This window comes from Phycisphaerales bacterium (assembly GCA_020852515.1).
Lineage (GTDB): Bacteria > Planctomycetota > Phycisphaerae > Phycisphaerales > UBA5793 > UBA5793.
Genome location: JADZAS010000032.1, coordinates 1 through 50,359, shown reverse-complemented (window position 1 = coordinate 50,359; position 50,359 = coordinate 1). Strand labels below are relative to the sequence as shown.

The 50,359-nt window shown below is 64.7% G+C and carries 41 protein-coding genes, 1 pseudogene and 1 riboswitch; of the genes and pseudogenes, 26 read left to right on the top strand and 16 right to left on the bottom strand.

Annotation, left to right across the window (positions count from 1 at the left end; all coding sequences use genetic code 11):
• Positions 1-118: 118 nt before the first annotated feature.
• From IT430_19125 to IT430_19085, 9 genes are all read right to left on the bottom strand, one after another.
• Entirely contained in the window at positions 119-3,193 is a 3,075-nt protein-coding gene (locus tag IT430_19125; GenBank protein ID MCC6910052.1) for an AAA family ATPase, read from the bottom strand.
• Positions 3,194-3,280: 87 nt separating this feature from the next.
• Positions 3,281-4,954: a DEAD/DEAH box helicase family protein gene (locus IT430_19120; protein ID MCC6910051.1), complete on the bottom strand. Its 1,674-nt coding sequence runs from the start codon at positions 4,952-4,954 to the stop codon at positions 3,281-3,283.
• A complete protein-coding gene (locus tag IT430_19115; protein ID MCC6910050.1) occupies positions 4,951-5,730 on the bottom strand; it encodes a metallophosphoesterase in 780 nt (259 codons plus the stop codon). The genes IT430_19120 and IT430_19115 overlap by 4 nt, the downstream gene beginning before the upstream one ends.
• Positions 5,730-6,332: a DUF4406 domain-containing protein gene (locus IT430_19110; protein ID MCC6910049.1), complete on the bottom strand. Its 603-nt coding sequence runs from the start codon at positions 6,330-6,332 to the stop codon at positions 5,730-5,732. Before IT430_19110 ends, IT430_19115 begins: the two co-directional genes overlap by 1 nt.
• A gap of 94 nt (positions 6,333-6,426) precedes the next feature.
• Entirely contained in the window at positions 6,427-7,302 is an 876-nt protein-coding gene (locus IT430_19105; protein ID MCC6910048.1) for a hypothetical protein, read from the bottom strand.
• A complete protein-coding gene (locus tag IT430_19100; GenBank protein MCC6910047.1) occupies positions 7,299-7,685 on the bottom strand; it encodes a RusA family crossover junction endodeoxyribonuclease in 387 nt (128 codons plus the stop codon). The genes IT430_19105 and IT430_19100 overlap by 4 nt, the downstream gene beginning before the upstream one ends.
• On the bottom strand, positions 7,673-8,125 hold the full coding sequence (locus IT430_19095) for a DUF669 domain-containing protein (GenBank protein MCC6910046.1): 453 nt from the start codon (positions 8,123-8,125) through the stop codon (positions 7,673-7,675). Before IT430_19095 ends, IT430_19100 begins: the two co-directional genes overlap by 13 nt.
• On the bottom strand, positions 8,125-9,954 hold the full coding sequence (locus tag IT430_19090; GenBank protein MCC6910045.1) for an AAA family ATPase: 1,830 nt from the start codon (positions 9,952-9,954) through the stop codon (positions 8,125-8,127). Before IT430_19090 ends, IT430_19095 begins: the two co-directional genes overlap by 1 nt.
• Positions 9,955-9,964: 10 nt before the next feature.
• Positions 9,965-10,873 carry a PD-(D/E)XK nuclease-like domain-containing protein gene (locus IT430_19085; GenBank protein MCC6910044.1) on the bottom strand — a complete coding sequence of 303 codons (909 nt, stop codon included), beginning with the start codon at positions 10,871-10,873 and terminating at the stop codon, positions 9,965-9,967.
• A gap of 276 nt (positions 10,874-11,149) precedes the next feature.
• Between IT430_19085 and IT430_19080 the strand changes: the two genes are divergently transcribed.
• The 3 genes from IT430_19080 (at position 11,150) to IT430_19070 (ending at position 14,919) form a co-directional block, all read left to right on the top strand.
• Positions 11,150-11,656 (top strand): sigma-70 family RNA polymerase sigma factor, encoded by a 507-nt coding sequence (locus IT430_19080; protein MCC6910043.1) that lies wholly within the window; start codon positions 11,150-11,152, stop codon positions 11,654-11,656.
• A gap of 270 nt (positions 11,657-11,926) precedes the next feature.
• Entirely contained in the window at positions 11,927-13,429 is a 1,503-nt protein-coding gene (locus IT430_19075; GenBank protein MCC6910042.1) for a recombinase family protein, read from the top strand.
• Positions 13,430-13,479: 50 nt separating this feature from the next.
• Positions 13,480-14,919: a hypothetical protein gene (locus IT430_19070; protein MCC6910041.1), complete on the top strand. Its 1,440-nt coding sequence runs from the start codon at positions 13,480-13,482 to the stop codon at positions 14,917-14,919.
• A 104-nt stretch (positions 14,920-15,023) separates the two neighbouring features.
• On the opposite strand, the gene IT430_19065 is transcribed toward IT430_19070, so the two are convergent.
• Positions 15,024-16,493, bottom strand: coding sequence for an NADH-quinone oxidoreductase subunit H (locus IT430_19065; protein MCC6910040.1), 1,470 nt, complete (start codon positions 16,491-16,493; stop codon positions 15,024-15,026).
• Positions 16,494-16,798: 305 nt separating this feature from the next.
• Here IT430_19065 and IT430_19060 point away from each other — a divergent pair, with 305 nt between their 5' ends.
• On the top strand, positions 16,799-17,791 hold the full coding sequence (locus tag IT430_19060; protein MCC6910039.1) for a HEAT repeat domain-containing protein: 993 nt from the start codon (positions 16,799-16,801) through the stop codon (positions 17,789-17,791).
• 107 nt (positions 17,792-17,898) lie between these two features.
• Positions 17,899-19,065: a 4-hydroxyphenylpyruvate dioxygenase gene (gene hppD / locus IT430_19055; GenBank protein MCC6910038.1), complete on the top strand. Its 1,167-nt coding sequence runs from the start codon at positions 17,899-17,901 to the stop codon at positions 19,063-19,065.
• Positions 19,066-19,070: 5 nt separating this feature from the next.
• Here hppD and IT430_19050 read toward each other — a convergent pair whose 3' ends face one another.
• Genes IT430_19050 through IT430_19040 form a run of 3 tightly spaced genes read right to left on the bottom strand, consistent with a single transcriptional unit; the run spans position 19,071 to position 21,808 of the window.
• A complete protein-coding gene (locus tag IT430_19050) occupies positions 19,071-19,841 on the bottom strand; it encodes a prepilin-type N-terminal cleavage/methylation domain-containing protein (GenBank protein MCC6910037.1) in 771 nt (256 codons plus the stop codon).
• 12 nt (positions 19,842-19,853) lie between these two features.
• A complete protein-coding gene (locus IT430_19045) occupies positions 19,854-20,732 on the bottom strand; it encodes a hypothetical protein (protein ID MCC6910036.1) in 879 nt (292 codons plus the stop codon).
• The gene (locus IT430_19040) at positions 20,729-21,808 is read right to left on the bottom strand and encodes a hypothetical protein (protein ID MCC6910035.1); all 1,080 of its coding nucleotides are present in this window, start codon (positions 21,806-21,808) and stop codon (positions 20,729-20,731) included. The genes IT430_19045 and IT430_19040 overlap by 4 nt, the downstream gene beginning before the upstream one ends.
• Positions 21,809-21,983: 175 nt before the next feature.
• Positions 21,984-22,243: riboswitch (cobalamin riboswitch) on the bottom strand.
• A gap of 226 nt (positions 22,244-22,469) precedes the next feature.
• On the opposite strand from IT430_19040, the gene IT430_19035 reads away from it, so the two are divergent.
• The 19 genes and pseudogenes from IT430_19035 to IT430_18945 all read left to right on the top strand — a co-directional run bounded on the left by IT430_19035 (position 22,470) and on the right by IT430_18945 (position 42,055).
• Positions 22,470-24,635 (top strand): hypothetical protein, encoded by a 2,166-nt coding sequence (locus IT430_19035; GenBank protein MCC6910034.1) that lies wholly within the window; start codon positions 22,470-22,472, stop codon positions 24,633-24,635.
• 433 nt (positions 24,636-25,068) lie between these two features.
• Positions 25,069-25,515, top strand: a complete 447-nt coding sequence (locus IT430_19030; protein ID MCC6910033.1) for a prepilin-type N-terminal cleavage/methylation domain-containing protein — start codon at positions 25,069-25,071, stop codon at positions 25,513-25,515.
• 108 nt (positions 25,516-25,623) lie between these two features.
• Positions 25,624-25,725: pseudogene (locus IT430_19025) on the top strand (prepilin-type N-terminal cleavage/methylation domain-containing protein).
• Between the two features lie 412 nt (positions 25,726-26,137).
• Positions 26,138-26,686 (top strand): type II secretion system protein, encoded by a 549-nt coding sequence (locus tag IT430_19020; GenBank protein MCC6910032.1) that lies wholly within the window; start codon positions 26,138-26,140, stop codon positions 26,684-26,686.
• Positions 26,661-27,350 (top strand): hypothetical protein, encoded by a 690-nt coding sequence (locus IT430_19015; protein MCC6910031.1) that lies wholly within the window; start codon positions 26,661-26,663, stop codon positions 27,348-27,350. Before IT430_19020 ends, IT430_19015 begins: the two co-directional genes overlap by 26 nt.
• 45 nt (positions 27,351-27,395) lie before the next feature.
• Entirely contained in the window at positions 27,396-27,683 is a 288-nt protein-coding gene (locus IT430_19010) for a hypothetical protein (protein ID MCC6910030.1), read from the top strand.
• Positions 27,684-27,725: 42 nt separating this feature from the next.
• The gene (locus tag IT430_19005) at positions 27,726-28,283 is read left to right on the top strand and encodes a prepilin-type N-terminal cleavage/methylation domain-containing protein (GenBank protein ID MCC6910029.1); all 558 of its coding nucleotides are present in this window, start codon (positions 27,726-27,728) and stop codon (positions 28,281-28,283) included.
• A gap of 36 nt (positions 28,284-28,319) precedes the next feature.
• On the top strand, positions 28,320-29,486 hold the full coding sequence (gene pilM / locus IT430_19000; protein ID MCC6910028.1) for a pilus assembly protein PilM: 1,167 nt from the start codon (positions 28,320-28,322) through the stop codon (positions 29,484-29,486).
• The gene (locus tag IT430_18995; protein MCC6910027.1) at positions 29,483-30,172 is read left to right on the top strand and encodes a PilN domain-containing protein; all 690 of its coding nucleotides are present in this window, start codon (positions 29,483-29,485) and stop codon (positions 30,170-30,172) included. Before pilM ends, IT430_18995 begins: the two co-directional genes overlap by 4 nt.
• Positions 30,165-30,725 carry a type 4a pilus biogenesis protein PilO gene (gene pilO, locus IT430_18990; protein ID MCC6910026.1) on the top strand — a complete coding sequence of 187 codons (561 nt, stop codon included), beginning with the start codon at positions 30,165-30,167 and terminating at the stop codon, positions 30,723-30,725. The genes IT430_18995 and pilO overlap by 8 nt, the downstream gene beginning before the upstream one ends.
• 13 nt (positions 30,726-30,738) lie before the next feature.
• Positions 30,739-31,338, top strand: coding sequence for a hypothetical protein (locus IT430_18985; GenBank protein ID MCC6910025.1), 600 nt, complete (start codon positions 30,739-30,741; stop codon positions 31,336-31,338).
• A gap of 45 nt (positions 31,339-31,383) precedes the next feature.
• Positions 31,384-33,876: a hypothetical protein gene (locus IT430_18980; GenBank protein MCC6910024.1), complete on the top strand. Its 2,493-nt coding sequence runs from the start codon at positions 31,384-31,386 to the stop codon at positions 33,874-33,876.
• Positions 33,877-33,913: 37 nt separating this feature from the next.
• Positions 33,914-35,149 carry a tetratricopeptide repeat protein gene (locus IT430_18975; GenBank protein MCC6910023.1) on the top strand — a complete coding sequence of 412 codons (1,236 nt, stop codon included), beginning with the start codon at positions 33,914-33,916 and terminating at the stop codon, positions 35,147-35,149.
• A 29-nt stretch (positions 35,150-35,178) separates the two neighbouring features.
• Positions 35,179-36,621: a PAS domain-containing protein gene (locus IT430_18970; protein ID MCC6910022.1), complete on the top strand. Its 1,443-nt coding sequence runs from the start codon at positions 35,179-35,181 to the stop codon at positions 36,619-36,621.
• A 3-nt stretch (positions 36,622-36,624) separates the two neighbouring features.
• Positions 36,625-37,032, top strand: a complete 408-nt coding sequence (locus tag IT430_18965) for a response regulator (GenBank protein ID MCC6910021.1) — start codon at positions 36,625-36,627, stop codon at positions 37,030-37,032.
• Positions 37,029-38,681, top strand: coding sequence for an HD-GYP domain-containing protein (locus IT430_18960; GenBank protein ID MCC6910020.1), 1,653 nt, complete (start codon positions 37,029-37,031; stop codon positions 38,679-38,681). Before IT430_18965 ends, IT430_18960 begins: the two co-directional genes overlap by 4 nt.
• Positions 38,678-39,013: an STAS domain-containing protein gene (locus IT430_18955; GenBank protein ID MCC6910019.1), complete on the top strand. Its 336-nt coding sequence runs from the start codon at positions 38,678-38,680 to the stop codon at positions 39,011-39,013. The genes IT430_18960 and IT430_18955 overlap by 4 nt, the downstream gene beginning before the upstream one ends.
• 46 nt (positions 39,014-39,059) lie before the next feature.
• Complete coding sequence (gene tadA / locus IT430_18950) at positions 39,060-40,799, top strand: Flp pilus assembly complex ATPase component TadA (protein ID MCC6910018.1); 1,740 nt, start codon at positions 39,060-39,062, stop codon at positions 40,797-40,799.
• Between the two features lie 29 nt (positions 40,800-40,828).
• On the top strand, positions 40,829-42,055 hold the full coding sequence (locus IT430_18945) for a type II secretion system F family protein (protein ID MCC6910017.1): 1,227 nt from the start codon (positions 40,829-40,831) through the stop codon (positions 42,053-42,055).
• Positions 42,056-42,127: 72 nt separating this feature from the next.
• On the opposite strand, the gene IT430_18940 is transcribed toward IT430_18945, so the two are convergent.
• Together IT430_18940 and IT430_18935 are read right to left on the bottom strand one after the other, a co-directional pair.
• Positions 42,128-43,708, bottom strand: a complete 1,581-nt coding sequence (locus IT430_18940; protein ID MCC6910016.1) for a M20/M25/M40 family metallo-hydrolase — start codon at positions 43,706-43,708, stop codon at positions 42,128-42,130.
• Between the two features lie 103 nt (positions 43,709-43,811).
• Positions 43,812-46,895: a hypothetical protein gene (locus tag IT430_18935; protein MCC6910015.1), complete on the bottom strand. Its 3,084-nt coding sequence runs from the start codon at positions 46,893-46,895 to the stop codon at positions 43,812-43,814.
• 225 nt (positions 46,896-47,120) lie between these two features.
• Between IT430_18935 and IT430_18930 the strand changes: the two genes are divergently transcribed.
• The gene (locus IT430_18930; GenBank protein ID MCC6910014.1) at positions 47,121-48,269 is read left to right on the top strand and encodes a hypothetical protein; all 1,149 of its coding nucleotides are present in this window, start codon (positions 47,121-47,123) and stop codon (positions 48,267-48,269) included.
• Positions 48,270-48,354: 85 nt separating this feature from the next.
• On the top strand, positions 48,355-48,732 hold the full coding sequence (locus IT430_18925; protein ID MCC6910013.1) for a hypothetical protein: 378 nt from the start codon (positions 48,355-48,357) through the stop codon (positions 48,730-48,732).
• Between the two features lie 116 nt (positions 48,733-48,848).
• Here IT430_18925 and IT430_18920 read toward each other — a convergent pair whose 3' ends face one another.
• Positions 48,849-49,145, bottom strand: a complete 297-nt coding sequence (locus tag IT430_18920; protein ID MCC6910012.1) for an RNA-binding protein — start codon at positions 49,143-49,145, stop codon at positions 48,849-48,851.
• Between the last annotated feature and the right edge of the window lie 1,214 nt (positions 49,146-50,359).

Below are 50,359 nucleotides of genomic sequence, written 5' to 3'. Positions count from 1 at the left end.
GCACAAAACGAAACGAAACCCTGCGTGCCCGACTCGTTTTGTGCGCACCAAACGAAACGCCAAACGATATGAATTCCAATTCGTTTTGTGCGCACAAAACGATTCCCAAAACGAAACGTCATGGGCGATCCTCCGGGGTGCTCGGCGCCTTGGCGAGGCGCTGGTAAGTGAAGGGGTCGTTGCGTTTGCCATCGCCGTTGCGGGCGAGGAGGCCGTCGGCATCAGCCATGCGCAGCAGGTTGTCGGCGGCCCACTTGGACAGGCCATCGCGCACGGCGCGGCCGATGATGGCCGAACGTGTGGCAGGCTCATCATCGACGAACGCCTCGACGAACGACTCGGGCGTCCATTCGTCCTTCTTCCCGGGTTCGCTGCGGCTGCGACCGCCCTGCGAGAGCAGCTGGCTCGAATCGAGTGTCTCATCGGCGGTCCACACCGGGAATTCCCAGCGTAGGCACAGCGGCTCGACGGGCGGCCAAGAGCGCACCGCGGCTTCGAGCACGACGACGTGGTCCTCCTCGTGCGGCCGCAGGACGACGTGGGTGTCGGTGGCCCGGCTCTGCGCGCCCGCCCCGGCCCCGACGTCGGTGACCGACTTGCCGGTCTGATTGCCCTTGGACGAGTGGTGGATGAGCACGAATGAGCAGCCGAGGCGATCGGCGAAGGCGTCGATGCAGTTGTAGATGTTGGCCATCGTGCCGTTGTCGTTCTCATCGCCGCCTGCCGGCATAAAGCGATAGAAGGCGTCGAGGACGATGACCTTGTATCGGCCCGGCTCGATGGCAGCGAAGTAGGGCGCAAGGGTGAAGATGTCGCGCAGGCGGCCGCGGATATTGTCCACGAAGATCCGCCGGTTGAACTCGCGCATGGGAATGCCGCGAGCATGCGCGACCTTGGGAATGCGGTGAGCGCTGGTTTCGCGATGCAGCTCGTTATCGATGATGAGCACATCGCCGCGCTCGGTGGCGTAGCGACCCAGCCACGGGCGGCCGGTAGCGACGGCGATGGCGAGATCGAGGGTGAGCCACGAATTGTGCGTGACGGTCAGATCCCTACCAGCGAGGAATGTACCACTCGGGTGCTCGACCTGGATGCACTGAACCGGTACTGACGCCACTCGCTCCACCGAAGCGACGGCATCGATCACCGATCGTCGCGCCAACCGGCGGTGTGGCAGTCGCGCCGACTTTCGAGGCGAACTGAATGGGCAAGTAGATGCGGTGGCGGCAAAGCTGATGCGGTACTTGGCGCCGTAGTCTCGCCCGTTCAGGCGTGCGCGACCAACCTGCAGGTACGGCTTGTGTCCCAAAGACCGCGCGAGGAATGCAACCGCGTCAGCCAGGGCGGCGCTCGTTGAGCAGAATTCAACTAATCCGCAGCCGTTGGATCGCGTCCCGGCGTGACCGTCAGAGTCCAAGAGTCCAGCCAGCAACACGCGGCGCTGCCATTCCGCAGCCAGCAGGTAGGGCTGTGGGACGTGCTTGTTGCTCAGAACACCTATGGCGCGCAGGCGTGGCTGCAGCCCGAGCACGGTGAATGTCGCGGCACCACGTTTCTGGCGAACACGGCCCCAAGCGAATCCTGCACGGGTAAGGTGATCCTGCACATAGCGCACATCCGGCTCAGCCACGGTGACCTCGCCGCTGGTAGTCGTGCCGTTGCCGAGCCAATAGCCGAGCATCCAAGGATCAATCGGCAGTTCGGTTCGAGGTCGCTGCAGCGCTGCTGCGATCGGGAGTTTCCAGCGCCGGCCGTTCATTCCCTGACTCAACCGGTGCGTGGGGACGACGGCCAGTGAGTTTCGTGAACACACTGACCAGAGGTGTTCGGCATCAGCAATCAGCGAGGCGCCCGATTTGGTGCGCACGCGATAGCAGGGTCGGTCGTGCATGATGCCCGAGACGGCAACGATGCGCGTCAACGAGCCGTCGCCGGCATGTACGTGCATTCCCGGCTGCAAGTCTCCCATTGCAACCCAACCGTCTTGTGTCAGGATCGGCGTGTCGATTGCTAGCGCCTTGCCGACTTTTGGACTGGCGATCACGTTCATCGTCTCGCCCTGGCGCAGCAGGCCGTGAACCACCGGTGGGCGGAGCAGCGGGTGGCCGCTGACGAGCTGCTCGACAGAGAGAGGGGCCGGGGCGAGCAGGTTGTCAGGCGCGGGTGGGACGTCGGCCACGAACGCGGCGAGATCGACGCCGCGCGTTTGGGTCGGCGCGCTGCCGTAGCCCTGCGACGCCAGCGCCGACGCCGCGGCCGTGAAATCTCCGCCGTGTTCGAGCAGCGCGTAGACCGCGAAGGGTGAGTAGCCCTGCTGCGCTTCGAAGGGCGCGGCGTTCGTCGAAAAGACGTAGAACACCCCGTCCTTGAGGGTGGCGCTCGTGCCGGCGGACTTGCCTGGCCGACACCAGTGCTCGTTCTCGCCTCTCTGCACAAGCGTCCAGCCGTGGGAGAGCAGAACGGCGCGGGGATCACCACGGCGATTGAAGTCATCGCCCGGGCGTGAGGTGACCGCGTCGTCGGAGACGGCGCTTGGCGTATCAATGTCGAGCGGACGAGTCTCATCGAGCGCCCAGGCACAACCGAGCAGGATGTCGCGCTCGTCCGAGGTGATGACCGGCGGCGCGGCGAGTTCGCCGTGGAGGATTCCGTAGCCGTCGGAGGGCGCGCACAGAAAGAGCCCACCCTCGCCGCGGGTCTCGATCATAGTGATCGTGATCACCCAGGCGCCGCCAGAGTCCCGGCGCGGCTTGTGCTCCTTGCATCCAACGACAACCGGCTCGTCGGCGCCGACCTCGATGCGGCGCTGCGCGAGCTTCGTATTGCCGGAGATGGGCTGATCGCAGCGGTAGATGACGTGCCGACCGCCCGACGGCGTCGATTCGATCACAAGACGATCGACGAGACCGGGCGCCATGGACTCGACGGCGCGGCGCCAGGGCTCGAAGGCCTCGCCACCCAGGTCGAAGTCGATCATCTCCAGGTTGCCGGAAACCGCTCCGCACACGAGGCACAGCGCGGTTGCCGACCCATCGAACCAGCGCGCGAGTTCCTCTCGCGACGGCAGTCGGGATTGATAGGGCTTCCACTCGCTCAGCGCCGGTCGCTTTTCCTGGCCATTGCGCACCGCCGGCAGCGCGCATAGCCCCGCGGCAACACACGCCTGCGCGTGCGCGTGGAGAGAATCACCCATGTTCGACCGCATGAGACTCACGGGTCGGGCGGCCTCCAGGGCGACCGGTCATGATCGAATTGGATGGGGCGCATCACTAGCATTTGTTCAGAATGGCACCTGGTCGTCAGAGATTTCCGCGTACTTGGCAGCGCCTTCGTCGGTGTCGATGCGTGGAGGCCGCGCGCCCAGCACGTGGCTCACGATCCGGTCGTACTTCTCGCCGGGCTTTCGCTCAACGGTGATCGCCAGCGTGGGCGTCAGCGCGCCGCTGCGCGCCAGATCGACGGCCTCATCCACGTGATCAGGCACGGGCTCGTTGGACCGTCGCCGCCACCACTGCTCAGCCTTCTGGCGGGCGTAGCCGGTATGTTCAAAGCAGAGCCATTCGGAGAATGACGTGGCGAACCCGCACCGGTAATCAACGCGCATGGTCGGGGCGGCGCTCGGGTCGTTGCGCTTGAAATGGATGTGATAGGAGACTTCGCTGACCTCGTGCTCGGTCCGCGTGACCTGATCGGAGAGAATGCCATCGCTGCTGGCGCTGGACTCGTGCGAGGCTTTTTCAGGAGGCGGGAATGCATAACCGCAATCGGGACAGGAGGAGTAGGCGGCATGAATCAGGGCGTGGCATTGCGGACACTCCTTCGCGGGCGCTGGACCGTCCCCGCCGCCCGGCTCCTTGATGCGCAGGTCATCAACGGGACCGTGCCGGAGCACGTTCCCGCCATAGTCGAGGACGAGGCAGTCGGACTTGTCGGGATGCAGACGGAAGCCGCGACCAATGGCCTGGTAGTAGAGTCCGGGCGAGAGCGTCGGCCTCAGAAGCACGACGCAGTCGATCCGCGGCGCATCGAAACCGGTCGTCAAGATGTTGCAGTTGGCGAGGTACTTCAGTTCGCCGGCCTTGAAGCGGTCGAGAGTGGCATCCCGCTGCTGCGCGGGAGTTTCGCCGTCCACCCACCCGCACTCGGCTCTGTGGTGATCGCGGAGCACATCGACGATGTGCCGGCCGTGGCGCACGCCCGAGGTGAAGATCAGCACACTGCGGCGCTTAGCGGTGTACTCCACGATCTCGGCGCACGCCGCATGCACGAGATCATCGCCGTCCATGAGATCTTCGACCTCGCCTGCGACGAACTCGCCGCCGCGGACGTGCAGGTTGCTCGTGTCGGCACGGACGATTCCCGCCTTGGTGCGAAGCGGGCACAGGAAGCCCTGGACGATGAGCTCGCGCACGCCGATCTCGTAGCAGATCTCGTTGAGGATGTTTTCAGGCGCACAGATCGAACCGGATTTCATGCGGAACGGGGTCGCCGTCAGTCCGATGACGCGCACGTTCGGATTGACGGCTTTGGCGTCATCGAGGAACTGCCGATACATCCCTTCGCCGTCGGGCGCGATGAGATGGGCTTCGTCGATGAGGATCAGATCGAAGCGACCAAGTTCGCGCGCCCGGCGAAACACACTCTGAATGCCGCCGACGATGATCGGGTGATCCGTGTCGCGGCTGCCGAGCCCCGCGGAGTACACGCCGATGCAGTTCCACAGTCCCGGCGCCACCGCAACCAGCTTGTCCACGGCCTGATCGAGCAATTCCTTGACATGCGCGAGAATGAGAATCCGTCCGTTCCAGAGTTCCACCACGTCTCTGGCGACTTGGGCGATGATCAGACTCTTGCCCGCGCCGGTCGGACACACCACGCACGGATTCGTGTCGTGCTCGCGCAGGTGCCGGTAGACGGCTTCGACCGCTTCGCGCTGGTACTCGCGCAGGATCACGCCGCCACCTGGGCGCCATCGGGCAGGATGCACCGGTCGTGCATGATCGGCACGGTGTAGAGGGTGTCGCTGCGCCGGCCGAGGTAGCCGATGATGAAGGCGTTCACCCACTCGACGGGCCGGCCCGTGCCGTAGAGTGGAACGGGCTTGCACAGGCACCCGGCGCTGCGAGCCTCGATGATCCGGCCCGTCGACCAGATGTTTTGGGTCATGTGGGCGTCAGCGCGGTGAGTATGCCCATGGATGACAGTCCGCCCCTGGCTGATCTGCAGGTGGGCCCGGGTCGCCTCCTTGGCGTGCGACCAGCCGTGCACGGCGATGATGCGCGAGTTGATCGGGTAATGCGGATAGCGCCCGTCGGCTGAGCCGTAGGGCACGTAGCTGAACTTCGTCCGCCCTTTGGAGAGCTGAATCCGCGGCGCCAGCAGCGAATACGCGCCTCGGCCCTCAGCGGTCGCCGCCGCCCAGCGGTCGAGGCGGTACTCGTGATTGCCCTCGACCATGACGAGGCGACGGCAGCAGCGCTGCACGCGATCGAGCAGCGCGTTGGCGCGCTTGAGATCCTCGTTGTAGTCGCTCTCGGGCACGCCGTAGGTGGGCGGATGCACCGAGAACTGGCCGCAGTCGAGCAGATCACCGAGGCAGACAATCAAGTCAGGCTTGATGCGCTCGGCGGCGCGGCAGAAGACCTCGACGGCGCGGGGATTGTGGTGCGGGATGTGCACATCGCCGAAAGCCATCATGACCTTCGACTTGCGCCCTGCTGCCCTGGCCATCACTCATCTCCTGCGACCATGGCGCCCGTGCGCGCGTAGCCGGCAATGTCGACGAGGTTGTCGCGCTTGTGACGGTGGGCTTCCCGCGCGAGCTTGACGGCGATCATGCACAGCGGCACGTCCATCGCGGTGATCGGGCTGCGAAGTTTCGACGCCAGCAGGCCATTCCACATCACCGCGGTCCGCGAGAAGTCGTCACGGGGATGGCCGTAGTCCTTCTGCCGCTCACCGCTGGTGACCCGCGCCGCCTCGGCGAGGACGGACTCGGGAGCCGCCGCAGGTTCCGCGATGCCCAGTGTGTGCAGCTGCACCCACGGCGTGGGCGGCTGGCGGATCTCGGCCAGTGTCGCGATGTCGAGAATCGGCAGGCCCAGTTCCCAGGCGATCATGTACTCGAGCTTGGCCCCCCGCGATTCCTCCCAGCCCGGTAGCATCAACAGGCCGTCGCAGCGCAGCAGGAGTTCCATGTCGGCGCGCATGTACTCGGCGCGTTCACGATCGGTCTCGCCGTCGAAGTTGCGGGCCGGATTGAGAGGCTCGAAGCCCGCTTGCCTCAAGCGCTCCTCGGCCGCGAAGAACGCAGGGAAGTTGTGCTCGGGCATTCCCGTCATTGGGCCGGAGATGTAGAGGCGCCGGGGTTGTGCGTTCACGTGGACCACTGAGGGATGCTCCGGGTGAGTGCCATGACTCGTGAGATCACTCGAAGTCCCGCAGTCGCAGATCGTGAGCCGCCAGGTTGCGCAGGTTCGTTGTGACCGAGTCGCCGTCGGCCCGGGCATTGCGGATGGCGTGCTGCTGCCAGACCCAGGGTTCCCACTTCTGCCCGGTTTGCGGATCGGCGTATGCATCATCGGGCACACCCGTGGTCATCCGAACGATCGGGCATCCAGCTTCGCGGATCTCCGCCAGAGGCACCCACTGGGTGCCGCGCAGCAGCAGGTGCCGCTCCTGAAACATGAACCCCCAGCGATCTCGCATCCACTGCGTCGTCTCACAGTCCGGCCGACTCTCGGCGAAGCACGGGATGCCCAGGCGCCTGCGAATGCGCAGCATGTCGTGATAGACCGGGTCGGTATCGGTCAGCTGGCAGACCTGGTCGAAGGTGATCGAATCGGCGACGTACATGAACGGCTCGAGCGATGCGTACGCACGCGCCGCATACTCGCCGAGATCGATCTGCCGCGCCAGTTGCATGTCCGGGTCGTTCGCCGGCGTGCCGACGTAGAAGCCCAGGTGATCCGTCACCAGCGCGAGCGCGTCGAGGTGCCCTGCCAACTCGTCACACCAGCGGTCGAGGTTGGGGTTGTCTCTTGCCTCGACCGGCGCATCGAAGTCCTTGGCCTGCTCGGTGTTCTCGTACCCGTAGGCGTCAGCAATGATGATCGCCAGCGGCTGATCGTTGGCGTCCAGGTAGTCGAGCTGGGGGTAGACCACCCGCTCGAAGAACAGGCCCGGGTTGAGCAGGTATTCGCGCCTGATGCAGCGGTCCTCGGCGACATTGCTCGTGCCGCCTGCGGCGGCGAAGCCGAACCATGTCGGCACGTTCTTGAAGATGAGTCGTTCATCGATCATGGATGAGCTCCTGAGATGATGCGAATGCGGATCGCGATCTGGCCCCCGGGCACGACGCCGCCGCGCCAGATCTCGAGGTGATCGATCTGCGAATCGTCGTGGTACGCGCCACCATGCGCGAGCGAATCAAGGGTGCATTTGAGTAAATTGTCGAGATCCCTTCGGCGACGATCAGGTGGAGCCGCGATGATCGAGACGTCAAGACGACCGTCCTGCGCCCGGGCGCCCGCCGACGCGAGAGCCGAGACCACCGTTTCGCGGTAGGCCCGACCCTCGCGGCTGATGAGCATGCGACATCCATGCCTCGTGCTCACCATGCGCCAGTAGTGATTGACGCTCGGCGGGAAGGGCAGCAGGAAGACCTGTTCGTTCAACGCTTCCACGGCGGCGTGCTACTCGTCGACGGCACCGGCGAGGGAGCGGCCGGGGCTTTCCTCTCGTAACCGGCAATCTCGTTGACAGATTCACCGGTATCGGACCGCTGCTTGACCTTCACCTTGGCGAGCAATGGGATGCCGTGCAACTCGGCCGAATCGCGGGGTCGCATCACCCCCACGGCGCGACAGATTGAGGAAAGGGTGCCCTTGGCGATCTGTACCGTGAGCGCGTTTTCGTGTTTCAACGTAAGTCGATCCCAGAGCTTGCGCCCCTTGTACGGCCCTTCGACCACTTCAAGTTGCAGCTCAAGGAACTCGCCCGTGCCGGCCTTGGTCGCTTTCATTTCGCTGGCGGTGATGATCGCCAGATACTTGCCGGCAGGAAGAACATCGAACGTTTGGTTCGGCTCGACTTCGTGCGCGTCGAACCCATTCAGCTGCGCCATTATCCGGCTCCTTGTTCAGTAGGCTCTTGTCCGTCGATTTGCGGGGTTTCCCCTCGCACGAATGCCGCATAGATGCGGTAGTCGAGCGGGAACTCGTCGGGCAGGTTCAAACGGTTCTTCGCCGCGTGCGCCGGGCGCTCGGTGGTGCGGATGATCCGCTCGCCGGTGCCGACACCCTGCACGCGCTTGCGGTTGAATCCCTGGTCGGTGGTCTTGGTGAAGACCTTGTGACACGCGAATAGCAGCTCGTCGCACCACTCGGAGAGCAGCGCCGACGCCTGCTTCTGGAGACGAGGCACGTAGCGGTCGTAGGGGTCGGTCTCGGGATTGGCGAACTTCTCGATCTGGGAGTGCGCGATCAGGATGATCTGCATCCCACGCTCGTTTCGAAGCGCATCCAGGCCGGAAACGATCTCACGCCACTGAGTCAGCGCAAAGATGTAGCCCTTGCCGTACCCGACATCTTCGATCGACTCGACGCCGCGTTTGGCGCAGACTTCGGCCCAGATGAGGCGCTCGAGCCAATCGAGTGAATCGATGACGACCGTCTGGTAGTCATGATCCTCGGAGTACAGCGCCGACAGCGCATTCATGACGTCGGCGTACTTGGTCGCCAGCGGGAAGCGATCGACTTCGAGATCGTTCGCGCCCTCCTCGGTCTGGATGAAGATGGGCTTTTCCGCCATCGCACCGAAGGTGGTGTTGTGCGTGACGATGAAATCATCCGTGACGTAGAGCGAATCGGGGGCATCGATGCGGATGCACTGGCAGGGCATTCGTCCCGCCGGCTCCACGCTGCGGATCGTGTGGCCGATCGCCCAGCGGGGCTCCGACCACTTCGCCAGGTGCTTTTCGGAGGAGACCGGGACCAGGTCGGCTCGGAACGAGGCGAAGATGCGATAGGCGGTCTGACCGGTTCGCTTCTGGCCCTGATACGTGAAGGTGGGATTGGGCTTGATGATCTTTTTCGCCGAGCCGCCCAGGCTGCGGATGAGGAAGCAGACATCCTCCGCCATGTGCGAGCTGACTGTGCAGAATTCCACCGCGCCAGGCTTGGTCACGAACCCATCGCTGTCGAGAAGGCCCTGCAGGAGCGCGAGCCGGTCTTCAACCCTCGCGTGCAGGTAGATGCTCGGAATGAACTTGTCCTGCGACTCGAGCCCGTCGAGACCCAACTCTCTCAGGGCGGACTTGAGGATCGATGGCCGGCCGTTGCGCTTGCTCCTGATGCGCATGGCGGTCGCGGCGGTGCTCGTATACACGCCTGCATCCGCACGATCGAGCGTGTCCTTGATCTTCGCCTGAACATCCGATTCCTGGTTCGTGATGAGGACACTGCTTCCAGACGAAGATCCGTCTCCGAGGTACATTCCAAGGAGCCAGGGCTCGATGGGCAGCCGATCGCCGAGAACCTCGAACTCCACGGGCCGCACGCACGGGACAGCGTGATTGAAATGCGTGCCATAGCGGAGGGTCCGCCGGATGTCCCGCAGGGGGCGAACCGCCCCCGCCAGACCCATCCTCCGCTCGCAGAAGGTCTGGGTGAACCAGAGGTGGTCATCGCAGCAGAGCGTCGTGGAGCCGTCGCGGAAGGTGACGCGAAAGACATCCTTCTCCCCTTGGGGATAGACCCCAAGAACACGATGACTCCTGCCATCCGAGCCGATCACGACATTGCCGATCTCAATGTCGCCCATCCTGACATAGCCGTTGGGCGTCAAGACCTTCGCATCCAGCGGCTGGGCTTTGCCCACACCTTGCACCCCGTATAGGAGCACGCGGCGCGGGAGTTGGGCTCGTCCCCGTTGGATCGTGCTGAGCGCGGTCATTGCGGTCCTTTCAGAGCTGGCTGGTCTTGTATTGAGAAGAAGCGGGCGAGCCTGCGCCGGGCGGGGGAGTCGATGAGGTGCGCGAGGCTCGCCCGCTCGAGGATGGGCTGATGGCTTCGTAGAGACGGATTGATTCGAACCGCGTGGGCCAGATCCCTGTCTCGCAGCAGCGCGTCAGTTCCCGCATCGCGGTTTCGTTCTCGGCTTGCGCTTCGTCGAGCGCCTGCGGCGCGATTTGCCAGACGCCGCATCGGTACGGCTCACGCTTTTCGACGGCAAGCAGATGAACCGGGAGTGTGGCCTTGACGATTACCTCGAACATGGCGCGATAGAACGCCATCTGCTCGACGTAGCCGAAGGCCGCGATATCCGATTCGAAGGAGTCGAGTGAATCGGTGGTTTTCAGATCGACAATACCTCGCCCCGGCTTGGGGTTGACCCAGTCGAGCCGGGATTGGCATCGGTGTTCGGCGTATTCGCCGCGCAGCACACCCTCGGCAGCGCCATCGGCGAGAAGCTCTCGTGCGAACAGGTGCTCCCGCACGCTCGCCGCCATCTGCTCGATCAGCGCCGCCTGATCATCCGTGAGTACCGGCTTGCCGATGCGTTCCGCCCAGTCGGCAAACGCCTTCGTGTTGGAGCCAAAGGGCTGACCCGTACGCGGATTCACCGGCCCGCCGACGGCGAACTGGGCTTCGTACCGCTGTCGCCCCTCGAGTATCAGCACATGCGCGGCGCGTCCGACGAGATATGCCGCTGAGTCCCGATCCGGGACAAGGCCCTGCTCCTTCTTGCGAAAGAGCAGCGGGCAGCGTCGAAAGTCAGCGAGCCGGTGCGCCGTCACGTGCTCGGCGCTGCGGGCGTGGTACGCCTCCGCGGGCTCGTGGATCAGCGCATTGAGGATGGATTGATTCGGCATGGCGACTCCCCGCCGCAGTAGCGCTCGCGGCACAGGGGTTGTCGCTGGTGGCGTGCATCATTCGCCGCCGATCCGCCGGGGTCATCGAAACTCATATGTCGGACACATGAGCATCACGTGTGCCTCACCTGACGCCTCACGTGCGGCTCATGTGTCGGTACACCCGCCGCACATCTGATCGCTCAAACTCATCTCAGACGCGCGAGACGTGTCCCCGCATGCGCGTCTTCCATCGCTCCCGAAAGTCACCCACACCCTTCACTTCAGGAGCAGGCAATGAGCAGCAACGAGTATCGCGGTCTCATGGACGAGTGGCAGATGCGGCTGATTGATGCGCGAGCGCGGCGCATGGGACTGGACAATCACAGCCGCGACGACATCGCGCAGCAGATCGCCATCGAGACGGCCAAGTTCAAATCGGACCCGGTGCGGTCCCGCGAAGCGGTGCAGCCCGACGCGGTGCTCGCGACCATCGTGAATCGCCAGGTGCGATCGGCAGCGCGCCGCTGTGCCCGCGATCGCGAGCGCCTCGAGCAGGTGCGCCGATGCGCGGGCCAGCCCACGGAGTACGAGTCCAAGCATGAAATGGAAATCGATGTGCGAAGCGCCGTGGCGCAGCTGTCGCCGCGAGAACAGCGAGTCTGCGCCATGCTCTCCGAGGGCGAATCGATCGCCAGCATCGCCAGGGAGCTCGAGTGCGGCTGGCACACGGTGGAGCGCCTCATCGCCGACATTCGCCAGCGCTTCGAGAACATGGGCCTTGATGGTTGGCTGGGGGACTGATTGCATGTATGCCCAAAGCACCGTCATGAATCCGCCAGCATCGACTGGACTTCCTCGACCCCGCGCAGTAACTGATCAGTGCGAGCCCACGGCCGACAGTCGGCCCGTGGCGCTCGCCTGGATCACCGACGAACTGATCGCGGAACATCGGCGGGTCTGGTCCAGCAGGTACCGGCGGACCATTTCGCAAGAGGAGGCCATTGAGATCATCATGAACATCAAGCGATTCGCGGAATCGGTTCTGGACGCCACAGGGCAGGAGCGCCGGCCATGAACGTGGTCGTCTGGGCACGCGTCTCCTCGCGCGAGCAGCGCGAGGGGTATTCCATCGACGCGCAGCTTCGGGCGACGCGCGAGAAAGCCAAACGAGAGGGTTGGCACGTCGCTCGGGAGTTCGATGTGGCCGAATCGGCGCGGCGCGGGGCGGAACGCCTCGCCTTCAATGACATGGTCAAGTGGGTTCGCGCCAACGCCAGGCGCGAAAAGATCACCGCCATTCTGAGCCACAAACTCGACCGCGTCTGCCGCAACATGCGCGACGCCGTACGGCTTCAGGAACTCGAAGACTCTTGCGGCGTGCAGCTCGCCTTCGTCGAGAACCAGTTCGGCCCCGGCGCAGCCGGCGCCTTGTCGTTCAACGTGATGGCGGCGGTGGCGCAGTACTACAGCGACAACCTGCGCTCCGAAGTGCTCAAGGGCATGGACGAGAAGGTGCGCCAGGGCTGGCCCACCGGCGGGGCGCCGTACGGCTACATCAATGTTCAGGACAATCACGAGGAGCCGGTGCAGCCGCACCCGGAGAAGTCGAGGACGATCATCCGAATCTTCGAGCTCTACGCATACGGCGACATGACCTTCCAATCCCTCGCCGACGCCCTCGAGCGCGAGGGGCACATCTATCGCCCGAGCCAGCCGCGGTTCACCCGCACGGCACTCTCGTACGTCCTGAACAACCGGTTTTACATCGGTGAACTGCTCCGCAACGGCCAGACGTTCACGGGCCGATACCAGCGTCTCATCACGCGGGAACTCTTCGAAGCGTGTCAGGACATCCTCCACGGGAAGAACCGTCGCACCGGAAAACCGCAGATTCCGCTCTCCGGCGGGTTGATGCGGTGCGCCCATTGCGGGTTCGCCATCACGGGCGAGCGCATCAAGCGCAAGCTGAAGAACGGCTCGGTCAACGAGCATCTCTACTACCGGTGCGGCAACAATCACCCGGATCCGGGTCACCCGCGAGTCCGCTGGCGTGCTGAAGACGTCGAGAGCGCCATCACCGACGAACTGGCGACGCTGCGAATCGAGCCGGCGGAAGTGCGCGACCTGTTTCGCAAGACGCTGGCCGCCGCCTTCGAGGACATCTCGTCGCAGCAACGCCGGCAGTCGGCGGCACTCTCCAAACGGCACTCAGAACTGGCCGGGATGCAGGACCGGCTGCTAAATGCCTACCTCGCAGGCACGATTGCGGAGGGTCAGTACAGGGACAAGGCTGAGGAGCTGCGGTCCGAGTTGGCCGGGGTCACTGAGGCGCGCGAACGCGTTGGACGGATCGACGCCGGGGCCATCGAGCTGGCGTTTGCGGTTTTCGACTGGTGCCAGAATGCCGACGAGCACTGGCGGCGTTCAAACTCGGCGGTCCGGCGACGGATTCTGGATTCCGTGAGTTTGAACCGGACGCTGAGCGACGCAAACCTCTATCTCACAAAGAGAAAGCCCTTCGACCTCTTGATCGAAGGGCGTGAATCGGAGAGAAGTCGGGGTTCGGCCATTTGAACACGTCGGCGCGTGCGGCTGACGGAACCATCTACACCAGTTCCGGGACCGTGATCATCAGCATCGACCCCAACAGCGGGGCCGGCACCCCCGTCGTCAACTCCAATCTCGGAGATTGCCGTGGCATGGCGTTCGCCAACGACGGCCGCCTCTTCACCATCGAGGACGGGGGATGGTTCGTCAGCGACAACCTCTACACGATCGACCTGAGCACCGGCAACACGACGTTCATCGGGACGACAGGCATGCCCGGTCTTCAGGGACTCGCTCCGCGAGCGTCTCGAGTCGAACACCATCAGAACGGAGTTCAACGCCTCGCCCCCGCACGGGGGCGAGGTTACTTTCTGCGCGCTGAGCGCCGTTCTGAAAAGTGCAGGTACAATCGAACCGGCGTTCCAACGGGATTGACGCGACCCTTCCGCACCCCGCCGGCCGCGCCTGAAGGGCGAGCGTCCATTCTGGACATGACGACGGTGCGCAAGCAGCCGGCGAACTGGAGGACGGCCATGAAGATCATGTGGGCCATGCTGGCGACGATTGCGCTGACGACGGCGTCGACTGTCGGACAGACCTACGACAACGGCGGCATGGATCCCCGCGCCGGCGGCTGCAATGGCGGATGGTACAGCGCGTGGGAACCGCCCAGCGGCGTCCTCGGCAGCAATACGCTCGTTGAAATCTATCACCAGGCCGATGACTTTGTTGTGCCCGAAGGGCAGGAGTGGACGCCGACGCGCCTGATGTGGTACCTCTACCAGACTTCCAGCCCGCCTCTGGAACCCATTCCCGCCGTATTCATCCAGTTGTGGAGAGGGACCCGGTCCGAAATGCTTGCCGGCGCCGCGACGTTCGTCGGCGGCGACATGACAACGAACCGCCGCATTGACCAAGCCTTCACGAACATCTACCGCGTGATGCAGTCATCGCCGACGAACTGCGACCGCGCAATCAAAGAAGTAGAAGTTGACATGTCGTGGGTGGGACCGCTCGCGTCCGGTCAGTACTGGATCGAAATCGGTAGCACGGGCAACCCCGAGTATCTCGGCCCGTGGGCCAACCACGCCGTGCCGCGCGACGGTCGGGAGAACTCGATCTTCTACACGGTCGCCACCGGCACGTGGGCGGTCAACTCGAGCAACGAAGTCGGCTGGGACTATCCGTTCAAACTGCACTACACCGGCGGGGGCGGTTTCACCATCGCGCTTTCCGGGTCTTGCCCGGGCACGAAGACTCTCGAATGGTCCAACTCCGGGCGCGGCCCCATGGGCATCCTGTTCGGCGATGAACATGGACGCACCGCCGTCCCCCGAGGCTCGTGCCAAGGAACGCTGCTGGGAATCCAGGGGCGGCTCGGCCTCTTCAGCGTCATCCACGTTCCGCGCGGCGAAGGCCGGATGAGCATCACGGTCGGTCCGTCCGCCTGCGGCCGATTCGTGCAGTGCATCAAGACCGACGACTGCGCCGTGAGCAACGTGGCCGGGCCGATCTGAATGCGGCTCGGCTGCGGCATAGAGCCGCCGCGGCGGTTTCCGGCCGAAAACGTGGGCAGTTCAATCGCCGTTGAACCATTGCGATCCAATCTGCGGCGCCGCCGTCACGACTGCTTGAGGCTCCGCTCCTCCTGGCTCTGGTAGTCGGGGCCGCGCGTGAAGGCCACTTCGCTTCCCACGGGCATGACGTCTTCGAACATGCCTTTGCGCGGCGCCGCCCGGCGGGAGACAATCGCCCCGAGGATCACCATCGCGTAGAACCCAAAAAGCGCCACGCCCAGCGCCGTGAGAATCCACTGCGTCAGCGTCTGGAGTGATCCGACTTCGCCGGTCAGATGCGCGACGTTCGCCGTGGTGACGGCGTAGCGGGCCTGCACTTCGGCGGCCGGCTGAACGAGCGCCAGCCAGACCGCGGTGCCCACCAGCATCGCCAGGCTCAGCGGCAGCAGGCCCTTCACGCAGCCGTGCATGACCTGGTCGATGCGGATGCGCGGCAGCGTCCATCGCAGCCACATGTGGATGAAGACCACCAGCAGTGCCTTGCCGATCACCCAGGTCATGCCGTAGACGTTGAGCACGAAGATGCCCAGCGCCCCGCCATTCATGTGCATGGCCCCGGCCAGTTCGGTCCAGTTGGTGATGCCGACATAACTGCCGGTGAGAAACGCCTGTCCGACCGAAACCGGGTCATAACCGAGAGCCGCGTACACCGGGTCGTACGCGCCCAGCGGACTGTTCCACGCGCCCAGGAACAGCACCGCCTGGATGCACCCGACCACGAACATGCCGGCGTACTCGGCGAAGAAGAAGAACGAGAAGCGCAGGCCCGAGTATTCGGTGTGGAAGCCGGCGACGAGTTCGGATTCGCCTTCGGGCAAGTCATATGGCGCCCGCTTCGAAGCCGCCAGAGACGCGATGAAGTAGATGAAGAACGCGCCGAAGATGAACGGGTTCTGGTAGAAGAACCAGCTCTGAATGCCGCCGCCCTGAAGATACCCGAGTTCGACGAGGTTGAGCGTGCCCGCCACGAGCACGCCGCAAAGGATGGCCACCCCAAGCGGAATTTCGTAACTGACCATCTGGCATGCTTCGCGCATGGCGCCGTAGATGGCCCATTTCGAGTTGCTCGCCCAGCCCGAGAGGATGACGCCCATGACCTCGACGCCGAGGATGGCCAGGATGTAGAGCAGGCCGACGTTCAGCCCGGCTTCGAACACGAACTGCGGCCCGAAGGGGATCGCCAGGAACGCCGCGAGAACGGGCGCAAAGGCGAGGTAGGGCGCCAGGCGGAAGAGGAACGAATCGGCGCCCGCCGGCACGAGGTCTTCCTTAACCAGCAGTTTGATGCCATCGGCGAGCGACTGCAGAATGCCGAACGGCCCGACGTGCTTGGGGCCCAGCCGGCCCTGGATGTGACCCGCGACCTTGCGCTCGGCCCAGATGCTCAGCATCGCCAGCAGGCTGATGGCGGGCAGGAACACGGCCGCCGCCACGAGCACCTTGACGACGACGAAGCAGATCCAGTACGGCAGGCCGAGCGAGCCGGCCAGACTTTCGGACAACTCTGAAAGCATGCTCGAAATCCGTTTCGCGTGCGGTGGACGGGTAAAGGGCCAAGTTTAGGCGATCCAATCTGACCGGCAAACTGCCAGAACACATGGCTGCGCGCATCCGTATAGGAGTATGCGACAGCAGTCGTCGGCACAACTTCGCCGAAGTGACCCATTCGGAGCAGGCACAGGGCTTCTTCGTGGAAGCAGGGTTTCCTCCATGCGGCACTCGGCGATTGTGCGTTTTTCTCGGCCTTGCGAATTCGTAGTTCCCCCTAGAATCCACGGCGGAATGTTTTCGCGCGAATGACATCCGGAGGAGTCACCCCATGCAGCCACTTCACCGCACCGCCCTGCTGACAGGACTGTTCCTGGTCGGATCATCGGGGCCGCTGCTCGCCCAATCCGGCACCATCCAGCGGCCGGTGGTCCAGACGGCCCGGGTGCGCACGACCGTCAGTGCGCCGGCTTCGATCGCCGCGCCGCCGATGCCATCGCAGCAGTCCACGCGGGCGTTCATCATCGCCAAGCGGGCGTTCGACAAAGACATCAAGAAGATTCGCGGCAAGTTCCTCGGCTCGAAGGAATTCGCTCCCACGAGGCAGCGCGGCCTCGAAGAACTGGCCCGGTTCACCGACCCGGCCGCCATCGAGCCGCTCATCGATCTGGCCCGCATCGAGAAGCAGGACGTGCGCGACTGGCTCTTCGAGCACCTTGCCGAGCGAGTCAAGCCGGAAGTGGGCCAGGCGACGCTGGCATGGATGGCGATCCACGACCAGAACGCGGACATGCGCGCCGCGGCCAAGACGCACCTCAAGGGGCCTGCTTCGCCCGTAACCCAGAAGGTGGTTGTGCAGGCGCTCGAGTCACCCAACATGGACATCGTCAGCGCCGGCGCCGGCGCAGCCGGAGCGCTGCAACTGGCGCAGGCGATCCCGCATCTCATCGTCGCCCAGGCCCCCGCGCCCTCGATGATCGGGACCGGCGATCTGGCGTTCATCCAGGTGGGTCAGCAGCGCTACCTCGTGACCGACCTCCAGCCGGTGGTCGGCGACAACTCGGCCGGCCTCGATCCCACTCTCACGGCGGTTACGGAAGGAACCGTGGTCCGCATCATGGACGCCGTCGTCGAGTTTTACAACATGGATGCGCACAACGCGCTGGTGAACATTGTCGAGGAAGACTTCGGCCAGCCCGTGGACTTCGGCTTCGATGTACCGCGCTGGAAGCAGTGGTACGAAGAGGAATACCAGCCCTTCGTGCGAGCCCGCGCAGCCCGCGGCGGGGCCGGCGAGGCGCCCAGCGCCGATCCGAGCCGCTGAGCGAGTGCCCCATCAGGAGACGCCAGAACCGGGCCGCGCCCCGCGTGGAGCGAGCCGCCCGGGCGGATTATCCTCTGGCAGGTTTCCGAATTGAATGGAGGCAGGCCATGAGCACCACCGGCAAGGCGGGCGTTTCTCACCTTGACCCCGAGAAGCACACGCCCAAGGACCACGGCTGGCTCGAACTCATCGACGTTGATCACATCGAGTTTTACGTCGGCAACGCGCGCCAGGCGGCGTACTACTACGCCGTCGCGTTCGGGTTCAACATCACTGCCTACAAGGGACAGGAGACCGGCAGCCGAGAGACCGCCAGTTACCTGCTCGAGCAGGGCAACATCCGCTTCGTGCTCACCACCGGCCTCGTCAAAGACCATCCGGCCCAGCGCCACGTCAACCTCTTTGGCGACGGCGTCAAGAGCGTCAACTTCACCGTCCGGGACGCCACAGACGCCTACGAACAGACCACGCGCCGCGGCGGCCGTTCGGCGCAGAAGCCCACCGTCGAATCCGATGCCCACGGTTCAATCACGCGTTCGGCGATCTTCACGTACGGGGAAGTCACGCATGCGTTTATCGACCGGTCGCAGTACAAGGGCAAGTTCCTGCCGCACTTCATGCCCGTCGACCCGCCCGTCAATCGCATCAATGACAAAGGCGACTGCGGCCTCAAGTTCGTTGACCATCTCGTGGGCAACGTCGAGCAGGGCAAGATGAATGAGTGGGTGAAGTGGTACGAAGACGTCATGGGCTTCACCATGTTCAAGCACTTCGACGACAAGGACATCTCCACCGAGTACTCCTCGCTCATGAGTAAGGTCATGAGCAGCGGGCGCGGCCTGATCAAGATGCCCATCAACGAACCCGCGCCCGGACGCGGCAAGAGCCAGGTGCAGGAATACCTCGACTGGCACCACGGCACGCCCGGCGTGCAGCACCTGGCGCTGCGCTCGCGCGATGAGATCAACTCCGTGCGCCTCCTGCGCGATCGCGGCGTGGAATTCCTCAAACTGCCCGACACCTACTACGACATCGTCTGGGATCGCGTCGGCGACATCGAAGAAGATCGACAGAAGATCAAGGAGCTGGGCATTCTCGTAGATCGCGACGACGAGGGATATCTGCTGCAGATCTTCAGCCGACCCGTGCAGGATCGACCGACGCTCTTCTTCGAGATCATTACCCGCCGCGGCTCGCAGAGTTTCGGGAAGGGCAACTTCAAGGCCCTGTTCGAAGCGCTCGAACTTGAGCAGCAGCGTCGCGGCAATCTCTGAGCCAATCAGCGCAGATCGAAGTATCGGTTTGTCGCGGGGCCGAACCAGCCGAGATGCAGTTCGCGCATCTGCGATTCCGTAACGCCGAAGATGGTGGCCCGAGTGAATGAGAGTTCGCGCGAGGCGACGTGCGCATCCGCCCAGGCGACGTTCGCGGTCGCGGCATGGCGAAAGTGGATGCTTGCGTCGAGCGGTGCCCCGGTGCCGCGCGCCAGCGGTGGCTCGGCGAAACTGTATTCAATCAGGCGCAGCGTCGGCACGGGCATGGCCATCGCGGCGTCCGCGAACATGACCGTCTCATCCGGCCGGCCGATGGCCGCGGCGCGGACGCCCACTTCGTCCTTGCCACTCTCCTCGACACCGAGGTAGGCGTTGTTGTAGCCGTAGCCGCCGCAACCGGCTTCGAAGTCAGTCGACTCGCGCGCCCCGGGTTTGAACGCCGGGCATTGGCGCACGGCGCCTTCCGGCCCGAGCAGCGGCGAGAGCGGCCCGCCGCGCGGCTCGAACGGTTCGCGGGTACTCAAACGCACGCCGAACCAGCGATCGAGATTGCGATCGAACCGCGCAGCTCCGGGCGCAAGGGAGCCGGCGGATTCGTTCGCGTAGGCAAGGTCGGCAAGAGCCAGCTGGCGCAGGTTTGAAGCGCAGCCGGCACGGCGCGAGGCGTCGCGCGCCCCGCGCAGCGCCGGCACGAGCAGCCCGATGAGTACGGCCGTGACGCTCATGACCACGAGCATCTCAACGAGCGTGAAACCGCATCTGCGTGTCCGGTGCATCATCATCGGCGCTTACCTCACCGCCGCGACGGCGCCGATTTCGGCGGACACCTCGCCGAACTGACCGTTGATCGAATCGACCGCATTCGTGATGCGCACGAAGTCGATCCCCGCGAGGTTCGCCGGCTTGCCGGTGAGGGGATGGACGGCCCAGGCAATGTCGAAGCCGTCGCCGCCGCCGCTGCCTGCCGTGACGCCTTCGCGCCGCGGATCGTCGGGCACGGTGTAGAAATCCTCCGGCCGCATCGTTGGGTCATCGATGATGTTGTCGCCGTCCAGATCGCCCAGTAGTAGAACAGGGTTCATGTCCGCGTAGCCCCAGAAGGCTTCACTGCCGTCCGTGTTCGCGTTGACGATGGGCGGGTGCCCGAACGGCTCGTCGGGCAGGATGAAGTGCCCGTTGCGCCGCTGCGACTCGGGGTCGGTGATGTGCGATCCGGGAATGACGAACCACGGGTCATCTGCAACGCCGTTGCGGTTCACATCGCAACTCACCTCGACGACGGCGGCCTCGGCAAAGCGGACCGACGGGAGCCCGACGAGCCACGACGCGTTGCCGAAGACGATGAAATCCAGTCCCGGCTCATGGTTGGGGCTGTCCCAGATCGTCCGGCTGAAACCGAGCGTGATCGACCCGCCGAACCCGCCGAGCGTGACGAGTTTGGAAAGGTCGGGCGTCAGCGTCCCGCCGCCGATCGGCGCCCCAAGTGCCCGGAGCGGGTCGTTGTACCGTGGGTCGTGGGTGAACTGCCCGGGAGCGGGTGAGTAGTCAATGATGCGCGTGGCGAACGGGTTCGGCGGCGGAGCGATCGTGCGGTAAGGCGGCTTGGCGCCATGCGCAGCCGTCAGGCCAAGGAGTGCCGCGATCGCTGCAATGGCGGCTTGCTTCATGACGCCCTCCCATCCCGCCGCCGGCGCTGGAGCATGATGACCAGACCGGCGCCCAGGCTCAGCAGAGCCCCGGGCGCGGGAATCGGCGCGTAGCGGAACAGCAGCGAAGACGAGCCCGAAGCAACCAGCCACTCGCCGGTGAGCGCGTTGTAGCGGGCGCTGTAGAAGCTGAACGGGCTTTCGTCCGGGTCGTCAACGAACAGATCGGGCCAGTCAAGCGCCCCCATTCCAGCGAGCGCGCGCTGCACCGCCGCGTCCTCGGCCACGGCAAAGTAGTCGTACGCGCCGCGATCAATGTCGCCGCCGCCGATGAAGAGATGCCCCGCCGCGTCGAAGCCCAGATCCGAACCCGAAAGCACCTGCCCGATGAACTGGCCCGAGGTCGCGAATTCAATCGCGCCCCGCTGGCCGCTGAGCACTTCGGCAATGTCGCCGGCCGGCAGCGCGCGGATTTCGCCGGTTGCCGATCCACCGGGGATGAAGTCGTAGCCGTTGGCGGTGAAGAGATTGCCGGACGCATCGAACGCGACGCCGCCCGAGGCGCCGTCGAGCGAAACAACGCGCGTCGAAGCGCCGCTGGCCAGTTCGAGGATGCGCACCTCGCCGAGGAACGTGTTGGGATCTGCAGCGCTGATGGCGATGCGATCGTTGTCGTACCACGTGGCGGCGTAGTTTTCATGCTGGTGCGAGCGATGCACGATCGAGCCGCCATTGAGATCCGCCAGCGCGACTTCGTATACGCGCGCACCGCCGAACCGGCCGTCGCCGACCACGAACCGTGACCCGTCCGGACTCACGGAGACAAACGAGGCGCCGAACTCACTGATCAGCCCGGCATCGAACGAACCCATGTCCATGAACTGTCCCGAACCGACAGCCGTCTCGATAAACACCGACTCGCCGTTCATTCCGATGAGCCGCCCGTCGGCGAGCACGTCGAACGCACCGCCCGGCCCGCCTTGCGAGCCGACATATTCCAGCGGCGGGGCGGCGCCTTGAACGCCGTTGCCGCACGTGAAAGTGATGACGAGCGCGGCCGCAACCGCCGCCCGTCCCGCAGACCAGAACGCAAGCATGACACAACTCCTGATGTTCGCCTCTAGTCGCGAGAGGCGGTCCCTGGACACAACCGGCGACACGGCCGCTCTCGCCGCGCCGTGGTCGAGCCTTCTGTCAGGAACGAACAGAAGTCAGTGCCGCGACGTCCCGAAGCGCGAGGACGGCCAACCCACAGGCCGCATCGCTGAGCGATCACGGCCCCGTGCCAGTGGCAGGTCTTCCGGCTCAGGGTCTGTCTCGTCCGACCGCCTTCCCATCCATTTTCCCAGCCGCAGGTTCGGTGGGGGACAGTGGCGTTGTGGTCGGGCGACTGCCTCGGATCAAGTCCTCAGGCGACCCATTACGGCGGCGCGTCCGCGGTGGAGTTGCACCACGCTTCCCATTTCAGCCCGCATCAGCCGAGCAGGATGCCTGCTGCGACGGAGTCGGGCGCCATTGACGGGGCACTCTACCGATCGGAGCGCGTGAGTCAAACGCCGCTGCCGGACCCCGGGACCGGTTCTCGAGGGGCTCGCTTTTGGGACGCCGCATTGACACCGGGTCCCGCCCTCGATACATTCCCTACTTACGATGACGCAACTCCCGGCCCCAGCGGGCAGTTGCGCCGCGTCGGCGACCGGCGGTGTTGCGGCCAACGGTCGTCGTGTGCTGTTTTCACCCCTTTGGCGGAGGTCACCTGTGTTCCACACGTCACTGCGCCGGCTCTTTGTGTTCGGCCTGCTCGTCTTCTGTCTTGGACTCGTTCCGAACGTTGTCGCGCAGCCTGTCGAACAGGGCGGCAAGTCCAGAGAAGCGGAACTCCTCGAAGACTTCATCCACTACACGCTCGTCGCTCGTCCGGACCTCGCGCACAGCGCTGCCCAGGCGCTGATCGAATCGAGCGTGACCGACGCCGAGTTGTATCAACTCGTGGACGAAATGGGGATCGGCAAGCGGCTCGACGACGCCCTCGTCCGTGCCGCCCGCAACGCCGAACTCGAAGAGATCGCCGGCCAGCTGCAGGGCCGGCTCAACAAGGGCCGCATCGACATGGCCCGCGACCCCGAAGAAATCGCGCGGCACATCAAAAACCTCGTGGGTACGTCGCGCGGGAGGCTCATGGCCGAGCAGGCGCTGCGTGCGGCGGGCGAGTATGCCGTGCCCCAACTGCTGGACGTCATCACCGGCGCCAGCCCCGCCGAACTCAAGGCGCGGTGCACTCCCGTGCTCGTGAGCATCGGTCGTCAGGCCGTGACTCCGCTGTGCGTCGCGCTGCCGCACCTCGACCCGGTCAGCCAGGAGCGCATCTGCGAGATCCTCGGCCAGATCAACTACTACCACGCACTTCCCGCGCTGGTCACGCTCGGGGACAGCGGCAAGGCGACTCCCGCAGTTCGGGCGGCCGCGCGTGCCGCCGCCGCTCGCCTCGGCGCTGTGGCGGATGCTGATCCCGTTGACGCCTGGCTCTCACTGGCGGAACTTTACTGGGGCGAATCGCAGAGCCTCGTTGCATGGCCGACCGAAGCCACCAACAACATCTGGTACTACGACAACAACTCCGGCCTCTACGCCGTCCCCGTTCCCACCGAGATCTTCTCGGAAGTGATGGTGATGCGAAGCTCGGAAAACGCACTTGAACAGTCCGCGGATTCACTCGACGGCCTGAGCATGTGGATTGCCGGGAACTTCCGGCGCACCGATGAACTGGGGGATGGAACGGATCCGACTTACGGCCCCGATCGCCGTCCGCCTCTCTTCTATGCCGTGGCGGCGGGCCCGGCCGCTTCGCAGATGGTGCTCGACCGAGCCAATCGCGATCTCAACGCCCGGCTCGCCCGGCACGCCATCGAGGCGCTCAACGGCACCGCGGGCGGCGCGAGTCTCTGGGTTGGCAACAACCGTCCTTCGCCTCTGATCGAGTCGCTCAACTTCCCCGAGCGGCGCGTGCAGTATGACGCCGCGCTCGCCCTCGGGCGCGCCCTTCCGACTGAGACCTTCGACGGCGCCGACCGCGTCGTGCCGATTCTCGCCGGCGCCATTCGCACGGGCGATGAGCGGTTCGCGGCGGTGCTCGCCGACAACCAGGAAGATCAGCGCAGCCTCGCGTCGAACCTGCGCGATATGGGCTTCACCGTGCTCCCGCCCCGCTCGACCTTCGAGGGCCTCCGAGCCGATCTTGCTGCGGCGCCGGCGGTGGACCTTTTCCTGCTCATGATTTCGCCGGACCGACTGACGGAGACCATCGCCTCGATCCAGTCTGATGACCGTATTTCGGCCACTCCGGTGGCGGCGCTGGTCGCCGCGGAGGATCTGCCCCGCGTCCGCAATGCGTACGAGGGCAATCGCCGCGTTTCCGTTATCCGGCTCGGTCTCCAGCAGTCGCAGATGGACGCCGCTCTGCAGGCCCTCATCGGGCGCACCACGGGCGATTTGATCACCCGCGAGGAAGCGGACGCTTATGCGGACGAGTCGCTCCACGTGCTGCGCGACATCGCGGTGCGCAACAGCGCTGCCTACGACATCAAGCGAGCTGAAACCGCGCTCGTCGAGGCGATCTCCACGTATTCGGGCGAACTGCGCCTGACTGCGGCGCAGACCCTCGCGTGGGTGAACGGATCGCGGGCGCAATCGGCGTTGCTCACGGCGGCTCTGGGTGAGACTGACGAAGCGGTGCAGATCGCACTGCTTAACTACGCCGCACAATCCGCAAAACGCTACGGTTCGTATGCGAGCGACGCGCAGATCACCTCGCTGGTCAACCTCGTCAAGACGGCCCGGGGGCCGGTCGCCACGGCCGCAGCCCAGGCGCACGGCGCGCTGAACCTGCCGGCGCGGAACATGGTGCCGCTGATCATCTCGGACTGAGCGCTCTGGCGCCGTGTCAAACCCATGGTTATCGAGCACGCAGGCCCGGCGCCTGCGTGTTTCACTTTCTGCTGCGCCAGGGCGGTACGAGCACGTCTCTATAGGCGCTGACACGCGCAGACGGCAGAGTCGGGTGCGGCTTGAACCGCCGCACTCCAGCGAGCGCGGGTTCGAGTCGATTTACATGGGTATGTATCGCTCACCCGCATTCGGTCTGTGCTCACCAAAGCCCGGCTCGCGAGGCATCGCGGGCTCGAGCGAGCACAGCGGCTCCGGCGCACGGTGTCTCGGTGGGGAGGACACCGGCTCCGGACCTTGCCTTGTCGGGCGCCATGTGGTTCCCGGGGCAATGCATGAAAACGTGTCCCGCGGCGCCGGTCCGTCAAGGCGGTTCACACGAGCAGGTTCGGACCTTTTTGTGAAGGAGTCATCGATGAAGGTTTACCGTCGTACGAAGGGTTTTACGCTTGTCGAAATTCTGATCGTCGTCGTCATTCTCGGCATTCTGGCCGCCATCGTCATCCCGCAGTTCACCAACGCGAGCCAGGAAGCCTCCGCTTCTTCGCTCAAGAGCCAGCTGCAGACGGTTCGCAGCCAGATCGAGCTGATGCGCGTCAAGCACAATGGCTTTGTGCCTGACTTCGCGACCGATCAGTGGGTGCCCCTCACTGATCCGTCGACCTACAACGCCGCGTGGACCGAAGGTGCGTACCTTCAGTCTGACCCCATCAATCCGTTCACGGGTCAGTCGTTGATCGTCGCGGGCAGTGACCCGCTGACGGAAGGCAACCCCGCCACGGACGGTTGGCTGTGGGACGACGCCAACGGCCGCATCTACGCCGTCGGCTTCGACGAGATCAACAACGTTTACATCTATTAATAGTTGTAAACGCAGAACTTCAGAGGCGACAGCGGAAACGCTGTCGCCTCTCTTTTCCAATCAGAGCGGCCCGATCGGCCAGTGCGGGTGTACCGGGAGTTCCTTGCCATGCGCTTCACCTCAAGATCACGGGATCGTGGCTTCACGCTGATCGAGATCCTCGTCGTCGTGGTGATTCTCGGGATCCTCGCCGCGATGGTGATTCCGCAATTCACCAGCGCCCGCGTGGACGCCTCCGTCTCGACCGTCAAGAGCCAGTTGCAGATCGTGCGCGGCCAGATCGAAGTCTACAAGGCGCGGCACGGTTCGCTGCCTCCGCTGGGCACGAGCGGCACCGCCGCCGACTGGGACCCCCTGGTGAATCCGCCTGATGAAGTCAAGTACCTGCAGGCGGCGCCCTATAACCCGTTCACCGAGTCGGTCGGGATTGGCGTTGCCGAGTCCATCAACGTCGGTTGGGTCTGGGACGACGTAAACGGAGTGATGACCGCCCCGTATTTTGACGAAATCACCAATACCTACAACCCGCCCGGATGATCACTGCGCTGCAGCCATCCGGAAGTGCGGCACGCTCGCCTGAGGCGGCGCACGTTCGCGGCGGGTGGTTTCGATGGAGTGGCTGATGTTCAGCACGACCTCTCAGACCCGTTCGCACTGCTGCCGGATGCGGCGCGCGTTCACGCTCGTCGAACTGGTCATCGTCGTGCTTATCATCGCCATTCTCGCCGCGATCGTCATGCCGCGATTCTCGAGCGCTTCGGAAATCGCGGGCAGCTCGGCGCTCATGCAGGACCTGCGCTACATCCGCCAGCAGATCCAGGTCTACCGCGCCCAGCACTTTGGCGTTTCGCCCGGTTACGCGGGCGGCGATCCGAACGTGACGCCCACCGAAGCGGATTTCATCGCTCAGATGACCAACCCCACCTCCGCCGACGGCTCGATCGGGTCGAGTTCTTCCCAGACGTTTCGATTCGGTCCCTACATGGCGGAGATGCCCATCAATCCGATCAATCGATCCAGCGCCATCTGGGTCGTGCCCAATGGCATGACATTGCCGCCGGCCCCGACCGGGCCGACCACCTACGGCTGGCTCTACAAGCCCGAGACGCTCGAATTCAAGGCCTACGTCGCAGGTCAGGATGAGAATGGCCGAGCGTACTACGACTATTGATCCCGCCTCCAAGGCCCGGAACCTCAGACCCGGCGTGGCATGGAGCGAAGCGCTGTCGCTGCTGGCGCTGGGCTCGTTCATGGCCCTTTCGGCCGCGGTGATCGGCCCACGACTGATTCGCGGTTCGCCAACGGCGCCCGACGCGAGCGCCTCGGTGCTGCTCAGCGGCCCGCTGGCCGGCCAGCAGCAGATGCTCCGCGACCTGCTCGATCGCGCGGCGGCCATTCTCGCACTGCACGAGAGCACGACTCAGGCGGGCCAGCTCGACACACTCGTGTTGTGGCTCTCGGACGATCGCTTCCCCGGCCAGGTGAATCTCTCTGAAGTGCTCGTCATCCGGTTCAGTCCGATGCTCCGCTCGATCATCGCCTACACCTGGGCCCCGCCGGCGGAGGAGGATCCGATACTCTCGGACCAGGCGTGGGCCACGCCGCACCGCGTCGAGGAACTGGCCGCGCGAACGGACGTCGTCCGGGCGGTCGTCGCGCAGCCCGTCATCGCCTGCGAGGTTACCGGAATCAGGACGGCCCAGACGCTACGTCCGGACGCAACTGAAGAACCGTTGGCGTTGAGGCTTACCTGGTTTGACGAATCTACCGATAGTCGCGATGTGAGCACGATTCGGACGGGACTGCGCCTGCTCGCTCGCTCCAGACGGTTCTGAGCATCGTCTCAGGCGAGTTCCTCCACCGAAACAAGGAGTTGCGTCATGCGCCGATCAAAGTACCTCAACGCCATGCTGACCGTCAATGCGGTCGCGCTGTGCCTGCTGGTCGTGATGTTCGCAACCGATCGCGGCGTGCTGGCGCGCCCGGCCATGGCGAGCGAGCAGTTCGGCATTCCCGACGCGGCCAGCCAGCGGCTCGAGATGATCCGCGAACTGCGGCGCATTTCCGCATCGATGGAAACTCTTCGCCGCGATCTCGAGAAGCGCGAGTTCAACGTCAAGGTGACGTCGATGCCGCCGGTCAAGGTCGAAGGCGGCGAGTCGAAATAGCCGCATGAGCAAAGAGGGTGCTGGAGGTACGGAGCAGATCGAATGCGTAGTTCTTCACTGCCGAAACAGATGGGGCGGTACGCGTCCCGGGCGTTCACGCTCATCGAAATCCTCATCGTGGTGACGCTCATGGGCATCGCCGCGTCGCTGCTCATTCCCAATATGAGCAATGCGGTGAGTTTCGAGACCGAAGCGGCGGTGCGGCAGATCGTTGCCGATCTTTCGTTTGCCCAGTCCGACGCCATGGCCAGGCAGGCGCCGCGGCGCGTGCTCTTTGCCGAAGATGGCAGCGGGTATCGCATCCTCGCCTCGCCCTTCGATCCCGAGAACGACGTGCTCTATGACCCGATCTCCGACGGCGGGTCAGGCAAGTACATCGTCAACTTCCAGACCGATGAGCGCTTCCGCATGCTGGCGCTCGAAGAGGTCGTCTTCGACGGCGCCAACAACTACATCACCTACGACGCCATCGGCGGACCGATCAATGGCGAGAACGCGTCGAGCATCGGCGGTTCGCTCGTCGTCACTGGAAGCGACGGGCGGTTCCAGATCAATGTGAGCGGCTTCACGGGGCGCGTCTCCGTACAACGGCTCGAATAGCAGTCAGTCTGGCGCACGCGAGAAGGAGCGCTTCGGGTGAGATGGAAGATCCTGAACAAAGCGGCATTGCCCATCGGCGTGGACATCGGCCACAGCGGCGTCAAACTCATGCAACTCGATGACGCCGGCGGGACGCTTCGCGCCCTGGCGGCGGCGCGCAAGTCCTACGGCCGTCCGCTCCCGGACGAACCGGTGCAGCGCAAACTCGAGATCGAGCGCACGCTGCGCTCCGCCCTGGAGATGGCCGCGTTCAAGGGTGATGCGTGTGTCATCGCGCCCAGCCCGTCTGATCTCATGCTTCGCGCCGTCCGGCTTCCGACGATGACCGACGACGAGCGCAACAAGGCCGTGCGCTGGGAGGCCTCGGAGCGCTTTGGCGTGCCGATGGATGCCATCGAGGTGGAGTGGATCCGCGCCGGCGAAGTCTCGCAGGGTCACGACACGCGCGACGAGGTCATCCTCATTGCCGCGCGTAGCGCAGTGCTCGGATCGTACCTGGATGCGGCAATAGGGGCCGGCCTGCGCCCACTGGCGGTCGATGCTCCGTTCCTCGCCGCCGCGCGCAATCTGACCCGGCCCCTGCGGCGCCAGGAAGACAAGTCAGTCGTGCGGATGATCATCGACGTCGGGTTGAGCCTGACGACCGTGTGCATCACGCGCGGCCGTGAGCTCGCTTTCGTCAAGGCCGTGGAGATCGCCGGCAAGGAATTCAACAAGGCCGTGTCCGAGCGGCTCAGTCTTGACGACGACGCCGCCCGGCAGTTGCGCATCGAGCGCATGTCCCAGGACACCGAATCGGGCAGCGCCGATCGCGTCAGCCGGGCTGCGTTCGAAGCGACCCGGCCGCTCATGCACGAACTGGCGCAGGAGGCGGCACTGTGCCTGCGTTATTACAGCGTGACGTTTCGCGGCGCCCGGCCTGACTTTGTGAGCATCATCGGCGGCGAAGCGCGTGAGCCGAATCTGGCCGCCGTTCTCACCGAGCACCTCAAGGTGGATGCCCGCGTCACCGGCCCGCTCGAGGGCATCGACGTCACCGGCGCGGAAATGCGCCTGGATCGCCGCCACGCGGCACTCACGGAGTGGGGCGTCGCCGCCGGGCTGAGCATGCGCTCGGCGTCGTCGCAGCAGCCTTCGCTGGTCGATCGCGTGGCCGCCACCGCGTCGCGCAAGGGCGCTGAGCGAAAGAGAGGTGCCGCGTGAGCCGCAGTATCAACCTCATGCCGCCCGCCTACCGCGAGCGCCTGGGCAACTCACGCCTCAGGCAGCGCTTCACGACCTACGGGCTTGTCGCGGCGCTGGTCATCGGCACACTCGTCATCCACTCCCGGGCCGGCGTGAATCGCATGAAAGCCCAGGCCAGCGATCTGACCGCCCGCGTCGCCGAACTGGAATCCGTCCGCGCCGAGTCGCTCGAATTGAACCGCAAGGCCGACGGGCTCGCGCAGAACCTCTCCGACTACTACCGCCTCGCCCTGCCGATCAACGTGACCGACGTGCTCGGCCTGCTGAGTCAGAACATGCCCGAGGGGCTGTATGTGACCGAACTCATCGTGGGCGTCGGCCAGCGGGCGGAATCGATGTCGGCCATGGAGGAACTGCGCCAGCGCGTCAATCGATCAAAGAGCCGCAAGGCGGACGATCGCCGCCAGGTGCGCTACCTCTCGGTGGACATCACCGGCGTGGGACAGGATGGCGTGAAGGTCGCCGAATTCGTCGGCCGCCTCGAGACGCAGCCCGCTTTCGGCCGGGTCCAGCTCGACTACGACCGGACCAAGAGCATCGATCAGTCCGCGGTGCGCGAATTCCGCGTGCGTTTCGAAGTCGATCTCGAGTGCCGGTATCTTGCGAGCGCGGATGGGCAGGAAGGGGCAGCCGGCGATGAATGAGATGATCAGCCGCATCAAGTACGGCGGTATTCTGCTGGCGGTCACGGGCGCGGCGTACTTCACGCTCGTCCGGCCGGCCTACAACACGCGGGCAACGGTGCTCGCGGAGGTCAAGGCGCTCACCAGCCGCGTGGCCCTCGCGGATGAAGACTTTGCCAGCCGCGATCGGGCCCGGCGGCGGCTGGCTTCGCTTCAGTCCCGACTCGACCAGGAAACCAAGGCGATTCCTGAGTCCAGCGACGTCGCCGGCGTCATCAGCGGGATTTCCACTGATATCCGGTACCTCGGCCTGAGCGGCCAGAAGCTCGACCGCGGCAAGGACACCGCCGTCGGCTCCACGGCCAGCAGTGGGCTGATGATCGAAACGACGGGTCAGTTCGACGTCGTGATCGATCTGCTCCGCCGCGTCGAGGCGCTGCCGAGGCTCGTGCGCATCAGTTCGCTCACGGCACAGAACCTGGACCACAACTCCGGTGTGGTCAAGGCGACCATCGGGCTGGACGTCTACTACCGCATCGCCGGCGAAACGGCTGCAGCGCCCACCAAGCCGTGAGGAGGAGCCAGACGTGAACGAGGATCTGCAACGAATCTGGATTCGCCTTTCCTCAGACCGCCGCAAGTTCAGCGCCATGTGCGTGCTCGCGGTGGTGGGGCTGCTGCTGTGGGCGCGCCTGCTGCTGCTCAACGACGTGCCTCGCACCGGCCTGGCCGAACCCGTTGCCGGCGAGACGGCGCCCGAACCGGACAAGTCCAATACGCCGCCGAGCGGCTCCGCGAAATCGAGCGACCGACCGGCGATCGAATCGGCGCCGATCGTTTATCTGGACTCCACGACCGACCTGGCGCGGAATTTCTTCCGATCGCCGGAGGCAATGTTTCCCCAGACGGAACAGGCGGCTTCGGTTGACGACACTGCCCCCAAGTCACAAACGGATACGCCCGAAGATTCTCCGGAGACGGAGCAGCAGCGCATCGCCAAGGAGGCGTTGACGCTCCAGCTCGAGAGTCTGATCCTCGGCAGCGCACCGGCGGCCGTCATCAACGACCGCGTCGTGCTCGAAGGAGGACGGATTGAGGGTTTCGTGCTTGAGCGCGTGCTCAAGCGGAGTGTGATCCTGATGAAGGATCAGGTGCGGGTGGAACTGAAGATGGACACTCCGGGCTGATCCGGCGCGCACCAGCGCTCCGACCTGGGGAGGGAGAAAGCAATCATGTTGGACTGCACGAACGGGAAGTTCTTCTCGCTGGGTTTGCTCCGCTCGTACGGGTTGGTCTGTGCCGCCTGCGTCGGCCTGGCAAACCCCGCCATGGCGCAGGTCGATCTCGACGCGTGGGCCGACGATCCGCCGGCCTCGAACGCGACGACCGAGACCGACGGCGGCGACGACCTCGCCGGCAAAGTCGCCGTCTCGGCGTACTCGACGGTTGACATCCACGTGCAGAACACCGACCTGGCCAAGGTGCTGCAGATGCTCAGCATCCAGAGCCAGCGCAACATCATCGTCTCCAAGAACGTCAGCGGCACCGTCAGCGCTGACCTCTACGACGTGACCTTCTTCGAAGCCCTCGACGCCATTCTTAACAGCAACGGCTACGGCTACATCGAGGAAGGCGCCTTCATCAAGGTCTACACCCTTGAAGAACTTCGGGCCATCAAGGAAGCGGCACGCCAGCTCGCGTATCGCCGCTTCGAGCTGAGTTATCTCAACTCGACGGACGCGTCGATCTTCGTGCAGCCTCTTCTTTCCGACAAGGGCACCATCGCCATCAGCGCCGATGTCGACGCCGGCCTCAAACCGGATGAATCCAATGGCGGCGCCGACAACTGGGCCAATGCGGCCACGCTCGTCGTGCACGATTACGAAGAGAACATCGAAGAGATCGCGCGGCTCATCGGCGAACTGGACATCCGCCCCCAGCAGGTGCTCGTCGAGGCGACGGTCCTGCAGAGTTCGCTCAATGAGGACAACGCCTTCGGCGTGGACTGGAGCATTCTCGCCGACGTCAACTTCAGCGACTTCACCAATCCGCTCTCCATCGTTGATGACCTCATTACGGGTGCCGGCGACGGCGGATTCCAGCCGGGCGACAACAAGGCGACCACGATTCGCTCGAATGTCGGCCAGACGCAGCGCGCCGGCGGCCTGAAGATCGGCGTCATCTCTGATGACATTTCCGTCTTCCTCCGCGTGCTTGATGAAGTCGTGGACACCACTGTCATCTCGCGCCCGCGCGTCCTGGCCGTCAACCGCAACCGCGGTCAGATCCTCATTGGCCGCAAGATCGGCTACCTCTCCACGACCTCGACCGAAACGAGCACGACGCAGACCGTGCAGTTCCTCGATACTGGTACGCAACTGATCTTCCGGCCCTTCGTCGGCAAAGATGGCTTCATCCGCATGGAACTCAAGCCCAGCGTGTCCGAAGGCATCGTCCGCGACGTGACCGGCAGCGACGGCAGCACGTTCACCATTCCCGACCAGATCACCCAGGAACTCCAGACCAACGTGGTCGTGCGCGACGGCTACACGATCGTGCTCGGCGGCCTGTTCCGCGAAGAGACCACGCTCACGCGCCGCCAGGTTCCCGTGCTGGGCGACATTCCCATCATCGGCGCCGCGTTCAAGGGCAAGGAAGACGCGACTCGCCGCAGCGAAATCACCTTCCTCATCACGCCCTCGATCATGCGCGATGAAGTGCTCATCGCCGAAGGCAGCCGCGCGAACGAACTCGTCAACGACGCGCGCTTTGCCGCCCGCAACGGCGTGCTCTGGTGGAGCAACGACCGCCTGACCTCAAATCACAACCTCGCAGCTGAAGAAGCCATCGCCGCCGGCGACTTCGAACTGGCGCTGTGGCACATCGACTGCTCCCTGCACCTGCACCCGGATCAGCCGCTCGTGATCGAAATGCGCGAACGCCTGCTGGGCAAGTCGGAGAAGTGGTTCAACGGCTCGATGATGCGCCACCTCACCGACGAGCGCATCAAGGCGAGCATGGACCTCAAGAACACGACCGAGAAAACGGCCAGCGTACCCACGGAGTTCTCCAGCGACCCGCTGCTCGGCCCGGGCAGCGCCGATGCCAATCCGCTCGACATCGAGTCGCTTCTGTTCGACGATCAGCCCGAACCGACGCCCGTGTCCGATGTGGCCCCGGCCGGCGAGCCGCAGGCCGAGCCTGCGACCGGCAGCCAGCCGACGGAGGAACCCGGCAAGCAGTCGGGCGCTCCCGAGACCAGCGGCGCCACCAAGACCGCCTCGGCAAGCAAGAGCGGCAAGGCATCGAAGAACGCCAAGGCCGGCAACGCCGGGGACCGCGACATCTCGTGGGGCGCCACGAACGATCCGGCGCAGCTCGAATCCGACACCTGGTGGGAGGACTTCACCGCGGCGATCTCACCCGAAGGCTTTGAAGTCTGGCAGCTCACGCAGCCGGAGTCGAACGGCGATCAGGGCGTGGCGATCAACCCCGACGGCGATCCGTGCCTGCTTGAAGCGGCGCAGGGCGGCAGCGCCGTGCAGGTCGCGCAGTTCAACGCGCAGGTCGGGCAGTCGCTGGCGATCCTCCAGTCGCTCAGCCCGATGGGCACGATGCACTTCGGCCCCGTCTTTGCCAATTACCAGGCCTGGCTGGCGGATCAGCAGACGCTCACCGGCTATGCCGAAGTCCCGACCGAAGGCGCCAATGACCCGATCCGGTAATCGGCCCGCCCCCCGCACACCCAAGAGAGGTTGTCCCATGACCATTTCCACGATGTTCAAAGTCCTCACGCTCGGATGTGCGGCGGCGGCGCTCAGCCTCAGCGGCTGCGCCACCCACACCGCAGGCGAGCAGGCTCGCATCGACGCCAACACGCGCCTGAACACCAACAAGGCCGAACTCGGCGCCCAGCAGGCGCGGCAGGACTTCGAGGTCGGCAACCTCAAGAACGCGCTGTTCAACATCAACGGCGCCATCGAACTCTCGCCGGACAACCCGTCCTACCACATCATGCAGGGCCGCATCCTCATCGAGATGAATCATCTCGATCCGGCGATGCAGGCGTTGCGGCAGGCGACGACGCTCGATCCCAACGGCGGCGATGCCCACTACTACGCCGGGCTCATCTATCAGCGCTGGTCGGATCTCGCCAACGCGGTGGAAGAGTACCAGGCCGCCCTGCGCACCAATCCGACGAATGCCGATTACATGCTCGCGTCGCTCGAGACGCTGATTTCCATGCGCCGGCTGGACGAAGCGGAGGCCCTCATCGAGTCGTCTCGCCCGCACTTCGAAAACAACGCCGCGGTTCGGCGCTCGCAGGGCCACCTGGCGATGCTGCGCGACCAGCCGGTGCTGGCCGCCGAGCACTTCCAGAAGGCGCTCCTCCTGAATCCCGATGACAAGAGCATCATTGAAGTGCTCATCCTCGCCTACATGAAGGCGGGCAACTTCGCCAAGGCCGAGTACTACCTGGATCAACTCTTCCGCGAATCCGAATTCGCACAGAGGCCCGACCTGCGGCATCTCAAGGCCCTGTGCCTCGCCGCCAATGACCGGCTCGTCGAAGCCCGTTCCGTCTACCTGAAACTCGTCGATGACGATCCGAGCGATCCGCAGATCTGGTTCGAACTCGGCAGCGTCGCGTTCAAACTCGGCGACATGCGCCGCGTGCAGAACGTCGTGAGCCGCACGATGGCCGTGTGGCCGAACCGGTTCGAAAGTTACATGCTCCGCGGGATGGTCCTCGAGCACGAGAATCGACTCGACGAGGCGATCACGAATTACCAGAAGGCGTGCAGTCTGCGGCCGCAGCACGAAGAGCCGTATCTCCTTCTGGGCCTGGCGCTCCAGGCCAAGGGTCTCGACGCCGAGGCAGGCAAGGCCTTTCAGATGGCGCGCATGGTCGCCCCCAAGAGCGAGCGGGCTCAGAGCCTCGTGACACTCGCGGGCGTTGAAACTGACGCGAACCTCGATGAGTCGCCAAATCGCTGAATGGTCCGCGGGCAAGGGAGTGAGCGAGAATGAGACTGGCGTGGATGATCTCCCTGTGCGTCGGCGCGGCGGCGCTGCTCGCCACGTTGCTCAGCGTCCTGGCGGTAACGGCGCTGGGCCCGGGGCTGGCGTCGCTGCATCTGTCCACCGTGCTCATCCAGGCCGCAGTTGCCGGCGCTCTCGGGGCTGCCGGCGGTTGGGCGGGCGGCTGGCTGCTCAGCGGGCAGCTGGTGCGCCTTGGCGCGATCCTCTCCACCGCCGATGCCACCGAAGCCCCGACGACCCGGCTCGTGGCGCCGCTTGACGGCCTTGCCCGGCGGCACCTCGAAGTGATCGAAGAACTCGCCGCCGAGTCCCGCAACGCCAAATCGCAGGTTCGCCAGATCGAGATCCGCAAGCACCTGGCCCAGACCGAGGTTGAACACCTTTCCGGCGTGCTGCACTCGCTCCGCGACGCCGTACTGGTGACCAACGAGTTCAACGAACTCGTCATGGCCAACGAGGCGGCGGCATCGCTGTTCAAGTTCGACCGCGAAAGCGCACTCAACAAGCCGATCGCGCAGGTGCTGCCCGAAAAGGCCATCGTCGCGCTTATCGGCGAGGCGGCCGAGGCGGGCAACACCTCATCGCGCAAGCACACCGAGTGCATCCTGCCCCGCGATCCCGAGCCGCTCAATCTTGAAGTCTCGCTCTCTTCCCTGGCCGCAGACGCCGCAAACGAGGCGGCAAGCGTGGTGACGATCCTGCACGACATCACGCAGGAGCGCCAGGTCAGCCGCATGAAGAACGAGTTTGTGAGCAAGGCGAGCCACGAACTGCGCACGCCGCTCAGCTCGATCAAGGCCTACGTCGAGATGCTGCTCGACGGCGAAGCGAAGAGCGAGAAGGACCGCCGCGAGTTCTACGAGATCATCCAGCACGAAGCCGAGCGCCTCGGCCGCATGATCGACAACATGCTCAACATCAGCCGCATCGAGGCGGGCATGATCACGGCGACGTGGGAGACAGTGGACATCATTCCCATCGCCCAGGAGGCGGTGGAACTGCTCAAGCCTCAGGCCGCCGAGAAGGACATCAGCATCCACTTCCAGCGGCCGCACCAGGCTTGCCATGCCGAGATCGACCGCGACATGATCAAGCAGGTCATCACGAACCTGATCTCCAACGCGATCAAGTACACGCCCGAGGGCGGGCGCGTGACTGTCGCGCCGGATCTGACGGACTGCGATCGGTCGGTCATCGTCTCGGTGAATGACACGGGTCTGGGCATCCCGCCCGAGTCGCTGCCGAAACTGTTCAGCAAGTTCTATCGCGTGAACAAGCACGAGCGCGTGGCCAAGGGCACCGGCCTGGGTCTCAATCTCGTGAAGCAGATCGTCGAGGCCGTGCATCACGGCGAAGTTGGCGTCGAAAGTGAAGTCGGCAAGGGAAGCCGCTTCTGGTTCATTGTCCCATGCAAGCAGGGAGCGTAAGCGATGGGTCAGCACAGCGGCAAGCGGCAGGGCAAGACGCGGATTCTCGTCGTCGATGATGAGACCTACATCCAGCACGTGGTGCACCTGAAACTCTCCAACGCCGGCTACGAAGTGCTTACCGCTTCGGATGGCGAAGAGGGTCTGCAGATGGCCACCGAAGAACAGCCCGACCTCATCATCACCGACTACCAGATGCCGTTTCTCACCGGCCTGGAGATGTGCCAGCGCCTCCAGCAGAATCCCGCGACCGCTTCGATTCCCGTCATCATGCTGACCGCGCGCGGCTTCGCGCTCGACGACGCCGACTTGCGGTCGGTCAACATCCTCAAGTGTCTCGGCAAACCCTTCAGCCCAAGAGAACTCGTCGCCTGCGTCGGAGCCGCAGTCGGCGACAAAACCGTTGCATGACCCATGCCGCCTCGCCGAATCCTCTTGATCGACCCGATCTGCGGGAGGTGCTCACGCATCTTGCGCTGCGGTGTCACTCGCTCCCCGCGGCGGTCATGGCGGCGGGGCCGGCGCTTGAAGATCCGCGCGTGCTGGAGAACCAGTTCGCCTGGCTCTTCGATCTGCTCGGCGGCGCGCCGGAGGTCGTGAAACTCGTCACCGCCCAGTTCGGATGTGAAATCGAATCCGCTCGCGGACTGGCGCTCGAGGCGCCCTTGCTGCTCATCGTGCTGCCCATCCTCCAGCGCCGCCGGCGCGTGGGCCAGGTCGTCTGCCTGACGCCGGAGCGCGAACTGGCCAATCATCCGATGCTCGCGTCGCTGGCGGTGAATCGAACGCCCGGCGGCAGCGATCCGCGCGCCCAACTCCTCGTGCAGCCGCTGCCGGACCGCAGCGCCGTGCCGACGCTCATTCAGGCCATCGACTGGTGGCTGCACGACCTGTGCGAACTTCGCGAAGCCGCAGGACACATCGAATCGTTCGGCCGCCAGTTGACAGACGCCTACGAGGAACTTGCGCTGCTCCAGAAGGTCAGCCGGAACATGAACGTGGTGCGCCAGCCGCGCCAGTTCCTCGATTCCGTGTGCAAAGACCTGCTCGAGGTCATGCCCTACCGCTGGACCGCGCTGAAACTGAGCGAGAAAAAGCAGGGGTGCGACGACTTTGCCGACCTGCTCTTCCGGGCCGGCGATCTCACCTGCGACCGCCAGCAACTGCTCCGCGTGATCAACGGCATCATCTCCACGCGCTGCGACGGCAAACCGATCGTCCGCGAGGAAGGCCTCACCTGCGACTGTCCCGAACTCGAGTCACTCGAACGGTCCATCATCGTCCAGCCGCTCGCTGACGATGACGTTGTCTACGGCGCCCTGGTCGCGGGCGGCAAGATCGGCGAAGAGGCGCAGGTCAATTCGTTTGATCTGAAGATCCTCGGCGCCACGGCCGAGCACGTGCGCATCTTCCTCGACAACGTCGGCCTCTACGACGGCCTGCAGAAAATGTTCCTCGGCACGCTCGAAGCGATCACCGCGTCCATCGACGCCAAGGATCGCTACACCTGCGGCCACTCGCGTCGCGTGGCGTATCTGAGTCGCGAACTGGCCATCCAGGCGGGACTCGATCACGCCGTGGTCGAGCGCGTTCACATCGCCGGGCTCGTGCACGACGTGGGCAAGATCGGCGTCCCCGAAGCGGTGCTCTCCAAGCCCGGCCGCCTGACCGACGACGAATTCGACATGATCAAGAAGCACCCGGAAATCGGCGTGCGCATCCTCCGCGACATTCCCAACTTTGACGACATCATCCCGGGGGTCATGTCGCACCACGAACGCTTCGACGGGCGCGGCTACCCGCACCAACTCAAGGGGAGCGAAATCCCGCTCTTCGGCCGCATCGTCGGCATCGCGGACGCATTCGACGCCATGAGTTCGACGCGCACCTACCGCCGCGCTCTCTCGTCGGACGATGTGCTGGCGGAGATGCGGCGCTGCGCCGGCAGCCAGTTCGACCCGGACCTGATTCCACATTTCCTCAGAATCAATTTCGCTGTCTACGAGCAGATGCGCGACCATGATCGCGCTCTCGAGCAGCAGAGCGGAGTGGCGGCATGAAACTCAAGTACGAAGACCACGACAAGATCTCGATCGTCTCCATCGAAGGCGAGATGACGCACGACCATATCGATTCGTTCCGGCGAACCGTCACGGAGCGCATCAACAAGGGGACGCGCGACTTCGTCCTGCAGGTGCAGAAAATGACCTTCATCGACAGCGCCGGGCTCGAATCGCTGCTCTGGCTGCAGGAAGCCGCCGCTGAGCACCTGGGCCAGATCCGCGTCGTCGCGCCCGAAGAGAATATCCGCAAGATCCTCGAGATCACGCGGCTCCAGCATCAGTTTGACATGCATGAAGAAGTGACCGACGCAATTCGCAGTCTGCGCTGATACGGCGCCGCCGCGCCGCGTCGCGCGGCCACGCAGGGAGTACGTCATGATTCAAGCAACCGCGGCCACCGATCGCTGCTCGCTCCGCGACGGCACCAAGATGCAACTCGGCGAGATGCTCCTCGATCGGGGACTGCTCACCGAGGCGCAACTCAAAGAGGCCCTCGCCGGCCAGGGCGAAGGCGGACACCGCAAACTGCTCGGCGAAGTGCTCGTCGAGATGGGATACGTGACGGAAGACCAGGTCCTCTCCGTCCTTGCCGAGGCTTACGGCGTCCCGTACGCCAAGGTGTCGCCCAAACTGGCCGACCCAAAAGTCATCGAGTCGCTGCCGCGTGAATTCCTCGAGACGCACGGCGTGCTGCCACTCTTTCACGTGCGCGGGCGCCTCACCGTCGCCGTCGCCGAACCCGCCAATCTCTACCTCGTCGAGGAAATCACCCGGCTGAGCAACTGCGACGTGCAGATCGTCGCCAGCGCCGCCACCGACATTCAGAACACCCTCCGGCAATACCTGCCCGACGCCAACGTCTTCGTCATTGACGACATCTACCAGGAGTTGAACGACGACGACTTCGCCGTCGTCGAGCGCCAGATCACCGAACTGTCGAAACTCGAAGAGGTCGCCGGACACTCGCCGGTCGTCAAACTCGTCAACTTTCTCATCTACTCGGCGGTGCAGGAAGGCGCTTCGGACATCCACATCGAGCCGGAGAACGGGCGCCTGCGCGTCCGCTACCGCGTGGACGGGCGGCTGTACCAGAAGATCAGCCCGCCGCCGGCGATGCAACTGGCCATCGTCAGCCGCATCAAGATCATGTCGGGCATGGACATTTCGGAGCGCCGCCTGCCTCAGGACGGCGACATTCACGTCATGCTCGACGGCCGGCCCGTGGACCTGCGCGTCTCGACCATGCCCGGCAAGAACGGCGAGAAGGTCGTCGTCCGCATCATCGACTCGAGTAACGCCATCGTCAACGTCGAGAAGCTCGGCTTCACGCCAGACATGCTCAAAACCTGGCGCGGCATCGTGAGCCAGCCCAACGGCGTCGTGCTGGTCACCGGCCCCACAGGCAGCGGAAAGTCAACGACGCTCTACTCCGCCCTCGTCGAACTCAACTCCGAAGAAATCAACATCAGCACGGTCGAAGACCCCGTCGAGGCGGGCATCGTCGGCATCAACCAGTTCCAGGTAAACGAAAAAGCCGGCTTCACCTTCGCATCCGCGCTGCGTTCGATGCTGCGGCAGGACCCGGATGTCATCATGGTCGGCGAGATCCGCGACACGGAAACGGCGCGCATCGTCACCCAGGCCGCGCTGACCGGCCACCTCGTGCTCAGCACGCTGCACACCAACGACGCCCCCAGCGCCGTGACGCGGCTGATCAACCTCGGCGTCGAACCGTACCTCGTGGCCGCCATCGTACGAGGCGTGCTCGCGCAGCGGCTGGTCCGCAAGATCTGCGTGCACTGCAAAGAGCCGCTCGAAGTGGACGCCATCTCGCGCAAGGCCGTCGAACAGTCGATCGGCAAATTCGAGACGCTGTACCACGGCGTCGGCTGCGCCAAGTGCCGCAACACCGGCTACTCGGGCCGCGTGGGCATCTTCGAACTCTTCATTCCCAGCGAGCACGTGCTCGAAGCCATCAGCAAGGGAGCAAACCTGCACGAACTGCGGACCGTGCTCGGCAAGATCAAGTACGTCAACCTGCGCCAGGACGGCCTGCGCAAGGCGGTTGAAGGCCTGACAACGGTCGAGGAAGTCTTCTATTCAACGGCGCTGTGAGCCGGTCGGCCAGAATGGAGAATTGAGCCATGGGCGTCTTCACCTATCGCGCGCGGGATCTTCGGGGCGAGTTGATCGACGGAACGATCAATTCCGAATCGATCATGGAAGCCAGCCGCATCCTGCGCGCCGAAGGCAAGTACGTGCTCGACATCACGCCCGGCGTCATCAAGTCGATGGAGAGCCGCGTCGAGCAGATCCGGACCGCGGAAGCGGCGCGCCGCGTCTCCCGCCCCGACGTGATCGAATTCTGCCACCAGATCTGCGTCATGCTTGAGGCGGGCGTGCCGCTTGGCGATGCGCTCGAAGCGTTCAATGAGGTCGGCCAGACGACTCCGTTCCGCCGAATCTCCCGCGCCATCCAGGACGAAGTTCATTCGGGTGCGACGCTCTCCTCGGCCATGTCCCGCTGGCCGCGCGTCTTTCCGCCCATCACGGTCACGCTCGTCAAGGCGTCAGAAGCCTCGGGCACGATGGCGCTCATGCTCGGCCGCGTTGCCAAGTACATGACCAAGGAAGTCAAGACCGCCAAGCAGATCCGCGGCGCGCTCGCCTACCCCTGCGTCATGATCCTGCTCTCTCTGGGAATCACCGCGTTTCTCGTCACGGTCGTGCTCCCGCGCTTTGCGACGATCTACGCCAAGCGCGCCGCGATGCTGCCGCTGCCAACGAAGATGATGCTGGCCATGAGCAACTACCTCCAGCACAACTGGATCCCGATTGTGCTCGGCGTGGGCGCCGTCGGCTTCGCCACCGTCATCTTCATGCGCACCCGGCAGGGAAGGCGGATGCTCGACTGGACCAAACTGCACGTGCCCGTCATCGGGAGCATGTACCGCCAGTTGTTCCTCACGCGCAGCGCCCGCACCATGGCCACGCTGCTCGTTTCAGGCGTCGATCTGCTCGAAGCCGTCTCCATCACGCGCGGCATCACCAACAACTGCTACTACCAGTTGCTCTGGAAGCAGGTCGAGTTCGATCTCGAGCAGGGTCGATCGCTGAGCAACGCGTTTTCGCAGAGCAAACTCATCCATCCCAGTGTCGTGCGAATGATCTCCGCCGGCGAACACACCGGCCGCCTCGGACCGGTCATGGAGCAGATCGGCGCCACGGCCGAGGATGAACTCGATGACGCCATCACGCGCGTCACGCAATTCATCGAACCGACGATGATCGCCATCATGGGCGCCGTGGTCGGTTTCGTGGCCATCGCCATGCTTCTACCCATCATGACGATCTCCAAGGTCATCAAGTAACGCCGCCAACGGATGAATGAAAAAGGACCGGCGAGCGCGCTCGCCGGTCCTTTCAACTCTGATGCGGATCGGTCAGTTGCTGCCGCCGCTGTTGGAGTTGCCCTCTTCCGCCGGCCGGCGGCGACGGGGCCCCTCTTCGGTCTGCTCCTCCTCTTCGGTGCCGCGCACCTCGCGGGGCAGCAGGGTCTCGGCGTTGGCGACGTTGAACGCCGTGATCGCAGCGCACGTTGACGACTGCACGAGGTACTCGGGAATCGCCTGGTCCAGCTTGTCGTTCTGCGTGTGCCACGCGTAGCGGTAGTTCGCCCGGCCGACCTCGTCCCAGAAGAATCCCGGCACGCCCTTGGCGTTGAACGAGGCGTGATCGCTCGCTCCGCCGCGCGGCATGCGCGGGTTGATGTGCACTTCGACGGGCATGTCGGGGAAGGCGTCGTTTACCGGCGCGGTCGCTTCGATGAGCATCGGCGCCATCGGCTCGACCACCTGCAGGCCGCCCTCGTAGTTCGTGCCGCCGTCATCCACGAACACCGCCGAGATCTTCGACAGTTCCTCCTCGCTGAGCGTATCGACGTACGCCCGCGAGCCAAGCAGACCCTGCTCTTCGCCGGTCCACAGGATGAAGCGGATGGTCCGCTTGGGCCGCACGCCGCTGGCGGCAAGAATCCGCGCCGCCTCGAGCGTGACGCACGTGCCCGTCCCATTATCCACCGTGCCCTGCGAGCCGGGGCCATCCCAACTGTCCGTGTGCGCGGAGATGATCACGACCTCGTCAGGCTTCTCCGTGCCGGGGATTTCGGCGATCACGTTGTAGCAGGGGACCGGGCCAGGTATGAACGTTGCCTGGCAGTCGAACTCCACGACCACTTCCTCGCCGTCGGCGATGCGGCTGTTCATCGCGTCGTAGTCGGAGCGGCGGACGCTGATGTTGGTCCACGTCGGCAGGTTTTCAAGGTCCACATCCCGGAATCGCCCGCTCGTGTGCACGATCTCGCCGCCTCGCGCTGCGGAAATCACCCCGGCGATCCCGGCTTCCTTGCACTTGGCGAGCCAGTCCGTAGGCGTGGCGCCTGAGGTCTCGACGACGCCGCGCCGCGAGCCGCGCGCCTTCGCCGGCTGCAGGATCCACGCGCCCTTGAGATTCTCAGCGATCGCGTCAAACTCCTCCTGATTGCTCGGCTCGCGGTAGACGGTGCCGCGCACCGGACCATTGGTTCCCGGGCTCCACGCCGGCCATGAGAATTCGAACTCGCGATCCCCGCCCTGGGCTCCGATCATGCGGCCATACGAGGGCCCGCGATCGAAGCCGACCGGAATCGTTCCCCACTCCCGAACCTCGACGTTCTGCAGCCCCCACGAGCGGAAGAGTTCCGCCTGCCACTCGTTGGCCACTTTCGCGCGGGTCGAGCCGGTGAGGCGCGGGCCGATCTCCTGGGTCAGGTAAGTCAGGTGCTCCATCACCTGGTTGTTGTTCTTGCCCTCATCGATGATCCGCATTACTTCCGCGGACCACCCGTGCTCGGCGATCGACACATCCGGCCCCAGATGGGCGTTGGACTCTTCGCTGGCGGCGCAGCCGGGCAGCATGGCAGCCAGGCAAAGTCCGAGGGCGGCACTGAATCGACGGACACGGACAAAACCAACATGTTCGAGCATTGGGCACCCCTTGTCTGATGAATGTCCCGACGCCCCTCGTACGGCTCAACCGCCGTCCAGTTGCGTCACAGCCAGTGGGGGTATCCTACCCGGCCAGCCCGACTCAGATGATCCGCCCGAGCAGGAAATCATCGCTGTTGTCGTTGTCGAGGAACCACGTCTCGCCCTTGTTGGTCACCCGCCCGGTGCCGGTGTCGAAGGTGATGCGATCGACGCTGCGGGCGGCCAGGCCGAACGCGGTGCCGCCGTTGTCCCCGTCGATGTCGCCCAGCGTCACCTTGCCGAACGTGACGGCACAGAAGAACGAATTGACCACATCAAACAGTTCATCGCGCAGTCCCCGGATCTTGAGCGTCTTGACGCGGGCGTCTTCGTTGACGATGAGACTCGGATCGACCACCAGCCCGCTGTTCACGGCCAGATCAAAGCCGACGTAGAAGTTGCTGTCGATCGCCGCGCCCAGTTGGATGAGATTGATCGAATCCTGCGACTGCACCAGCAGGTTTCGCGCGGCGCCGAGCACCTTGACCGACTTGGACGCCTGATGGAAGTGCGAGCCATCCTCGCGGAGCAGGATCGAGCCGGTCGCGTCGCCGCGCAGCACCGCCGAAGTGAAGGCCCTGGCATCAATGTCGCCGTCAAAGTTCTCGCGCACCTTCACGCGCGAGATGCGGCCGGGCGCTTCGATGCTCACGCCGATGACCGCGCCGCGCACGTCGATGGTCTTCCATGACTCGTGCTTGTCCGTCTCGGTCCAGACCGTCCAGACGCCGCCGATCGCGTCGCCGATGACCTTGATCACGGCTCGATCGCCGTCTTCGATATCGAGGCGCTGCACCGCCATGTCGCCGCGCGCATCGAAGCGGACGAGTTCACCGAATGAGTACGTTCCGCCGGTGATGTCATCGGCCATGAACTTGCGGGCCTGGCGCCCAACGATGAAGCGAGAGTCGCCGCCGATCATGTCAAAGCGGATGTCGCCCGCGACGCCCTCATCCTGACGGATGTTGAAGTTCGTGCCGCCCATGATGCTCTCGAACCGACCGGTGCGGAGACTGTCGAGATCGACTCCGGCGCCGTCGATGTCGGTGCGCAGCACCTTGAGCGTGCGAAGTCCCGAACCCATGATCCCGCTGATCGTGGCCAGCCCGTCGCCGTCGCCGCGGCGCTTGACGTTGATCGTCAGCGTATCGCGCGAAGCGTCCGATTCACCCAGGGTGATGACCAGTCCGCCGTCCGTCTCTTCGACGGCAAACAACCCCGTGCGCGAGTTGAAGCTGATCGTGATCAGATCGCCGTCCGCGCTTTCGAACTCATACGACGAGTAGTACACCGTCGTGTCGGCCACTTCGGTGCGGATGACCGTCGCCGTGCCGCGGAAGACCGGCGTCGTGCCGATCTCTTCAAAGAGGCTGATGAGCACGATCGGCGCATCGCTGTTCACCTGCGTGAACTGCCCGAGGTTGCGCGGGCCGTAGGTCTCGAAGGTGATCGCGCCTCCGTCGCGGCTCGCGGCGGTGATGACGATCTGCGGGTCGCCGCCGGCGTAGTCCGTCACGAGAACCTGGTTCGATTCCCATTCGTCCACGAACGTCCTGGTCGTTCGCGTGTGCTGGTCGCCGATGACGATGAACTGGGCGTCGAACAACTTGCCGCGCGTCGGCTGGGCGATCGTCCAGTGCGCCTCGTTCATTTTCGCGATGTCGGTGCGGGCCCGGAAGATGCCCGGATCGCCGGTTGTCGAGCCGAGAAGGTCCAGCAGCACCTCATGGGCGTTCTGGCGCATCACCTCGGCGCCCTCGACGCGGTCGCCCCACTGGATGCTCAGCAGGTTGACATCATCATCGAGAAAGGCGTCGCCCCGGCTGTCGATGTCCTCGTTCATGATCGAGCCGGCCGCGTTGGTGTCATCCGGATCTTCCGCCCGCAGCCCGAGGTTGCGCCCGATGTAGTGGGCAATGCTGTTGCGCAGATCGTCGTAGTCGTACTCGCCGAAGCGGGCGATCTCGTCGGAGAACACCACCGCCGTGTCGCCCCGGTTGCCGTTGTCGAGATCGAGCGTGTCCGCCAGGCCGAACGACCGCTGCGAACCGTTCGCGTTGCGGAAGTTGACGTAGTTGAAGAGTTTGCCGAACGTCGTCGAAGTGTTCAGCGGCCGCAGCAGCCATTCTGTGCTCGCGTTGTTGTCGATCGTCACCGTGTCGCTGTTGCGGCCGCCGATGACGACGCGCATGAACTCGCCGCCGATCGGCTCATCGGTCACGAAGGTGATGTTGAAGTCGGCAAAAAGCGTCTCCATGTCGCCGCGGATGATGTCCGCAAAGTTGCTGCCCAGGCCGAAGTCGTTGGCGTCAAACTCGGGCACGTCATAGTGCGTGCCGCTCAGGAAGAAGTCGTCGATGTCGTGCCCGTCGAAGTCGAGGTACACCACCTGCGGCTCTTCGAAGCGCACGTTGTCGATCAGCGCCCACGCGTCCTTCATCGGGTCGCTCGAATCGGCGATCGTGATCTCGATGTCCAGCGTCATCACCCCGCCGGGAATGGTGTACGACGCCGTGAGCAGGTCGGTGTACTCCGTGCCGACTTCAAAGCCAAAGCCCGGCACATCGGCGTCGAGTTCGGGGTCGCGCTCGTTGACGACGTACGCCCCGCCGGCCTCGATGCGGCCGCGCCCGTCGGACTGCGCGATGTTCACGCCGTTGACGGTGATATCGAGAAAATCGCCGCCGTCCGTGTCCATGTCCGATGCGTAGAGAAAATCGATGAGCAGCCGCTGCGACACGAGCGAGAAGGGCACGTCGATCGTGAAGCGGATCGTGGCGTAATCGTCGGCCGAGCCTTCATCGCCCAGGTCGCGGTAGCGCGTCGTCATGTCGCGCGTGCCCGAGTCGGTCGTTCGCACTCCGTCGAACGCATGCGCCGTGCTGATGCACACGAACTGCCCGTTCGGGCCCGACGGCATGCCCAGCAACCCCTCCACCGTGTAATTCTCAAACACACCGATTGCGTCGTCGTGGCCTTCGTAGGTGACGACCACGCCCTCGGGCAGATCGAGCGCCGCGGCAATATCCGCCGGCGTGGCGCTGAGCAACTTGCGCCGTTCGAGCGGCTGAAACGCGGGGCGCGACTGGGACGGGTTCTGAATTGTCCCACGGCGACGGATCGTGCGATCGCGAAACGCTGGCATGATGCTTCTCCCGTAACTCGGTGCTCGAGCCCGCTGCACATCAGATGCGCCGGCTCGCAGTTCATTCGCCCGACGGTGGTGGGAAAGGCGGAAAACCCCGCCGCTACCTCGCTGTGTCGCATCGCGCGACGTTCGTCGGTCGATCCCGTCGGCAGGCGCGGCCCGCCGATCCTCACGCGCAGCCCGATCGTGCGGCGCTGCGTCTACACTTGCGGCGTGCTTCCGATGATCGTTCATCTCAGCGCTGCCGCCGCAGTACTTGCCATGTTATGCGCCCTGCTGCTGGGCGTCATCCCGGCCTTAAGGAACGAATCGCCGCACTCGCGCGCCCTGCACGCATGGCTCGACATCTGGATCCCCCTGATCCTCGCCCTGCCCGTCGTCGCCCTGCCATTTCTGGCCGGCTCATCGCACCTGAGCCAGCCCGCGACGCTCAGCCTCATGGTCACGCTGCCGGTCTCGGCCGCTGGTCTCATCGTCGGCCTCGCCTTGGTCGATCCGCGCAACCGGCCCGTTTCCTTCGTTCCCTGGCATCATCTGGCGGCCCTGCTGGCCGTGGCCGCCGCATTGACCCTCGCTTCCATCACCGGCCGCCTGAGCGACTGGTCCGGCCACGTGCTGCTTACGGCCGCGATCCTCTGGCTCTGGACGGTCAGCAGCGAGCCCAGCCCCGCCGCACGGGCCGCAAATGCCGACGGCGATCCCGTCTTCCTGGTGGACTGGACCGGCCCACTCGCCCGGCCGGTCGGGGCGCCGGCCAGCGCGGCTCTGGCGGTCGGCCCGCTGGTTCTGCTGGCCGCGGCCGCGGCTCCCTATCTCAGTTCACTCGACTCCCGGGCGCCCCTCAATGCTGAGCTTCGTTTCCTCTGGCTACCCGCCTCTGCGGGCGCCGTGACGCAGATGGCCGTGCTCGCCGCCCTCTGGTGGCGCGTCAGCCCTGCCGCCGCGATCCGCTGCGGCGTGTCAACCGTCATTCTCATCGTCCTGCTGGCGACCGGGGTGCTCTGCGTGCGGCTCATCCCGTGGCTCACGATCATCGCCGGCTTTCGCCAGGGCGTCGAGGCCTCCTACGAAGTGCGAGATCTGACTCGGCTCGACGCTTTGAGCGTCCCTGCCGCACTCGTGCTCGGCCTGTCGCTGGTCGGGCTGTCGAGGTGGTGCTCGCGCCGCTCGCTGGCTGCAATGGGCCTGGCTCTGGCCGCAGCGGCGTTCCTGTCGCTGTCGCTGAGCATCGCCGGCGTCCGTGCCGCGTGGCCCGCTGCCGACGCGGCCGCCGCCCCGGCCGGAGAGGAGGAAGAACAGGAAGAACCAGGCGCCGGCGGCGGCGCCCCGCAATCAGACGCAGGCACTTTTCTACAAGACCGCGGCATCTGACCGAACAAGAATCACGCTTGGTGCTCTCTCCCAGCCGCTGTGCATGAGGCGCAGCGCTCATCGCCGCCCACGGAAGGGGTTGCTCTTGAACGCCGTCATGACCTACCGCCGCCGCGTCCTGCCTTCGGTCCGCGAGTCCATCACGCATAAGTTCTGCATCAACGGCCAGGAAGGCTACCTGACCATCGGCCTGCACGCCGACGGCTCGCCGGGCGAACTGTTCATCAAGATCAGCAAGGAAGGCTCGACGCTGTCGGGCCTCATGCAGGCCTATTGCCTGGCCTTCAGCCTCGCGCTGCAATACGGCCTGCCGCTGCAGGATGCCATTGTGCGCTTCAAAGGCATGCGCTTCGACCCCATGGGCCCGACGACGAATCCGGACATCCCCGAAGCCAAGAGCATCATCGACTACACCGCCCGCTATCTCGAACAGCACTTTGTGGACAAGGCCGGCCGGGAGTAGCGGCGGGGCATCGGTCATCTCGTCTGCAAAAACGCAAACCGGCCGGGCGCGAGGCCCGGCCGGTGTGTTCACTTGTGCGGGGCGAAGTGCGACCCGCAGGCGAAGTCCTCCGCAGATTACCTGCCGCGACCGCCGCCGCCGCCGCGGCCGCCGGAGTACCCGCCACTGCGGGCCTCGCGCGGCCTGGCTTCGTTGACCGTCAGGTCGCGGCCGTTCATGTTCTTGCCGTTCATCTCGGCGATGGCCTTGTTGCCCTGCGAGGCGTCGGGGATCTCGACAAAGCCGAAGCCGCGTGCGCGGCCGGTGTCGCGATCGGTGACGATGGTCGCCGTCGCGGCGCCGTAAGGCTCGAACATTTCGCGCAGATCGTTCTCGGTGACTTCGAACGAAAGATTTCCTACGTACAGTTTCATCTGAAGATGCTTCCACGTGCCCAGAGATTGAGACCTTCGCTCGAACCTGGGCGGGTGGGAAGCGTCGGGAGACCGGCCGGTCCGCGAAACTGGCTCGGGCCGTTGCCCGAAGAGCGGATGACCGGTTGAATAAGCATAGGCGCCCCGGGCGATGAGAGGCCGGGCGGTCGCTGGGGCCGGGATGGGGGTTTGGTTTCCGAGGCATCGGGAGCAGGCGCTGGGAATCAGGCATCAGGCACTTGGCATTAGGCACTTGGCACTAGGGGAAGGCGTCCAAGCGTCGAGGCAGTGAGCGGGGTGAGTGGGTGATGGGGTGATGGGGTGATCGGGAAGGCATCGAGGGATCGAGGCAGCGAGGGGATGAACAACGCCCGGGCATGGCCATGCCTGGGGCGCCGTCGCGGCGGGTTGCGGCGTTGCAGCGCGTCATCACCTCATACCGATTCGCGTGCGGTGGCGTGCGCGGCGGGGCTTGATTTCGTGCCGTGAGTGCGGGGGCGAGGCGCGGCGCAGTGGGGGGCCATGTAAGAATTGTGCCGGGTGGCGCGGGCGGCAGGGGCGATTTTCAGAAATGTGCGAGGCAAATCGCGTGCCAACACGGGCGCGCACCGGGTGGCGCGCACGCCATGCGCACGGGATCGCTTCTGTGCGCTGGTTTCCGAGCAGCGCCGTGCGCGCCACGACGCTCATTCTGCCCAGAGCGCCAAATGGTCGCGGCTTTTGGGCGAGTTTCGTCGATTTTCATTTTTCTGGAGGGGGTGCAGGTGAGTTTTTTTCCGTTTTTTTCCGTTTCTGGCGCTGTCGCGCACAAGTCGCGCCTGACCCGGTGCGCTGGCGCGCGGGGCAAGAAACAGGCACCAGGCATTAGGCACTAGGCACTAGGCACTAGGGAGAGACAGCGAGCAGAGAAGAGAGGCACCGGGCACTTGGGGAAGAGAGGCGCCGGGCACTTGGCATCAGGCACTAGGGAACGTCAGTCTCACGCAGAGCCGCGGAGATCGCGGAGGGGAGTTGGCCGCGAAGAGGCGCAGAAGGCGCAAGAGGAGAGGCAACAGGCAGGGAGGGACCGAGGCATTTATCGCATGGGCACCTTCGCCGGTGGTGGCGGCTACCATTCGTCGTTGGTCAAGCGGACGGCGGCGCTGGCTCTTGGAACACACGTTTCGGCGGCGCGGCCGGCCGCGGAAGGCGGCAACGGCATGAGCAGACCTGAT

Bases quoted from the DNA above. Each gene is read 5' to 3' on its own strand.
- IT430_19125 (MCC6910052.1), bottom strand. From the start codon at position 3,193: ATGGGTGATTCTCTCCACGCGCACGCGCAGGCGTGTGTTGCCGCGGGG.
- IT430_19115 (MCC6910050.1), bottom strand. From the start codon at position 5,730: ATGGCCAGGGCAGCAGGGCGCAAGTCGAAGGTCATGATGGCTTTCGGC.
- IT430_19110 (MCC6910049.1), bottom strand. From the start codon at position 6,332: ATGCCCGAGCACAACTTCCCTGCGTTCTTCGCGGCCGAGGAGCGCTTG.
- IT430_19105 (MCC6910048.1), bottom strand. From the start codon at position 7,302: ATGATCGATGAACGACTCATCTTCAAGAACGTGCCGACATGGTTCGGC.
- IT430_19095 (MCC6910046.1), bottom strand. From the start codon at position 8,125: ATGGCGCAGCTGAATGGGTTCGACGCGCACGAAGTCGAGCCGAACCAA.
- IT430_19090 (MCC6910045.1), bottom strand. From the start codon at position 9,954: ATGACCGCGCTCAGCACGATCCAACGGGGACGAGCCCAACTCCCGCGC.
- IT430_19085 (MCC6910044.1), bottom strand. From the start codon at position 10,873: ATGCCGAATCAATCCATCCTCAATGCGCTGATCCACGAGCCCGCGGAG.
- IT430_19080 (MCC6910043.1), top strand. From the start codon at position 11,150: ATGAGCAGCAACGAGTATCGCGGTCTCATGGACGAGTGGCAGATGCGG.
- IT430_19075 (MCC6910042.1), top strand. From the start codon at position 11,927: ATGAACGTGGTCGTCTGGGCACGCGTCTCCTCGCGCGAGCAGCGCGAG.
- IT430_19065 (MCC6910040.1), bottom strand. From the start codon at position 16,493: ATGCTTTCAGAGTTGTCCGAAAGTCTGGCCGGCTCGCTCGGCCTGCCG.
- IT430_19060 (MCC6910039.1), top strand. From the start codon at position 16,799: ATGCAGCCACTTCACCGCACCGCCCTGCTGACAGGACTGTTCCTGGTC.
- hppD (MCC6910038.1), top strand. From the start codon at position 17,899: ATGAGCACCACCGGCAAGGCGGGCGTTTCTCACCTTGACCCCGAGAAG.
- IT430_19050 (MCC6910037.1), bottom strand. From the start codon at position 19,841: ATGCACCGGACACGCAGATGCGGTTTCACGCTCGTTGAGATGCTCGTG.
- IT430_19045 (MCC6910036.1), bottom strand. From the start codon at position 20,732: ATGAAGCAAGCCGCCATTGCAGCGATCGCGGCACTCCTTGGCCTGACG.
- IT430_19040 (MCC6910035.1), bottom strand. From the start codon at position 21,808: ATGCTTGCGTTCTGGTCTGCGGGACGGGCGGCGGTTGCGGCCGCGCTC.
- IT430_19030 (MCC6910033.1), top strand. From the start codon at position 25,069: ATGAAGGTTTACCGTCGTACGAAGGGTTTTACGCTTGTCGAAATTCTG.
- IT430_19020 (MCC6910032.1), top strand. From the start codon at position 26,138: ATGTTCAGCACGACCTCTCAGACCCGTTCGCACTGCTGCCGGATGCGG.
- IT430_19015 (MCC6910031.1), top strand. From the start codon at position 26,661: ATGGCCGAGCGTACTACGACTATTGATCCCGCCTCCAAGGCCCGGAAC.
- IT430_19010 (MCC6910030.1), top strand. From the start codon at position 27,396: ATGCGCCGATCAAAGTACCTCAACGCCATGCTGACCGTCAATGCGGTC.
- IT430_19005 (MCC6910029.1), top strand. From the start codon at position 27,726: ATGCGTAGTTCTTCACTGCCGAAACAGATGGGGCGGTACGCGTCCCGG.
- pilO (MCC6910026.1), top strand. From the start codon at position 30,165: ATGAATGAGATGATCAGCCGCATCAAGTACGGCGGTATTCTGCTGGCG.
- IT430_18980 (MCC6910024.1), top strand. From the start codon at position 31,384: ATGTTGGACTGCACGAACGGGAAGTTCTTCTCGCTGGGTTTGCTCCGC.
- IT430_18975 (MCC6910023.1), top strand. From the start codon at position 33,914: ATGACCATTTCCACGATGTTCAAAGTCCTCACGCTCGGATGTGCGGCG.
- IT430_18970 (MCC6910022.1), top strand. From the start codon at position 35,179: ATGAGACTGGCGTGGATGATCTCCCTGTGCGTCGGCGCGGCGGCGCTG.
- IT430_18965 (MCC6910021.1), top strand. From the start codon at position 36,625: ATGGGTCAGCACAGCGGCAAGCGGCAGGGCAAGACGCGGATTCTCGTC.
- IT430_18960 (MCC6910020.1), top strand. From the start codon at position 37,029: ATGACCCATGCCGCCTCGCCGAATCCTCTTGATCGACCCGATCTGCGG.
- IT430_18955 (MCC6910019.1), top strand. From the start codon at position 38,678: ATGAAACTCAAGTACGAAGACCACGACAAGATCTCGATCGTCTCCATC.
- tadA (MCC6910018.1), top strand. From the start codon at position 39,060: ATGATTCAAGCAACCGCGGCCACCGATCGCTGCTCGCTCCGCGACGGC.
- IT430_18945 (MCC6910017.1), top strand. From the start codon at position 40,829: ATGGGCGTCTTCACCTATCGCGCGCGGGATCTTCGGGGCGAGTTGATC.
- IT430_18940 (MCC6910016.1), bottom strand. From the start codon at position 43,708: ATGCTCGAACATGTTGGTTTTGTCCGTGTCCGTCGATTCAGTGCCGCC.
- IT430_18935 (MCC6910015.1), bottom strand. From the start codon at position 46,895: ATGCCAGCGTTTCGCGATCGCACGATCCGTCGCCGTGGGACAATTCAG.
- IT430_18930 (MCC6910014.1), top strand. From the start codon at position 47,121: ATGATCGTTCATCTCAGCGCTGCCGCCGCAGTACTTGCCATGTTATGC.
- IT430_18920 (MCC6910012.1), bottom strand. From the start codon at position 49,145: ATGAAACTGTACGTAGGAAATCTTTCGTTCGAAGTCACCGAGAACGAT.